Origin of the sequence: Methylocapsa palsarum (assembly GCF_900114285.1) — a bacterium.
GTDB lineage: Bacteria > Pseudomonadota > Alphaproteobacteria > Rhizobiales > Beijerinckiaceae > Methylocapsa > Methylocapsa palsarum.
In genome coordinates this window covers 286,152-343,046 of the sequence record NZ_FOSN01000002.1, presented here as the reverse complement: position 1 = coordinate 343,046, position 56,895 = coordinate 286,152, and the positions used below count along the sequence as shown (strand labels likewise).

The 56,895-nt window shown below is 62.0% G+C and carries 53 protein-coding genes, 3 tRNA genes and 2 pseudogenes (2 of these 58 running past the window's edge); 25 read left to right on the top strand and 33 right to left on the bottom strand.

The window, feature by feature from the left end:
* From BM177_RS04495 to BM177_RS04415, 17 genes are all read right to left on the bottom strand, one after another.
* Nucleotides 1-285 carry the 5' end (the start) of an NADH-quinone oxidoreductase subunit J gene (locus BM177_RS04495; protein ID WP_091678590.1) on the bottom strand. 324 nt of this gene lie to the left of the window's left edge, so only the first 285 of its 609 coding nucleotides appear in the window; the start codon lies at nt 283-285; the stop codon falls past the left edge of the window.
* Nucleotides 286-373: 88 nt separating this feature from the next.
* On the bottom strand, nt 374-862 hold the full coding sequence (gene nuoI / locus BM177_RS04490; RefSeq protein WP_091678588.1) for an NADH-quinone oxidoreductase subunit NuoI: 489 nt from the start codon (nt 860-862) through the stop codon (nt 374-376).
* A gap of 25 nt (nt 863-887) precedes the next feature.
* Complete coding sequence (nuoH, locus tag BM177_RS04485; protein ID WP_091678585.1) at nt 888-1,916, bottom strand: NADH-quinone oxidoreductase subunit NuoH; 1,029 nt, start codon at nt 1,914-1,916, stop codon at nt 888-890.
* Between the two features lie 4 nt (nt 1,917-1,920).
* On the bottom strand, nt 1,921-3,984 hold the full coding sequence (nuoG, locus tag BM177_RS04480; protein ID WP_091678582.1) for an NADH-quinone oxidoreductase subunit NuoG: 2,064 nt from the start codon (nt 3,982-3,984) through the stop codon (nt 1,921-1,923).
* A gap of 90 nt (nt 3,985-4,074) precedes the next feature.
* Nucleotides 4,075-5,385, bottom strand: a complete 1,311-nt coding sequence (gene nuoF, locus BM177_RS04475; protein ID WP_091678580.1) for an NADH-quinone oxidoreductase subunit NuoF — start codon at nt 5,383-5,385, stop codon at nt 4,075-4,077.
* 9 nt (nt 5,386-5,394) lie between these two features.
* On the bottom strand, nt 5,395-6,090 hold the full coding sequence (gene nuoE / locus BM177_RS04470) for an NADH-quinone oxidoreductase subunit NuoE (protein WP_091678576.1): 696 nt from the start codon (nt 6,088-6,090) through the stop codon (nt 5,395-5,397).
* A gap of 81 nt (nt 6,091-6,171) precedes the next feature.
* Nucleotides 6,172-7,362 (bottom strand): NADH-quinone oxidoreductase subunit D, encoded by a 1,191-nt coding sequence (locus BM177_RS04465; RefSeq protein WP_091678573.1) that lies wholly within the window; start codon nt 7,360-7,362, stop codon nt 6,172-6,174.
* A 55-nt stretch (nt 7,363-7,417) separates the two neighbouring features.
* Nucleotides 7,418-8,032 (bottom strand): NADH-quinone oxidoreductase subunit C, encoded by a 615-nt coding sequence (locus BM177_RS04460; RefSeq protein WP_091678570.1) that lies wholly within the window; start codon nt 8,030-8,032, stop codon nt 7,418-7,420.
* A 116-nt stretch (nt 8,033-8,148) separates the two neighbouring features.
* Nucleotides 8,149-8,712 carry a NuoB/complex I 20 kDa subunit family protein gene (locus BM177_RS04455; RefSeq protein WP_425284365.1) on the bottom strand — a complete coding sequence of 188 codons (564 nt, stop codon included), beginning with the start codon at nt 8,710-8,712 and terminating at the stop codon, nt 8,149-8,151.
* Entirely contained in the window at nt 8,703-9,068 is a 366-nt protein-coding gene (locus BM177_RS04450; RefSeq protein WP_091678566.1) for an NADH-quinone oxidoreductase subunit A, read from the bottom strand. Before BM177_RS04450 ends, BM177_RS04455 begins: the two co-directional genes overlap by 10 nt.
* Nucleotides 9,069-9,322: 254 nt before the next feature.
* Nucleotides 9,323-9,399, bottom strand: a tRNA-Asp gene (locus BM177_RS04445).
* 111 nt (nt 9,400-9,510) lie between these two features.
* A tRNA-Val gene (locus tag BM177_RS04440) sits at nt 9,511-9,586 on the bottom strand.
* A gap of 336 nt (nt 9,587-9,922) precedes the next feature.
* Nucleotides 9,923-12,340, bottom strand: coding sequence for an endopeptidase La (gene lon, locus BM177_RS04435; RefSeq protein ID WP_091678565.1), 2,418 nt, complete (start codon nt 12,338-12,340; stop codon nt 9,923-9,925).
* Nucleotides 12,341-12,566: 226 nt separating this feature from the next.
* A complete protein-coding gene (clpX, locus tag BM177_RS04430; RefSeq protein WP_091678564.1) occupies nt 12,567-13,832 on the bottom strand; it encodes an ATP-dependent Clp protease ATP-binding subunit ClpX in 1,266 nt (421 codons plus the stop codon).
* Nucleotides 13,833-14,396: 564 nt separating this feature from the next.
* Nucleotides 14,397-15,041 carry an ATP-dependent Clp protease proteolytic subunit gene (locus BM177_RS04425; protein WP_091678562.1) on the bottom strand — a complete coding sequence of 215 codons (645 nt, stop codon included), beginning with the start codon at nt 15,039-15,041 and terminating at the stop codon, nt 14,397-14,399.
* A 177-nt stretch (nt 15,042-15,218) separates the two neighbouring features.
* Nucleotides 15,219-16,604 carry a trigger factor gene (tig, locus tag BM177_RS04420; RefSeq protein ID WP_091678560.1) on the bottom strand — a complete coding sequence of 462 codons (1,386 nt, stop codon included), beginning with the start codon at nt 16,602-16,604 and terminating at the stop codon, nt 15,219-15,221.
* 146 nt (nt 16,605-16,750) lie between these two features.
* Nucleotides 16,751-16,835, bottom strand: a tRNA-Leu gene (locus tag BM177_RS04415).
* Nucleotides 16,836-17,199: 364 nt separating this feature from the next.
* On the opposite strand from BM177_RS04415, the gene BM177_RS04410 reads away from it, so the two are divergent.
* The 5 genes from BM177_RS04410 to trmFO all read left to right on the top strand — a co-directional run bounded on the left by BM177_RS04410 (nt 17,200) and on the right by trmFO (nt 23,340).
* Nucleotides 17,200-18,231: a hypothetical protein gene (locus BM177_RS04410; RefSeq protein WP_091678558.1), complete on the top strand. Its 1,032-nt coding sequence runs from the start codon at nt 17,200-17,202 to the stop codon at nt 18,229-18,231.
* A gap of 1 nt (nt 18,232) precedes the next feature.
* On the top strand, nt 18,233-19,717 hold the full coding sequence (locus BM177_RS04405) for an MBOAT family O-acyltransferase (RefSeq protein WP_091678555.1): 1,485 nt from the start codon (nt 18,233-18,235) through the stop codon (nt 19,715-19,717).
* A gap of 51 nt (nt 19,718-19,768) precedes the next feature.
* Nucleotides 19,769-20,239, top strand: a complete 471-nt coding sequence (locus tag BM177_RS04400; RefSeq protein WP_091678551.1) for a methyltransferase family protein — start codon at nt 19,769-19,771, stop codon at nt 20,237-20,239.
* Between the two features lie 264 nt (nt 20,240-20,503).
* Nucleotides 20,504-21,826 carry a multicopper oxidase family protein gene (locus BM177_RS04395; RefSeq protein WP_244532107.1) on the top strand — a complete coding sequence of 441 codons (1,323 nt, stop codon included), beginning with the start codon at nt 20,504-20,506 and terminating at the stop codon, nt 21,824-21,826.
* An 80-nt stretch (nt 21,827-21,906) separates the two neighbouring features.
* Entirely contained in the window at nt 21,907-23,340 is a 1,434-nt protein-coding gene (gene trmFO / locus BM177_RS04390; RefSeq protein WP_091678543.1) for a methylenetetrahydrofolate--tRNA-(uracil(54)-C(5))-methyltransferase (FADH(2)-oxidizing) TrmFO, read from the top strand.
* A 33-nt stretch (nt 23,341-23,373) separates the two neighbouring features.
* Here the strand turns inward: trmFO and ubiA are convergent, their stop codons facing one another.
* Together ubiA and BM177_RS04380 are read right to left on the bottom strand one after the other, a co-directional pair.
* Nucleotides 23,374-24,279, bottom strand: coding sequence for a 4-hydroxybenzoate octaprenyltransferase (gene ubiA / locus BM177_RS04385; RefSeq protein WP_244532105.1), 906 nt, complete (start codon nt 24,277-24,279; stop codon nt 23,374-23,376).
* A 173-nt stretch (nt 24,280-24,452) separates the two neighbouring features.
* Nucleotides 24,453-24,932: a hypothetical protein gene (locus BM177_RS04380; RefSeq protein ID WP_244532104.1), complete on the bottom strand. Its 480-nt coding sequence runs from the start codon at nt 24,930-24,932 to the stop codon at nt 24,453-24,455.
* A 126-nt stretch (nt 24,933-25,058) separates the two neighbouring features.
* Here BM177_RS04380 and BM177_RS04375 point away from each other — a divergent pair, with 126 nt between their 5' ends.
* From BM177_RS04375 to BM177_RS04355, 5 genes are all read left to right on the top strand, one after another.
* Nucleotides 25,059-25,826: a 16S rRNA (uracil(1498)-N(3))-methyltransferase gene (locus BM177_RS04375; protein ID WP_091678540.1), complete on the top strand. Its 768-nt coding sequence runs from the start codon at nt 25,059-25,061 to the stop codon at nt 25,824-25,826.
* Between the two features lie 72 nt (nt 25,827-25,898).
* Complete coding sequence (locus BM177_RS04370) at nt 25,899-26,306, top strand: porin (RefSeq protein WP_091678538.1); 408 nt, start codon at nt 25,899-25,901, stop codon at nt 26,304-26,306.
* Between the two features lie 387 nt (nt 26,307-26,693).
* Nucleotides 26,694-27,674: an aldo/keto reductase gene (locus tag BM177_RS04365; RefSeq protein WP_091678877.1), complete on the top strand. Its 981-nt coding sequence runs from the start codon at nt 26,694-26,696 to the stop codon at nt 27,672-27,674.
* 108 nt (nt 27,675-27,782) lie between these two features.
* Nucleotides 27,783-28,586, top strand: a complete 804-nt coding sequence (locus tag BM177_RS04360; protein WP_244532103.1) for a DUF72 domain-containing protein — start codon at nt 27,783-27,785, stop codon at nt 28,584-28,586.
* A 278-nt stretch (nt 28,587-28,864) separates the two neighbouring features.
* Nucleotides 28,865-29,482 carry a hypothetical protein gene (locus tag BM177_RS04355; protein WP_091678529.1) on the top strand — a complete coding sequence of 206 codons (618 nt, stop codon included), beginning with the start codon at nt 28,865-28,867 and terminating at the stop codon, nt 29,480-29,482.
* Nucleotides 29,483-29,906: 424 nt separating this feature from the next.
* On the opposite strand, the gene BM177_RS04350 is transcribed toward BM177_RS04355, so the two are convergent.
* Both BM177_RS04350 and BM177_RS04345 read right to left on the bottom strand, forming a co-directional pair.
* Nucleotides 29,907-31,205, bottom strand: coding sequence for an RNA polymerase sigma factor (locus tag BM177_RS04350; RefSeq protein WP_091678524.1), 1,299 nt, complete (start codon nt 31,203-31,205; stop codon nt 29,907-29,909).
* A gap of 17 nt (nt 31,206-31,222) precedes the next feature.
* The gene (locus BM177_RS04345) at nt 31,223-31,594 is read right to left on the bottom strand and encodes a hypothetical protein (RefSeq protein ID WP_175492474.1); all 372 of its coding nucleotides are present in this window, start codon (nt 31,592-31,594) and stop codon (nt 31,223-31,225) included.
* Between BM177_RS04345 and BM177_RS04340 the strand changes: the two are divergent.
* Both BM177_RS04340 and BM177_RS04335 read left to right on the top strand, forming a co-directional pair.
* Nucleotides 31,547-32,596, top strand: a pseudogene (locus BM177_RS04340) (type IV secretory system conjugative DNA transfer family protein); the annotation flags it as partial. The gene BM177_RS04345 and the pseudogene BM177_RS04340 overlap by 48 nt on opposite strands.
* A 5-nt stretch (nt 32,597-32,601) precedes the next feature.
* Nucleotides 32,602-33,057 (top strand): CopG family transcriptional regulator, encoded by a 456-nt coding sequence (locus BM177_RS04335; protein WP_091678873.1) that lies wholly within the window; start codon nt 32,602-32,604, stop codon nt 33,055-33,057.
* Between the two features lie 193 nt (nt 33,058-33,250).
* Here the strand turns inward: BM177_RS04335 and BM177_RS04330 are convergent, their stop codons facing one another.
* Nucleotides 33,251-34,240, bottom strand: a complete 990-nt coding sequence (locus tag BM177_RS04330; protein WP_091678515.1) for a protein NO VEIN domain-containing protein — start codon at nt 34,238-34,240, stop codon at nt 33,251-33,253.
* A 279-nt stretch (nt 34,241-34,519) separates the two neighbouring features.
* Between BM177_RS04330 and trbB the strand changes: the two genes are divergently transcribed.
* The 11 genes from trbB to BM177_RS04275 are packed head-to-tail and all read left to right on the top strand — an operon-like array spanning nt 34,520 to nt 44,284.
* Entirely contained in the window at nt 34,520-35,539 is a 1,020-nt protein-coding gene (trbB, locus tag BM177_RS04325; protein ID WP_091678512.1) for a P-type conjugative transfer ATPase TrbB, read from the top strand.
* On the top strand, nt 35,524-35,835 hold the full coding sequence (locus tag BM177_RS04320) for a TrbC/VirB2 family type IV secretion system protein (RefSeq protein WP_425284366.1): 312 nt from the start codon (nt 35,524-35,526) through the stop codon (nt 35,833-35,835). The genes trbB and BM177_RS04320 overlap by 16 nt, the downstream gene beginning before the upstream one ends.
* Complete coding sequence (locus BM177_RS04315) at nt 35,835-36,116, top strand: VirB3 family type IV secretion system protein (RefSeq protein ID WP_091678506.1); 282 nt, start codon at nt 35,835-35,837, stop codon at nt 36,114-36,116. The genes BM177_RS04320 and BM177_RS04315 overlap by 1 nt, the downstream gene beginning before the upstream one ends.
* 14 nt (nt 36,117-36,130) lie before the next feature.
* On the top strand, nt 36,131-38,569 hold the full coding sequence (trbE, locus tag BM177_RS04310; protein WP_091678503.1) for a conjugal transfer protein TrbE: 2,439 nt from the start codon (nt 36,131-36,133) through the stop codon (nt 38,567-38,569).
* Complete coding sequence (trbJ, locus tag BM177_RS04305; protein WP_091678500.1) at nt 38,566-39,327, top strand: P-type conjugative transfer protein TrbJ; 762 nt, start codon at nt 38,566-38,568, stop codon at nt 39,325-39,327. Before trbE ends, trbJ begins: the two co-directional genes overlap by 4 nt.
* A gap of 10 nt (nt 39,328-39,337) precedes the next feature.
* A complete protein-coding gene (gene trbK-alt / locus BM177_RS04300) occupies nt 39,338-39,658 on the top strand; it encodes a putative entry exclusion protein TrbK-alt (protein ID WP_091678497.1) in 321 nt (106 codons plus the stop codon).
* 4 nt (nt 39,659-39,662) lie between these two features.
* Nucleotides 39,663-41,027 (top strand): P-type conjugative transfer protein TrbL, encoded by a 1,365-nt coding sequence (gene trbL / locus BM177_RS04295; RefSeq protein WP_091678494.1) that lies wholly within the window; start codon nt 39,663-39,665, stop codon nt 41,025-41,027.
* A gap of 2 nt (nt 41,028-41,029) precedes the next feature.
* Complete coding sequence (gene trbF, locus BM177_RS04290) at nt 41,030-41,719, top strand: conjugal transfer protein TrbF (RefSeq protein WP_091678491.1); 690 nt, start codon at nt 41,030-41,032, stop codon at nt 41,717-41,719.
* On the top strand, nt 41,716-42,783 hold the full coding sequence (gene trbG, locus BM177_RS04285) for a P-type conjugative transfer protein TrbG (RefSeq protein ID WP_091678486.1): 1,068 nt from the start codon (nt 41,716-41,718) through the stop codon (nt 42,781-42,783). The genes trbF and trbG overlap by 4 nt, the downstream gene beginning before the upstream one ends.
* Complete coding sequence (locus tag BM177_RS04280; protein WP_425284364.1) at nt 42,780-44,051, top strand: TraB/TrbI/VirB10 family type IV secretion system protein; 1,272 nt, start codon at nt 42,780-42,782, stop codon at nt 44,049-44,051. Before trbG ends, BM177_RS04280 begins: the two co-directional genes overlap by 4 nt.
* Entirely contained in the window at nt 44,048-44,284 is a 237-nt protein-coding gene (locus BM177_RS04275) for a DUF2274 domain-containing protein (RefSeq protein WP_091678483.1), read from the top strand. Before BM177_RS04280 ends, BM177_RS04275 begins: the two co-directional genes overlap by 4 nt.
* Here the strand turns inward: BM177_RS04275 and BM177_RS04270 are convergent.
* Nucleotides 44,268-45,182, bottom strand: coding sequence for a LysR family transcriptional regulator (locus BM177_RS04270; RefSeq protein WP_280140522.1), 915 nt, complete (start codon nt 45,180-45,182; stop codon nt 44,268-44,270). The two genes, BM177_RS04275 and BM177_RS04270, sit on opposite strands and share 17 nt — an antisense overlap.
* A gap of 198 nt (nt 45,183-45,380) precedes the next feature.
* Here BM177_RS04270 and BM177_RS04265 point away from each other — a divergent pair, with 198 nt between their 5' ends.
* Complete coding sequence (locus BM177_RS04265; RefSeq protein ID WP_091678864.1) at nt 45,381-45,665, top strand: helix-turn-helix transcriptional regulator; 285 nt, start codon at nt 45,381-45,383, stop codon at nt 45,663-45,665.
* Nucleotides 45,666-45,833: 168 nt separating this feature from the next.
* Here the strand turns inward: BM177_RS04265 and BM177_RS04260 are convergent, their stop codons facing one another.
* The 4 genes and pseudogenes from BM177_RS04260 to guaA form a co-directional block, all read right to left on the bottom strand.
* The gene (locus BM177_RS04260; protein ID WP_091678479.1) at nt 45,834-46,754 is read right to left on the bottom strand and encodes a nucleotidyl transferase AbiEii/AbiGii toxin family protein; all 921 of its coding nucleotides are present in this window, start codon (nt 46,752-46,754) and stop codon (nt 45,834-45,836) included.
* Nucleotides 46,744-47,364: a type IV toxin-antitoxin system AbiEi family antitoxin domain-containing protein gene (locus BM177_RS04255; RefSeq protein WP_091678474.1), complete on the bottom strand. Its 621-nt coding sequence runs from the start codon at nt 47,362-47,364 to the stop codon at nt 46,744-46,746. The genes BM177_RS04260 and BM177_RS04255 overlap by 11 nt, the downstream gene beginning before the upstream one ends.
* Before the next feature lie 122 nt (nt 47,365-47,486).
* Nucleotides 47,487-48,739, bottom strand: a pseudogene (locus BM177_RS04250) (tyrosine-type recombinase/integrase).
* A gap of 317 nt (nt 48,740-49,056) precedes the next feature.
* A complete protein-coding gene (gene guaA / locus BM177_RS04245; protein ID WP_091678469.1) occupies nt 49,057-50,655 on the bottom strand; it encodes a glutamine-hydrolyzing GMP synthase in 1,599 nt (532 codons plus the stop codon).
* A 231-nt stretch (nt 50,656-50,886) separates the two neighbouring features.
* Between guaA and BM177_RS04240 the strand changes: the two genes are divergently transcribed.
* Nucleotides 50,887-52,362 (top strand): cryptochrome/photolyase family protein, encoded by a 1,476-nt coding sequence (locus tag BM177_RS04240; protein WP_091678465.1) that lies wholly within the window; start codon nt 50,887-50,889, stop codon nt 52,360-52,362.
* Here BM177_RS04240 and BM177_RS04235 read toward each other — a convergent pair whose 3' ends face one another.
* The 6 genes from BM177_RS04235 to BM177_RS04210 form a co-directional block, all read right to left on the bottom strand.
* A complete protein-coding gene (locus tag BM177_RS04235; RefSeq protein ID WP_091678861.1) occupies nt 52,363-53,049 on the bottom strand; it encodes a DJ-1/PfpI family protein in 687 nt (228 codons plus the stop codon).
* Nucleotides 53,050-53,113: 64 nt separating this feature from the next.
* Entirely contained in the window at nt 53,114-54,403 is a 1,290-nt protein-coding gene (locus BM177_RS04230) for a hemolysin family protein (protein ID WP_091678462.1), read from the bottom strand.
* Nucleotides 54,396-54,665 carry a hypothetical protein gene (locus BM177_RS04225; RefSeq protein ID WP_139223510.1) on the bottom strand — a complete coding sequence of 90 codons (270 nt, stop codon included), beginning with the start codon at nt 54,663-54,665 and terminating at the stop codon, nt 54,396-54,398. The genes BM177_RS04230 and BM177_RS04225 overlap by 8 nt, the downstream gene beginning before the upstream one ends.
* A gap of 53 nt (nt 54,666-54,718) precedes the next feature.
* Entirely contained in the window at nt 54,719-55,942 is a 1,224-nt protein-coding gene (locus BM177_RS04220) for an MFS transporter (RefSeq protein WP_091678455.1), read from the bottom strand.
* Between the two features lie 135 nt (nt 55,943-56,077).
* Nucleotides 56,078-56,854 carry an SDR family NAD(P)-dependent oxidoreductase gene (locus BM177_RS04215; protein WP_091678451.1) on the bottom strand — a complete coding sequence of 259 codons (777 nt, stop codon included), beginning with the start codon at nt 56,852-56,854 and terminating at the stop codon, nt 56,078-56,080.
* Nucleotides 56,851-56,895, bottom strand: the 3' portion of a protein-coding gene (locus tag BM177_RS04210; protein ID WP_091678446.1) for a ChbG/HpnK family deacetylase. Its footprint extends 876 nt past the window's final position; only the last 45 of its 921 coding nucleotides appear in the window; the start codon falls outside the window, past its right edge — the gene reads right to left on this strand; its stop codon occupies nt 56,851-56,853. The genes BM177_RS04215 and BM177_RS04210 overlap by 4 nt, the downstream gene beginning before the upstream one ends.

Genomic DNA, 56,895 nt, shown 5'->3' with positions numbered 1-56,895 from the left:
GGCGAGCGGCAGATATTTCAGAACGCCCTGCTTCATCTCAGTGAAATCGACGTCGAGCATCATGACGACGAACAGGAACAGCACCGCGACGGCGCCGACGTAAACGATCAGAAGCAGCATCGCCAGGAACTCGGCGCCGAGCAGCAGAAACAGCCCCGCCGCATTGAAGAAGGCGAGGATGAGGAACAGCACCGAATGCACCGGGTTGCGGCTCGAAATCACCATGAACGCCGAGCCGATCATGATGGCCGAGAACAGGTAGAAAAAGAGTCCTTCAACATTCATGATCCGACCTCATCCGCAGTGCGCCGCGCGCTCGCATAGAGCGGCTGGCGGCGCGGCGTCAAAACGCTCAAACATCCGCACGACTTCATCACCGGTAAGGCGCGTCGAGCGCAATGTTGCGCGCGATTTCGCGTTCCCATCTGGCGCCGTTCTCGAGCAGCCGGTTCTTGTCGTAATAAAGCTCCTCGCGCGTTTCGACGGCGAATTCCGCATTCGGCCCTTCGACGATCGCGTCGACCGGGCAAGCTTCCTGGCAAAATCCGCAATAGATGCATTTGACCATGTCGATGTCGTAGCGGGTCGTGCGGCGCGTGCCGTCGTTGCGTCGCGGGCCCGCTTCGATCGTGATCGCCTGCGCCGGGCAGATCGCCTCGCACAGCTTGCAGGCGATGCAGCGCTCTTCGCCGTTTGGATAGCGGCGAAGGGCATGCTCGCCGCGATAGCGCGGCGATTGCGGATTCTTCTCGTGCGGATAGTTCAGGGTCGGCTTGGGTTTGAACATGTAACGCATCGACAGCATGAAGGCCCCGACGAATTCTGTCAGGAAAACCGACTTTGCGGCTTGATCGAGTTTCATGAGCGGTGCTCGCCTCTCCAGTTCGTCATTGCGCCATCCCCGCGCCCCAGCCGGTGAACTCAAGCACGCCCGCGACCAGCACGACCATGACCAGTGAAATCGGCAGGAAAACCTTCCATCCGAGCCGCATCAGCTGATCGTAGCGATAGCGCGGCACGAACGCTTTGACCATCGAGATCAGAAAGAAGATCGCGCAGACCTTCAGAAGGAACCAGATGACCCCAGGAACCTCGGTGAACGGGAAGAACGGGATCGGCGAGAGCCAGCCTCCGAGGAACAGGATCGTCATCATCGCGCACATCGTGATGATCGCGACATATTCCGACAGCATGAACAGCATGTAGGGAGTCGAGGAATATTCGACCATGAAGCCGGCGACGAGTTCGGACTCGGCCTCGACAAGATCGAAAGGCGGCCGGTTGGTTTCGGCCAGCGCCGAGATGAAGAAAATCACGAACATCGGAAACAGCGGCAGCCAGTACCATCCGAGCAGTCCGAACTTCGAATCCTGCGCGTTCACGATATCGCCGAGATTGAGCGAGCCGGCGCATAAAAGGACGGTGATGATGACGAAGCCGATCGAGACTTCATAAGAAATCATCTGCGCCGCCGAACGAAGCGCCGAGAGGAACGGATATTTGGAGTTGGACGCCCAGCCGCCCATGATGATTCCGTAGACGCTCAGCGACGACACCGCGAGAATATACAGAACGCCCACATTGATGTCCGCGATCGCCCAACCGTCTGCGACGGGGATCACCGCCCAAGCGGCGAGCGACAAAAGCCCCATCACGAAGGGAGCAAGCAGGAAAAGACCCTTGTTCGCGCCGTCCGGAATGACCGGCTCCTTGAACACGAACTTCAACATGTCGGCGAAGCTCTGGAAAAGCCCCCACGGTCCGACAACGTTCGGTCCGCGACGCAACTGCACCGCCGCCCAGATCTTGCGATCGGCGTAAAGGACATAAGCGATGAAAATCAGCAGGACGACGAGAAGGACGACGCTTTTCAGCAAGGTGATCAGCAACGCCAGGAACCAGCCAGTTTCCGCCATGGACTTACTCCGCCGCCTGCCGTTCGAAGTTCTGGGAAAGCGCCGAACATTCCGCCATCACCGCCGAGGCGCGCGCGATCGGATTTGTCAGATAGAAGTCGCGGATCGGCGAAACGAAGGGCGCAGTGCCGGGCGCGCCGCCCGCTGCAGCGAGCGCCCCGACGTCGAGCGCCTCGCCCGGAGCAATGAGATCGAGTTCGGCGAGATGAGGACTGGCGGCGAACAGCTGGGCGCGCAGGGCGCGCAGCGAGTCGAACGGCAGTTTGCGGCCGAGCGCCTCAGACAGGGCGCGCAGGATCGCCCAGTCCTCGCGCGCATCGCCGGGCGGAAAGTTGGCGCGGTCGGCCAATTGCGGACGCCCTTCCGTGTTGACGTAGATGCCGGGCTTTTCCGTGTAGGCCGCGCCCGGAAGAATGACGTCGGCGCGGGCGGCGCCGCGATCCCCGTGAGAGCCCTGATAGATGACGAACGCGCCAGGTTCAATATCGATCTCGTCAGCGCCGAGATTGAAGAGAACGTCGAGCGCGCCCGCTTTCGACATCGCCTTGGCGTCGAGACCGCCTTCTCCTGGTACAAAACCAAGATCCAGTCCGCCAACCCGCGCCGCCGCCGTGTGCAGGATGGCGAGGCCGTTCCAGCCGTCCTTGACGGCGCCCAGCGAAACCGCCGCCTTGGCGGCGAGCGCGAGGACCGCGAGACCGTCAGGCCGGGCGAGCGCCCCCTGCCCGATCAGCAGCATCGGCCGCTCCATTTTGGCCGGAGCATGGTCGGCGAAGGTCGCCAGAGTTTCAGGCCCGGCGCCGGGGTAGACATAATCATAGGTCAAATCCGCTTTTTCGCCGATGACGGCGACCTTGAAGCCGCCGCGCAGCCAGCGCTTGCGGATGCGCGCGTTCAGAACCGGAGCTTCCTTGCGGGGATTCGAGCCGATGATCATGAGGCCGTCGGCCTCGTCAATGCCGGCGATCGTCGGATTGAAGATGTAGCTCGCCCGGCCGAATTTCGGGTCGAGCTTGACGCCGTCCTGACGGCAATCGATTGAACGCGCGCCAAGAAGATCCATAAGGGATTTCAACGCGAACAGTTCCTCGACCGCGCAAAGATCGCCCGCGATCGCGCCGAGGCGCGAGGGGCTCGAAGCGCCGACCTTGGCGGCGATGATTCCGAAGGCCTCCTGCCAACTCGCCGCCCGCAATTTGCCGTTCTCGCGGACGTAGGGCCGATCGAGCCGGCGGGTCTTCAGCCCGTCGACAATCTGGCGGGTCTTGTCCGAGATCCATTCCTCGTTGACGGCTTCGTTGGTGCGCGGAAGGATTCGCATCACCTCACGTCCGCGCGTGTCGATCCGGATCGCGCTGCCTTGCGCGTCCATGACGTCAATCGATTCGGTCTTGACGAGCTCCCACGACCGCGCCTTGAACGAATAAGGTTTTGGCAGCAGCGCGCCGACCGGGCAGAGATCGGCGACATTGCCTTGCAGCTCCGATCGCATCGCGGTCTCGAGGTAGGTCGTGATCTCCATGTCCTCGCCGCGCCCGATCGCGCCCATGTCGCCGGTTCCGGCGACCTCGGCGGTGAAGCGCACGCAGCGGGTGCAATGAATGCAGCGGTTCATCGAGGTCCGCACCAGCGGGCCGATGTATTTGTCCTCGACCGCGCGCTTGTTTTCGATAAAGCGCGATCCGGCGAAGCCGAAGGCCATCGCCTGATCTTGCAGATCGCATTCGCCGCCCTGATCGCAGATCGGGCAATCGAGCGGATGGTTGATCAGCAGGAATTCCATCACGCCTTCGCGGGCCTTCTTGACCATCGGCGACTTCGTCAGCACGACGGGAAGCTCGCCGTTCGGACCGGGGCGGAGGTCGCGGACCGCGACGGCGCAGGAGGCCGATGGTTTGGGTGGGCCGCCCTTCACCTCGACAAGGCACATCCGGCAATTGCCGGCGATCGAAAGCCTGTCATGATAGCAAAACCGCGGAATCTCGGCGCCCGCCACTTCGCACGCCTGCAACAGCGTGTATTCCGGCGGGACATCGACTTCGACGCCATCAACGATCAGTTTGCTCATGCCCAGTCCTTAATGCGGCGGTTCGACAGGATCGAGTCCGGCTCAATCTTTTCCAATCAAGCGTCGAACCACAAACAATACCTTCGCCGCCTATTCCGCGGCCACGCCGAAATCCTTGACCGGTTCCGAATGCGGATTGGCCGAATATTGATCGATCCGCCGTTCGATTTCCGGACGGAAATGGCGGATGAGGCCCTGAACGGGCCAGGCGGCGGCGTCGCCGAGCGCGCAGATCGTATGCCCCTCGATTTGCGTCGTGACTTCGAGCAGCATGTCGATCTCGCGCTTTTGCGCGCGCCCTTCCGCCATCCGCGAGACGACGCGCCACAGCCAGCCGGTGCCCTCGCGGCAGGGCGTGCACTGGCCGCAGCTTTCGTGCTTGTAGAAATAGCTCAGTCTTGCGATCGCCCGGATGATGTCGGTCGATTTGTCCATCACGATGACGGCCGCCGTGCCAAGGCCAGATTTCAGATCGCGCAATGTGTCGAAATCCATCGCGGCGTCGATGATTTGAGCGGCCGGCACGCACGGCACGGAGGAGCCTCCGGGGATGACCGCGAGGAGATTGTCAGAGCCGCCGCGAACCCCGCCGCAATGCTTGTCGATCAGTTCGCGGAACGGAATCGACATCGCTTCTTCGACGTTGCAGGGCTTGTTGACATGGCCGGAGATGCAGAAAAGCTTGGTGCCGGCATTGTTCTTCGCGCCGAAGCCGGCGAACCACGCCGCTCCCCGTCGTAGAAGGGTCGGCGCGACCGCGATCGATTCGACGTTGTTGACGGTCGTCGGATTGCCGTAGAGGCCCATGTTGGCGGGAAAAGGCGGCTTCAACCGCGGCATTCCTTTTTTGCCTTCGAGCGACTCGAGGAGAGCCGTCTCCTCGCCGCAGATATAGGCTCCGGCGCCATGGTGAACGTAGATATCGAACGGCCAGCCGTGGACATTGTTCGCGCCGACCAGCCTCGCGGCGTAGGCCTGCTCGATCGCCGCCTCAAGCCGCTCCGCTTCGAGAATGTATTCACCGCGGATGTAGATGTAGCAGGCGTGCGCCTCCATCGCGAAACAGGCGATGAAACAGCCCTCGATCAGGAGCTGGGGATCATTGCGCATGATTTCCCGGTCCTTGCAGGTTCCGGGCTCGGATTCGTCGGCGTTGACGACAAGGTATGACGGCCGGGCCGGATCGGCTTTCGGCATGAAGGACCATTTGAGGCCGGTCGGAAAGCCAGCGCCGCCGCGGCCGCGCAGGCCCGAAGCCTTCATCTCGCTGATGATCCAGTCCTTGCCCTTGTCGATCAGGGTTTTTGTATTGTCCCAGGCGCCGCGCGACAGCGCGCCCTTGAGCCGCCAATCGCCATAGCCGTAGAGATTGGTGAAGATGCGATCCTTGTCCTCCAGCATCTTAAACCCTCACGATGGCTTCGGATCGGACGCGGAGTCCGAACCTGATGAGTGCACCCCGGGCGGCACATGGGGGAAGGACATCGGCCCGCTCCGGCCGTCCGCCCCGTAAAACGACGTCAGCGACGTCAACCCGCCGGCGGGCTCCGACGTGACCCGGCCTGTCTGCGAACCAATCTGAACCGGCCGCCCCGCTGCGAGGTCATCCAGCAATTTCTCGAAATTCTCGGGCGTCAGATCCTCGTAATAATCGTCGTTGATCTGGACCATCGGCGCGTTGCAGCAGGCGCCGAGGCATTCGACCTCCCGCCAGGAGAAATTCCCGTCCGCGGTCACCAAGGCCTCGTCTCCGACCCGTCTGCGCAGGACCGCCTTGATCGCGTCCGATCCCTCAAGCTGGCACGGCGTCGTGCCGCACATCTGGACATAGAAGCGTCCGACCGGCGCGAGATTGAACATCGTATAGAAGGTCGCGACCTCGAGAACGCGGATGTACGGCATCCCGAGCATGTTGGCGACCGCCTCGATCGCTGGCCGCGGCAGCCAGTAATCGTTCTGCTTTTGCGCCCGCCAGAGCAGCGAGATCACGGCCGAGGCCTGGCGTCCCTCCGGGTATTTCCGGATGATCTTTTCGCACCATTCCTCATTTTCGGGCGTGAACGCGAAAGACGCGGGTTGAAGTTCTGCAAGCCGGCGCACGGACATAGGCTTAACTCTTAAGGTTTGTTGGCGCAGCCGTCCCCGACAGGGGCGTGCGGCGCGCGGACCGCCGATTGGAAGCGAGCCTCACCGGTCGACCTCGCCGAAGACGATGTCAAGCGATCCAAGGATGGCGCTTACGTCCGCAAGCATGGATTTCCGGCAAAGGAAGTCCATCGCCGCGAGATGAGCGAATCCGGGCGCCCGGATTTTGCAGCGGTACGGCTTGTCGGTCCCGTCCGAGACGAGATAGACGCCGAACTCGCCCTTGGGCGCTTCAACGGCGCAGTACACTTCGCCGGCGGGGACATGGAAGCCTTCGGTATAAAGCTTGAAGTGATGGATCAGAGCCTCCATCGAGCGCTTCATCTCGGCCCGCGACGGCGGCACGACCTTGCCCTCCTTGGCGGCGACCGGTCCCTGCCCGTCCCTGGAACTCAGCTTTTCAAGGCATTGCTTCATGATCCGGACCGACTGGCGCATCTCCTCCATCCGGATCACCTGCCGGTCGTAATTGTCGCCGTGACGACCGACAGGGATGTCGAAATCCATCTCTTCGTAGCATTCATAAGGCTGGGATTTGCGCAGATCCCAGGGAGCGCCGGAACCACGCACCATCACGCCGGAGAAGCCCCAGCGCCAGCAATCCTCGAGGCTGATGACGCCGATATCGACGTTCCGCTGCTTGAAAATGCGGTTGTCGATGAACAGCGCCTGCAAATCGTCGCAGACTTTCAGGAAAGGATCGCACCAGGCGCCGATGTCATCGATCAGCTGTTGCGGAATGTCCATGTGGACGCCGCCCGGCCGGAAATAATTGGCGTGCAAGCGGGCGCCCGACGCCCGTTCATAGAACACCATGAGCTTTTCGCGTTCCTCGAAGCCCCAGACGGGGGGCGTCAGGGCGCCGACGTCAAGGGCCTGGGTCGTCAGGTTCAGGATATGAGACAGGATGCGGCCGATCTCGCAAAACAGAACCCGAAGCAATTGCCCGCGCCGCGGAACCTCGAGCTTCAGCAGTTTTTCAATAGCGAGGCAGAAGGCGTGCTCCTGATTCATCGGCGCGACGTAATCGAGCCGGTCGAAATAGGGCACATTCTGAAGATAGGTGCGCGCCTCCATCAGCTTTTCGGTGCCGCGATGGAGCAGGCCGATATGCGGATCGACCCGTTCGACGACTTCGCCGTCAAGCTCCAGGACGAGCCGCAACACGCCGTGCGCCGCAGGATGCTGCGGGCCGAAATTGATTGCGAAATTGCGGACGGGTTCTTCGCTCATGGGCGGGTCTTCAAACCAGGTTGCGCGTTGGCGGGGCGTTCGATCGCGGAGGGCCTCATTTCGGGTTCTGCGCCGCTTTCTCGTCGCCGGGCAGGACATAATCGACCGCGCCCTCCCAGGGCGACAGAAAATCAAAGGAGCGGAATTCCTGATTGAGCTGAACGGGTTCATAGACCACCCGCTTCTGCTCGTCGTCGTAACGAACCTCGACATAACCGGTCATCGGGAAATCCTTGCGCAGCGGATGCCCGTCGAAACCATAGTCGGTCAGCAGACGACGCAAATCCGGATGGCCGGTGAAAAGAACGCCGAAAAGATCGTAGGCTTCGCGCTCGAACCAGTTCGCGGCAGGGTAGAGTTCCGTGAGTGAGGCGATAGGAGTCGATTCGTCGGTTTTCACCTTCACCCGGATGCGCTCATTATGCCTCGGTGAAAGGAGGTGCGTCACCACATCGAAGCGTTGCGCGCGCTCGGGATAGTCGACTGCGGTGAGGTCGATGAACGATACGAAGAGACAGTCCGGATGATCGCGCAGATAAGTTACGGTCTCGATCAGGCGAAGAGGAGCGACCGTCAGCGTGAGTTCGCCATAGGCCGTCGAAATCTCCTCTACCGCGCCAGGCAAAGCCGACGAGATGAGGTCTGCGAGGTGCTTCAGATCCAAACCCATCCCAAGCCTTTCCGCTTCGATGGCCCGGCGGGTCTCCCCGGCCAGGACGGCGCATATGCAAGAGTCGTGCGAAGCAGCGCGCGATTGCCGCCCGCCCGGTTCGCGTCGCGCGCAGGCTAGCGTTCAATCGTACCCGTGCGGCGAATTTTCTTTTGTAGGAGCAGAACGCCGTAAAGCAGAGCCTCGGCGGACGGCGGGCAGCCGGGCACATAGATATCGACGGGCACGACCCGGTCGCAGCCGCGAACGACCGAATAGGAATAGTGATAATAGCCGCCGCCGTTGGCGCAGGACCCCATCGAGATCACATAACGCGGCTCGGGCATCTGATCGTAAACCTTGCGGAGCGCCGGGGCCATTTTATTGGTCAGCGTCCCGGCCACGATCATGACGTCGGACTGGCGCGGCGACCCGCGCGGCGCAAAGCCGAAGCGCTCAAGATCATAGCGCGGCATCGCGGCCTGCATCATCTCGACGGCGCAACAGGCGAGGCCAAACGTCATCCACATCAGCGAGCCGGTGCGCGCCCAGTTGATCAGTTCGTCGGTCGCCGTGACGATGAAGCCCTTGTCGGCGAGTTGATCATTGATGGACAGAAAGAATGGATCGTTGGCGGCGGCAAGCCGGCCGCCGGATCCGCCCGCGCCACCTTCATTCTGAATCAAAGGGGTCAATCCCATTCGAGCGCGCCCTTTTTCCATTCGTAGACGAAGCCGATGGTCAGAATGCCAAGGAAAATGATCATCGACCAAAATCCGAATGCGCCGATCTGCTTGAAGGCGACTGCCCAGGGGAACAGAAACGCGACTTCGAGATCGAAAATGATGAAGAGCAGGGACACGAGGTAGAACCTGATGTCGAACTGCATGCGGGCGTCGTCGAACGCGTTGAAGCCGCACTCATAAGCCGACAGCTTTTCCGGATCGGGCGCCTTGAAGGCGACCAGGAACGGCGCGACGAGCAATGCGCCCGAGATCAGGCCCGACACCGCCATGAAAACCACGAGCGGCAAATATTGTTCAAGAACGCTCGGCATGAAACGCCTCTTGCTGAAAGCTAAGGCCGGGGAACTGCGGAAAGCGACGATGCGCGATCCCTGCTCCAGTCACGTCGATCCGTATCGCACTGCAAAGGCCTGCGCAAGATGATGTTTTCAATAAAGCTCAAGCGGGGCCTTCGATGGGGTCGTTCGCTTGCGGGGAGCCTCACTCCGCCGATGGAGACGGCCGACGCGTCCGGTCGGCCGAGACCGTCAGGATGCAAGACGCGCTTTCTGATGCAGGGAGAAAGTGGCGAGAGAGACGGGACTCGAACCCGCGACCTCCGGCGTGACAGGCCGGCGCTCTAACCAACTGAGCTACTCCCCCGAAGGCTGCGTCCGAGGACCGCGCCGGGTTATGCCGGATAGGATAGGCTGACCGGCAAGTCAAGCGTTCCTGCAAGTTCAAGCGCGGTTCTATTCAGTTCGGCCTTGGATCTGGTGGGCGGTGACGGGCTCGAACCGCCGACCCTCTCGGTGTAAACGAGATGCTCTACCAACTGAGCTAACCGCCCGGCCAAAGCCTGTTCCGGCAAACGTGCGCCGTTTCGACGAGGTCACAGCCGTGGCATGATTTGGGGGCTTCACGCGCGCCAGAACCCGTTAAGGGCTGGCCATCGCATTTTCCATGCGAAACGGCAAGGGCGGCGGCGGGTGTCATCTTCCGCTTCGCTTATACCCAAGAAAGATTCGCCCGGTTCTAAAAGATTCGCCTGGTCCAAAAAGTTTCGCCCGGCCCTGAAACGAAAAGAGGCCGCGAAAAATCCGCGGCCTCTGCTGATTCTCTCTACTGGCGCCAGGCCCATGATGGTCACCCCAAGGACCGTTGCCCCAGGACCGCCGCCGTGAGGCTAGTGCGCGATCGCCCCGGACGTTTCGTCCTCGGCCGCAAGAGGTGCAAGCGGCTTCGCTTCTTCCTCCCAGACGATCGGCGTCGGCTGGCGGATGAGAGCGTGACGCAGAACCTCTTCCATGCGCGACACCGGCACGATCTCGAGCCCGTTCTTCACCGAATCCGGGATGTCGGCAAGATCCTTGGCGTTTTCCTCCGGAATCAGAACCTTTTTCAGTCCGCCGCGAAGCGCGGCGAGAAGTTTTTCCTTGAGGCCGCCGATCGGAAGCACCCTGCCCCGCAGCGTGATCTCTCCCGTCATGGCGAGATCGCGGCGAATCGGAATGCCGGTCATGATCGAGACGATCGCCGTCGCCATGGCGACGCCGGCGGAGGGGCCGTCCTTGGGCGTCGCGCCTTCCGGCACATGCACATGGATGTCGCGGCGGTCGAACACAGGCGGCTCGATGCCGAAATCGACCGCCCGCGAACGAACATAGGACGCCGCTGCGGAAATCGATTCCTTCATGACGTCGCGAAGGTTGCCCGTCACCGTCATGCGGCCCTTGCCCGGCATCATGACGCCTTCGATCGTCAGCAATTCGCCGCCGACCTCGGTCCAGGCGAGCCCCGTCACGACGCCAACCTGGTCCTCGGTCTCCGCCTCGCCGTAACGGAACTTCGGCACGCCGAGGTAATCCGGAACATTGTCCGCGGTGATCGCGACCACCTTGGCCTTGCTCGTCAGGATCTGCTTGACTGCCTTGCGCGCCAGCTTCGAAAGCTCGCGCTCGAGGTTGCGCACCCCCGCCTCGCGCGTGTAGCGGCGAATGAGCATGATGAGACCCGAATCGTCGATCGCCCATTCCTTTTCGGCGAGCCCATGCTTTTTCAGGGCCGCCGGAATGAGATGGCGGCGCGCGATTTCGACCTTTTCGTCTTCCGTATAGCCGGCGATGCGAATGATCTCCATCCGGTCCATCAAGGGAGCCGGGATGTTCAATGTGTTCGCCGTCGTGACGAACATCACGTTCGAGAGATCGTAATCTACCTCGAGATAATGATCGTTGAACGAATGATTCTGTTCCGGATCAAGAACTTCGAGCAGGGCCGATGAGGGATCGCCACGGAAATCCATGCCCATCTTGTCGATTTCATCGAGCAGGAACAATGGATTGGAGCTTTTCGCCTTCCGCATCGACTGGATGATTTTACCCGGCATCGAACCGATGTAGGTGCGGCGGTGCCCGCGAATTTCAGCCTCGTCGCGAACGCCGCCCAGCGACATCCGCACGAACTCGCGCCCCGTCGCCTTGGCGATCGATTTGCCAAGCGACGTCTTGCCGACGCCGGGCGGGCCGACGAGGCACAGAATAGGGCCGGTCAGTTTGTTCGCGCGGCTCTGCACCGCGAGATATTCGACGATCCGCTCCTTGACCTTCTCAAGACCGAAATGCTCGCTGTCGAGCACCCCCTCGGCGACGGTGAGATCCTTCTTGACCTTGGAGCGCTTGTTCCACGGAATCGAAAGCAGCCAGTCGAGGTAGTTGCGAACGACCGTCGCTTCCGCGGACATTGGCGACATCTGGCGCAGCTTTTTCAATTCGGCGACCGCCTTGTCGCGGGCCTCCTTGGACAATTTGGTCGTCTTGATCCGCTCGTCGAGCTCGGCGAGATCATCCTTGCCGTCCTCGTCGCCAAGCTCCTTCTGGATCGCCTTCATCTGTTCGTTGAGATAATACTCGCGCTGCGTCTTCTCCATCTGGCGTTTGACGCGCGTTCTGATTCGCTTCTCGACCTGAAGAACCGAGATTTCGCTTTCCATCAAGGCGAGGCACTTTTCCAGGCGCTTGGTCACCGAGGTCGTCTCAAGCACAGCCTGTTTGTCCGAGATCTTCACCGCGAGATGCGAAGCGACCGTATCGGCGAGCTTGGAATAATCTTCGATCTGAGTGACCGCGGCGACGACCTCCGGCGAGATCTTTTTGTTGAGCTTGACGTAACCTTCGAACTCCGCGACGACCGAACGGGCGAGCGCCTCGCTCTCGACCTTGTCCATCGGTTCGTCAGGGATGATCTCCGCGTCCGCCTCGTAATAATCGTCGGTGCGGATATAACGCTGCACTTTGGCGCGCTGCTGTCCCTCGACAAGCACTTTCACAGTGCCGTCGGGAAGTTTCAGCAGCTGCAGGACAGACGCCAGGGTGCCGTTCGGAAAAATCGACTCCGTCGCGGGATCGTCATCCGACGCATTCATCTGCGTCGCGAGAAGGATCAGCTTGTCCGCCTTCATCACCTCTTCGAGCGCGCGAATGGATTTTTCGCGGCCGACGAACAGCGGCACGATCATATGGGGGAATACGACGATGTCGCGTAGCGGAAGTACGGGATAGCTTTCGATCGCCCCGGGAAGAACAGGTTCACGCTTCTGGGTCATGCCGTCGTCCTATCTCGTATCTGGTCCATTCGTCTCCGAAAAGAAGGTGAAGCGCTAGAGCCGCGCCGACCCAACGGCCAACGCCGCCCGCTTCAGCGATTCCATTTTCGGGAAACAATTTACATTCATCATCTGTGATTGAGGCTGACCAATTTCAAGTGCTCGCGTCAAAGCTGGAAGCGCCGGATGAGACGTTGCGTCGCCGACCGGCGTTCTCGACTGCAGATCAAGCGCTCGTTCCGCTCTTCTCGTTTCGCTCGGCGTAAATATAAAGCGGACGCGATTTTCCCTCGACCACGTCGGGACCGATCACAACCTGCTCGACGCTGTCGAGACCCGGAAGATCGAACATCGTATCGAGCAGAATGCCCTCCATGATCGAGCGCAAGCCGCGCGCGCCGGTCCGCCGCTCGATCGCCTTTTTCGCAACGACATTCAGAGCTTCGTCCTGGAAGGTGAGTTCGGTGTTCTCCATTTCGAACAAGCGCTGGTACTGTTTGACGAGCGCGTTCTTGGGTTCCGTCAGAATCTTCTTCAACGCTTCTTCGTCGAGGTCTTCCAGCGTCGCGATCACAGGCAGGCGGCCGACGAATTCCGGGATTAGTCCAAATTTCAGAAGATCCTCCGGCTCGACTTTGCGGAAGATTTCGCCAGTCCGGCGATCATCCGGCGATTGAACCGTGGCCCCAAAGCCGATCGAGGTCGATTTACCCCTCGTCGAGATGATCTTCTCGAGCCCCGCGAAGGCGCCGCCGCAGATGAAGAGGATGTTTGTCGTATCGACCTGCAGGAATTCCTGCTGGGGATGCTTGCGGCCACCCTGCGGCGGCACGGACGCCACCGTGCCTTCCATGATTTTCAGAAGCGCCTGCTGCACGCCCTCGCCGGACACGTCGCGGGTGATGGACGGATTGTCCGACTTGCGGGAAATCTTGTCGATCTCATCAATATAGACAATGCCGCGCTGCGCCCGTTCGACATTGTAATCGGAGGCCTGCAGCAGCTTCAGGATGATATTCTCGACATCCTCGCCGACATAACCCGCTTCCGTCAGGGTCGTGGCGTCGGCCATGGTGAACGGCACGTCGAGAATGCGCGCAAGGGTCTGCGCCAGCAAGGTCTTGCCGGAGCCGGTCGGGCCGATCAGAAGAATATTCGATTTCGCAAGCTCGACGTCGTTGTGCTTGGTCGAATGATTGAGCCGCTTATAATGATTGTGGACGGCGACCGAAAGCACCCGCTTGGCTTGCGGTTGACCGATGACGTAATCGTCGAGAACCTTGCAGATCTCCTTCGGCGTCGGGATCCCGTCGCGGCTTTTCACCAGCGAGGATTTGTTCTCCTCGCGGATGATGTCCATGCACAATTCGACGCATTCGTCGCAGATGAAAACCGTCGGGCCGGCAATCAATTTGCGGACTTCATGCTGGCTCTTGCCGCAGAATGAGCAATAGAGCGTGTTCTTCGCGTCGCCGCCGCCGACCTTGGTCATGGAGAGTCTCCGTACTCGCCGGGGTCATGTGCAAACCACGGTCATTGCTGAGTATTCTGGCGGCCAAGGCTGACTCCTCGGCCCGTTCAAACGGGAGATTCGCACACGAATCATCCCATCTAGAAGTACTTGGTTGCAGTTCTCCTCAAAACCACGCCGGTCGAAATGCAATCATGTTCGCGCATGCAACGCAAGACTTTAACATTTCCAGCTCCGACGCAAGGCGGCCTCCGACTCAAGAAGGTGTGACAAATCCTTCATTGACGGACGAACCGAGCCGCGACCTTGCGCCGTCGCGCCGCGATTGTCCGGGACCGTCCAAACCTGCACGCAGATCACCCTTTCAGATCCATGACGCGATGAGGAAGCAAGAAACGCGCCGTTAAAAGTCTTTCCAACCGTCCGGGCGACATTTTGCGGCGGCGAGCCAAACCCCGCCACCTCCGCACCTTGCCGCCCCTGTTTTGAGGTCGCCTTTATTTTGAGCTTGCCTGCCTTGCCTTAAAAAACAGGCAAAGCAGGCGCAAGTCCTATTTGGGAGCTCTCGGCGAAGTCTTCGCGAGCCTATTTTCCCGGCGCCGCGGCCGAATCGTCCGGACGCTTGGTGATGACCTGATCGACAAGCCCGAACGCTTTCGCCTCGTCGGACGACATGAAATGATCGCGATCCAAAGTCGACTCGATCGTGTCGTAGTCCCGACCGGTATGCCGGACATAGATCTCGTTCAATCTCTTCTTCACCTTCATAATATCTTCAGCATGGCGAAGGATATCGGAAGCTTGGCCCTGGAAGCCGCCTGACGGCTGATGAACCATGATCCGCGCGTTCGGCAGGGCGTAGCGCGCTCCCTCGGCGCCGGCCGCCAGCAGAAGTGATCCCATCGAGGCGGCCTGCCCGACGCAGAGCGTCGAGACTTTCGGCCGGATGAATTGCATCGTGTCATAAATCGCGAGGCCGGCCGTCACCACGCCGCCAGGCGAATTGATGTACATCGAGATTTCCTTCTTCGGGTTTTCCGCCTCGAGGAAGAGAAGTTCGGCGATGATCACGGAGGCCATATGGTCCTCGACCGGACCGGTCAGGAAGATGATCCGTTCGCGCAACAGCCGGGAATAAATGTCGAATCCGCGCTCGCCGCGACTGGTGTTCTCGATGACCTGAGGAATGAGATAATTGCCGTATATTTCGATTGGATCGCGGTCGCGCATGACGGATACATTCCTCTATTGTGCGGTAGTTTCCTCGATTAGGCGCCCAATTCGCAGATTATCGCGAATTACAACCTCGAGAGGCGAGATAATCATCGACGAGGGATTATCAACGGGTTCCTTTGATTCATAGTTTGTTCACCGGCGCCGGGCAAGCAAATCGTGACGCCGCCGCTTTCAAGCAGACCGCTCGGCTTCGGCGGCCTCCGCGGATTCCTCCTCGTCGACGGCCAGCAATTCCTCTTTCGGAACCTTTCTTTCATTGACCTTGACCTGAGCGACGATGTGATCCACGACGCGCTCCTCGAACAGCGGCGCCCGGATTTCGGCCAGCGCCTGCGGATTCTTCTGGTAATAATCCCAGACCATTTTTTCCTGGCCGGGGAAGGATCTGACGCGCTCCATCAGCGCCTGATTGACCTCTTCGTCCGTCACCTTGACTCCGGCTTTTTCGCCAATGTCCGCAAGAAGGAGGCCAAGACGCACGCGGCGCTCGCAGATCTTGAAATAATCTTTCCGCGCGGCCTCCTCCGTGGTCCCGTCGTCCTCGAAGCTGCGGCCGGCGCGTTTTTGTTCGGCCTCGACCTTGCGCCAGACGGTTTCGAATTCCTGCGCGACCAGCCCTTCCGGCAGATCGAAGGCGTAGGCGCCGTCCAGCGCATCGAGAAGGCCGCGCTTCCATTTGCGCCGGGAGGCGGCGGCGTAATCCTTCTCGATATTAGCGCGAATCGATTCCTTGAGCTTGGCGAGATCCTCGAGCCCAAAGCTTTTCGCCAGATCGTCGTCGATCTTGACCTCGGCGGGCGCCGCGACAGACTTCAGGGTCACGTCGAATTCCGCCGCTTTTCCCGCCAGTTGAGGCGCAGAATAATCATCGGGAAACGCGACCGAGATCGTCCGGCTTTCCCCGACGCGCAAACCCTCCACCTGACTCTCGAAGCCGGGAATGAAGCTGTTTGAGCCCAAAATGAGGTCCACGTCCTCTCCGGCGCCGCCCTCGAAAGGTTCGCCGTCGATCTTGCCGACGAAATCCAGCGTGGTTTTGTCGCCCGCCTCCGCGACGGCGCTCTCGCCTTCCTTGGGAAGATAGGCGCGATTTTGCTCGGCCAGCCGCGTCACGACCTCGTCGATCTCGGAATCGGCCACATCGGCGACGAGACGCTCGATCTCGATTCCGTCGAACGAGCCGATTTCGATCTTGGGGAGCACTTCAAGCGCGACCGTAAAAGCGAAATCGCCTTTCGCCTCGAAAGCCTTCTCCATTTCGTCCTTTTCGCCGGCGAAATCGATTTTCGGCTCGGTCGCCAGCCGGAACGCGTTGTCCTCGACGATCTTCTTGTGGGCCTCGTTGACGGCTTCCTGCACGACCTCGGCCATGATGGAGCGGCCGTAGAGACGTTTCAGATGCGCCACCGGCACCTTGCCCGGGCGAAACCCCTTGATCTGCGCCTTGGCTTGAACGTCGGCGAGCTGGCCTTCGAGACGGGTGGCGAGATCCGCGGCGGGAAGGACCACCTTGAATTCGCGCTTAAGGCCCTGCGAAAGGGTTTCGGTGACTTGCATTGAGATGAACCTTTTTTCTACCTAACCGCGGCGATGCGAGCGCCTCACGGTCTACATTTGCGAACGATTGAACTGCGGCGATTGAACAATGACTGAAAGCTTGAGAACCGGGACTTCCGGCTCGAAATACTGAACGAAACGTGAATTGGTGCGGGCGGAGGGACTCGAACCCCCACGATTTTCATCACCGGAACCTAAATCCGGCGCGTCTACCAGTTCCGCCACGCCCGCGACCCGGCGAATGGCGCCGCCGCACCGCGTCGAAGGCTCTATATCAACCACATTAAGACGATGCAGCAAAAAAAGAAGTTCGAAAGCCAGGATCGAAACCGTCGCGCTGCGCCAAACCAGGCCCCCGCGTCATCATTCAAAAAAGGAATGTTCATTAATGTCAGCGTGGGCGGCGCTTGATTTCATCGGACCGGAAAGGTACAAAATTGCAGCGCAGCAGAGGAAGTTCCGCGCGAACCTTTCGCCCCCGATCGGTGGAGCCTGCGGATCGCGGCGATCGAGATTCAGCGGAGTTTCGGCTTTCATATTGGCGTAGAAACAGCGGCGCTTAAGTCAAGTCGGCGGTCCGCCTCCCAGGAGCAGAATGCTGGACACCAGAGTCAAGGACTGGACGACCGAACCCCACGGCGCGGCCGTGGAACTCACCTATTCAACCCTCTGGCGAACCTTCGGCGTTTTCCTCATCCTCGCCGCCGCAATCTGGCTCTCGCTCTACGCCATCTCGAAAAGCTTTCCTTTCGTGCAAAACGGCGCAACCGCGATCGCCGAGGAAAAGCAGATTCTTGCGCTCAATCCCCACATGTTCGCGCCTGGGGACAAAATCAGGGTGATCGCTTTCGGCAACAGCAAGACCCTTGCTGGATTTCGGCCATCGGTCTTCAGTTCGCAGGTCGGCTCCGAATCCAGTGCGGAAAATCTGGCTATTCCGGGCGATTCCCGGTTTCTCGACCTTCTCGAGACGGCGTTGACCCATGGCGCCGCGCCGACCCATGTGTTCCTGCAAACCCTGCCCCTACCCGAGGATGAGGCGGATCGGAGCCAATCGCCCTGGAATTATTTCCTCGACAACAAGAAAATGGTGAAACTTCTGTTTCCCTTCCGGCCTTTCATCCGGGACGCGATCATCTTCGCATTTGAATCGCGCAGCGCCGGTTCGCTGACGGCTCAGTACCGGTCCAACGCGTCGCAAATCGAGAAAATGCGTGAAGAACGCGGATATTATTTCATCAAATCGCAGAGCCATTATGCCGGCGATCGCCTCCCCGACGGCTATTCGCTGCCGACCGACACTCCGAACAAGGTCGCCACGCGCAATGTCGATACGAACGATCCCTATTTCCAGCGGCTGATGCGGCTGGCCGACCAGTATGACTTCCAGATCGTACTGATTCCGACCGCGTACCGGCCCGGCGAGTTCGCTGAGGCGCCGCCCATCGACGCCGAGTCGGTTAAAGCCCTGAAATCATTTCCTCGCGTCCATGTCGTCGGGCCGGCGTACTGGATCTACGATCTGGCCGAATTCTCCGATCCGGTCCATCTCAATATGCATGGAGCCGAACGATATTCGAAGCAATTGGCCGCCCTGTTCCAGGGGCAGATAGCGGCGAGGCGCTGATATGCTTTTCAACTCGTTTCAGTTCTTCGTTTTTTTCTCGACGTTTCTTGTTCTTTATTTCTCGACGCCGCGCGGCGCGCGTCCCGTGCTTCTCCTCATCGCCAGCTATATATTTTACGCGGGCTGGCGCCCCTCGTTTCTGATCCTTCTGCTTTTTACGACCTTCGTCGATTATTTCTCCGCCCTGGCCATCGACACCGCGAAAAGCGCCGTCGTGCGCCGGGCCGCGCTCTTCACCTCCTTGACCATCAACTTCGGGCTTCTCGGGACATTCAAATATCTTGATTTCCTGCTCAGCAACATCGTCGGAGCGGCGGGATTTTTCGGCGTCGAGCTGCCGCCGCTCGCGCTGAACCTGATCCTGCCGGTCGGGATTTCGTTCTATACGTTTCAATCGGTCGGCTACACGCTGGATGTCTACAACCGCCGCTTCCCGGCCGAGCGCAACCTGCTTTACTATGCGGTTTACGTCGCCTTTTTCCCTCAGCTCGTCGCCGGCCCGATCGAACGCGCGTCCCATATGATCGCGCAATACAAGGCGCAGCGTCCGACCTCGCCGGAGCGGATCGCGACGGGACTGTGGCTCGTCGGCTGGGGTCTGTTCAAAAAGATGTGCATCGCGGACATCGCGGCGCCGTTCGTGAACGGCGTCTTCACGAATCCGACTTCGTTCAACGGCAGCTACACCTTTATCGCCGTCTTTCTGTTCGCGCTCCAGATTTATTGCGATTTTTCGGGCTATTCCGACATCGCTATCGGAATTGCGCGGATCATGGGAATCGATCTCATGATCAATTTCCGCCAGCCGTATTTCGCCACGAGCCTCACCGACTTCTGGCGGCGATGGCACATCTCCCTGTCGACATGGTTCCGTGACTATCTCTACGTGCCGCTCGGAGGTAATCGCACGACGCGCCCAGCCTGGGTGCGCAACATGCTCGTGGTGTTCGGCGTGAGCGGGCTATGGCACGGCGCCAACTGGACCTTTCTGATCTGGGGCTTGTGGCATGGGACGGCTCTCGTCCTCGAAGACGTCGTGAGGCGGTCGCGGCGGCTGTCCCCGGTCGCCGCGGCGGTCGGCGCCGCGCCGGCGCCGCTGACGGCGACCAATGTTTCGTCAGCCGGCCTCGCCGGAGCCGCGGCCGGTCTCGTTTACACGCTGGCGGCCGTCCTCATCGGATGGGTCTTCTTCAGGGCGCGTTCCTTCCACGATGCGATCTATATTCTGAAATCCTGGACTCACTTTGGACCCGTTTCCTACGGGACGTTCAAAATTCTGGGATTGAGCAGCGTGGAATTGCTTCTGCTCGTTTCCCATATTATCGTTTTGGTCATCGTCGACGGACTGATCGCGAACCGGCCCGGCCTCCTCAGATCGGCGCGCGCCGGCTGGATCCTGCCGATGTTCGGCGCTTTGGTTCTGTTTTATGACATCATGCTCTTCGGCGCCTTCGGCAGCAACGACTTCATCTATTTCCAGTTCTGAGTTGCTTTGACCCAACCCGTGACGGAGCCGTCACCGACTTAGAGGCGACTGATGCAAGGAGACGATTCCGACAGGCCCCAGATCGCGGCCTTCCCGCCATTGATCTTTGCGGGAGCGCTCGGCCTTGGCGGCCTGCTCGATGTTCTGATCCCGATCCGATTTACGCCTCGGGCCTATTCGGCGCCCTTCGGGCTCTTTTTCATCGGCTGCGGCCTCGGGTTCGCGGGTCTCGCCTTATGGGAAATGTTTCGTTCGAAGACGCCGGTCGATCCGCGGCGTCCGACGTCGTCGCTGGTGACGACCGGCGTTTTCAAGGTCAGCCGCAACCCGATATATCTCGGCATGGTGCTGTTCTGCCTGGGGGTCTCGTTTCTCATCCATTCGCTCTGGTTCATGGCGCTGGCGGCGGCGCTTGCCGCAGTCTTGCAAAAGGGCGTCATCCTGCCGGAGGAATCCTATCTCGAACGAAAGTTCGGCAACCCGTATCGCGAATACAAGGCCAATGTCCGGCGCTGGCTTTAGAGCGCTTTCCGATCGCATGCAGTCATGCGATCGATCAGAAATCGCTCCAGATTAAAAACTTGAGCATATTCTTGTCGATTGGATTGATTCAATCCAATCGGAATATGCTCTAGCGCAAAGCCGTCACGACAGGTCTGTTGCAAACTTTGTCATTCGAGATATGCCTGACCTTCCCCGCGTCACGGCGCGATCGAGCGGTCAGGACGTCCCTTGCCACCGGCAGAATTGATTACCCGACGCCGACTTCTCGGCTCTGGCGTCGCCGTGACCCTCATCAACCTGCCAGCGCGGGCCCCGGCCGCGCCCGACGGCTTCCGCACGATGGAAGCTCGCGAAGGAACGCTCAGACTGCTCCCCGAACCCGCCGGATTGACGCCGATCTGGGGATTTGACGGCGCCTCGCCCGGGCCGCTCCTGCGCTACAAGAAAGGCGACGAAGTCAAGATCAGGCTCGTCAACCGGCTGAGCCAGCCGCTGACGCTCAGCTGGCAGGGCGTGCGGATCGTCAACGCCATGGATGGAGTTGGCGGCCTCACCCAGGAGCCCGCGCCGCCCGGCGGGTCCTTCGATTATCGTTTCACGCCGCCCGACAGCGGCCTCTTCTGGTATCATCCGCATGTCCTGCCCTTACTGGGAGAGCAGCTTGAGCGCGGTCTTTATGGCGTCCTGATCGTCGATGAGGCCGACCCTCCCGCGGCCGACAAGGACATGCTCGTCGTGCTCGACGACTGGACCCTCGACGGCGAGGCCAGGATCGCCGGCTTCGGTGCCGAGGCGGCAGGGCCTGGCCGCATCGGTTCATGCGTCACGCTGAACTCGGCTCAAACGCCCGCGACCTTGACCATGCCCCCCGCCTCACGCCTGCGGCTCCGGATCCTCAACGCCGCCAACGCGCGAATCATGCAGATATCGTTCGACGGGGTCAAACCGTGGATCCTCGCGGTCGACGGCCAGCCCTGCGAGGCGTTCGAGCCAAATCGGCAGACCATTCCGGTCGGCCCCGGCGCGCGTTTCGACGTGATGATGGATTTGCCCGACCAGCCCGGCGCCCGCGCGGTCCTGACGCTTCGCGGCGACGGCGAGGCCGATCGGGCGCTTCTCGAGATCAAGACCGAAGGCGCCAAGCGGCCTGAACTTTCGCCGATCGGCTCGCTTCCCGAAAATCCGCTTTTGCCGCGCGCGATCAGACTCGAGGCGTCCCGCAAGATCGACGTGACGATCGAGGCGGTTTCGCCGCCGGCGGCGGCGGCTTCCGGCCGGCTGCTCTACTGGAAGCTCAACGGAACGGCCTGGGACGGATGGGCCCGCAAACCGCTTTTCAGCGTAAAGCGTGGAGCACCCGTCACGCTCGGGCTGGTCAACCGGACGCCATTCGTGCAGCAGATCCATGTGCATGGGCATCACATGCGGCTTCTGCACGATCTCGACGACGGCTGGGAGCCCTATTGGCGCGACAGCGTTCTCGTTCCGGCCGGGAAGACAAAGCATGTCGCCTTCGTCGCGGACAATCCGGGAAAATGGGTCATCGAAGGGCTGACGGCGGAGCGGCAATGCTCTGGAATGGCGACCTGGTTCGAGGTTTCATGAGCCCTTCATTCGACGCGCCGGCGCGGCCGGAGGCGCCAAGCTTTTTTACATTCCGATGAAACTTCCACTATCGTAGCCGCATGTTGAACCCATTATCCGTCTCCGCGCCCGTCATCCATGTCGTCGGCGGCGGCCTCGCCGGAGCCGAAGCGGCCTGGCAGATCGCCCGTCAAGGCTTGCGCGTCGCCCTTCACGAGATGCGGCCCGTGCGCAAAACGCCCGCGCACCAGACTGAGGGTCTCGCCGAACTCGTCTGCTCGAACTCGTTTCGCGCCGACGATCCGACAAGCGCGATCGGCATGCTGCACCGCGAGATGCGCGCGCTCGGCTCGCTGATCATACTCGCGGCTGACGCCCACAAGGTCCCCGCCGGCGGCGCGCTCGCGGTCGACAGAACCCATTTTTCCGAATGCGTGACGCGGATGATTGCGGAGCAGCCGCTCATCGAACTGCGCCGTGAAGAAATCGCTGGGCTCCCGCCGCGGGACTGGGACAACGTGATCATTGCGACCGGGCCGTTGACGTCGCCAGCACTCGCCGAGGCGGTGAGGGACTTGACCGGCGAGAAGGATCTTGCGTTTTTCGACGCCATCGCGCCCGTCGTGCATCGCGAATCGATCGACATGGACAAGGCGTGGCTCCAGTCCCGCTACGACAAGGCGGGACCGGCCGGAACCGGAGCGGATTACATCAATTGCCCTCTGACGAAAGACCAGTACGAGTCCTTTATAGACGCGCTGGCCGGCGCTGAAAAAACCGGCGCGAAGGAATTCGAACAATTTGCGGACACCCCCTACTTCAACGGCTGCCTGCCGATCGAGGTGATGGCGGAACGCGGCCGCGAGACCTTGCGGCATGGGCCGATGAAACCCTTCGGCCTCACCAATCCTCACACGCCCGGCGTCAAGCCCTATGCCGTCATCCAGCTGCGTCAGGACAACGCGCTGGCGACGCTTTACAACATGGTTGGATTTCAAACGAAGCTGAAACACCATGCGCAGGTTGAAGTCTTCCGATCGATCCCGGGCCTCGAGCAGGCGGTCTTTGCGCGCCTTGGCGGTCTGCACCGCAATACATTTCTGAATTCCCCCAAGGTGCTCGACCACGCGCTGAGGCTCAAGGCCGATCCCCGGCTGCGTTTCGCCGGTCAGATCACCGGATGCGAGGGCTATGTCGAAAGCGCCGCGATCGGTCTTGCTGCGGGCCTGATGGCCGCCGCGGACCATAAAGGGGAGGCCTTTCGCCCGTTTCCAGCGACGACGGCGCTTGGCGCCCTCATCAATCACATTACCGCCGGGCATATCGAAACCATCGACGCCGGTCCGCCGTCGTTCCAGCCCATGAACATCAATTTCGGTTTGTTTCCCCCCCTCGCCGAAAAGCCGCCCTCGTCCGAAGGCAGGAGGCTGCGCGGCGCCGAGAAGGCGGCGGCCAAAAAAGCCGCCCTCAGCGCAAGGGCGCAGCGCGATCTCGCGGCCTGGATCGGCGCGCAAGAAAGCCTCGCTGCCGAATAGGGCTCAGCCGAATAAAGCTCAGGCGAATAAAGCTCAGGCTTGCATCAGGACGTTGCTCAGCGCCTGGACGGCAAGGCCTGCGAACAAAAACAGCCCGGCGTCGCGGTTGGAGCGGAACAATCGCAAAGCGCTCGCCGCGCCGTCATCGATGCGGCCGACCTGCAAGGCCAGATGGGCGGCGAAGGCGGCGAGCCCCGCCAGCGCCCAACCGCCTGCTCCCGCGGCGATGAACGCCGCGCCCACGAAAACCACCGACAGCGCGTAAAGGCCGCCCACTCCGGCGCGGATATGAGCGCCAAAGAAGCGCGCCGTCGAACCTATGCCCGCTTTTTCGTCGTCCGGGACATCCTGCACGGCGTAAACGGTGTCGTAGCCGATCGTCCAGAAAACCGCGCCGAAATAGAGCAGCACAGGTGCCAGCGCAAGCGAGCCGAACGCAACCGCCCATCCCATCAGCCCGCCCCAGGCGAAGGCCGCGCCGAGGACGGCCTGAGGCCAGTTCGTGATCCGCTTCATGAAGGGATAGACGCAGACAAACCCCATCGACGAAAAGCCGAGCGCGATCGCGAACGGGTTGAAACTGAGCAGAACCGCAAGCCCGACCAGGCATTGCGCCGCAATAAAGACCCATGCGGCGCGGACGCTCACCCGGCCGGAGGCAAGCGGGCGTCCGCGGGTCCGCTCCACCTTCGCGTCGATCTTGCGGTCGGCGATGTCGTTGAACGTCGAGCCGGCCCCGCGCATGGCGATGGCGCCGATCAAGAAAGCAAGCAGGTCGCGAACATGAAGCAGCCGCCCTCCCGCGATGCTGGCGAGCGCGCTCGACCACCAGCATGGCAGGACGAGAAGCCACCATCCGATGGGGCGATCAATACGCGACAGCTGAAGGAAGGGCGTCCACGAGCTTGGCGCGATTTTGAAGATCAGCTGATCCGCCACAGAGTCCTGCGGCCGACAATCGTTCGAACATGGAGCGCTTTCCGATCGCAGGGAGTCCTGCGATCGATCAGAAATCGCTCCAGAATCAGAAGCTTGAGCATATTCTTCTCGATCGGATTGATTCACTCCGATCGGAATATGCTCCAGAGGCGGCGACCCGCGCGAGCGGCCCGTCAAAGCGGGCCGGTTGGTAGTTTCTGGCTCGGAGGCGCGTTCAGCGCGCCCGCGGATTGCTGCTGCTGCGCCTTTTTCATTTGGGCGGCGACCTTGCAGGCCTGATTCGCGACCGAGTTCGATTTGGCCGAACTCGCGTTGATGTTCGCCAAAGCCTCGTCAGGGACCGAACACCATTCCTTGTTTTTAGTGAGGTATGCGACGAGTTCGCTTTCCGCGGAGACCAGCGCGCGCAGTTTGGGGCAAGCCGCAATCGGATCGAGCTGGTTCTTCGCCCCCTTCGACTGATGATTGAGCTGGTCGATGACGCCTTGTCTTTTTTTGGTGAGTTTCGCGATATCCTCATTGCAATCGAGGGCGATCGCCGCGCCGCAAACGGCGAGCGGCGCGCCGAACGCGGCGAGAATCGCCGCCTTGCGTGCGACGCAGAGGAGCTTGCGCGTGATCATCATTCGGTCTTTCGCTTGCAATGATTTCACTTTCCAAATCCCTTAGCAAAGAGGCGCCGAGACAGGCAAGCCGCCCGCGCAGTTCCGCGGACGCGTCAAGATTGTGGTATCCCTGCCCTGCAAGAATGGCTTTTTCGTATCTTTAGGTTAATAAATTTGTCGGCGCCCCGTTATGACTTCACCTCCCATCGGCTCTTCGTCGATTCGTCGCTTCATCAGGACGCTCGCGTCGATCTCGACGCAAGCCAGTCGAATTATCTGCGGAACGTGCTGCGCCTGCCGGACGGCGCCGGACTCCTGACCTTCAACGGGCGCGACGGGGAATGGCGGGCGCGTCTTTCCTTGTCCGGACGGAAGATTGTCTCCCTTATAATTCAAGACCTTGTCCGGGTTCAGGAACCGGGATGCGATCTACATTATCTGTTCGCGCCGCTGAAACACGCCCGGCTCGATTATATGGTGCAGAAGGCCGTTGAAATGGGCGCGGGCGTGTTGCGCCCGGTCTTCACCCGCCGCGCTCAGGCGGAGCGCGTCAATCTCGACAGAATGCGTGCCAACGCGATCGAAGCCGCCGAACAATGCGGCATTTTGACGATTCCCGAGATCGCGACTTCCGCGCGCCTCGAGGCGCTGCTGAGCGCTTGGGACGCGAGCCGCCTCCTCATCTTCTGCGACGAAAACGCGCCCGTGCGAGATCCCCTCGAAGCGATGCGCGATGTCGCATCCGCCGAGGCCGGGCGTCCTCTCGCCGTGCTGATCGGGCCCGAGGGCGGCTTCGATCCGCAGGAGCGCGCAGCGCTCCTCGCGACGCCGCACGTTCTGAGGCTGTCCCTTGGGCCGCGCATCCTGCGCGCCGACACCGCCGCCGTCGCGGCCCTCGCGCTGGCACAGGCCGCGCTGGGCGATTGGCGGCGCCGAACTTAAGGCATCATTAAATCGCCCCATTGTAGGCTCAGTTCAGTCAGGCCGAAACTAGAGCGAATCAATTGAGGCCCCATGAGTTTGCGCACGCAAAGTCTCTTTATCTGTTGTGGCTTCGCAGCTTTTTTCGCGGCTGCTCAAACCGGGCGGGCCAACGACCTGCCCTATGGCAAATCATCGGCGCAATCCCGCGCAAATGCGCAATGCGCCGTCTATGGCCCCGGCTTTGTGGCGGCGCCAGGCTCCGACGCCTGCATCTGGGTCGGCGGACACGTCCGGATGGAGTTCGGATCGAAGTCTTCGCGTTCCCCGAACAATGGCTGGGCCTCCGGCGGGACCGTGCCCGCGGCAATGCGGGTTCAAGACGGCGCAGAACCTAACTCGATCGCGCAAAATGTGTCTTCGGGCGGACCGTCATCGGGATCAAGAGGACATTTGCGGCCTCAGGACGGCGACGTCACAGGTTCGATCGAAGCCCGCTGATTTTGTAAATTTGGGCGGGCGTTGCTTTCCTTCGCCAGTCCAACCTTGGCCGGTTCAACCTTGGGCAGTCCTAGAACTTCAAAGCGCATGGGTCTTGGAGCAAGCATAACTCCGGCGAAAAATCGCCCGCTTGCCTGACGATTGGTCCGCGCCGCTCGTCGGTTCGCAATACACGCTACCGGCGCATCCTCGGAATTCCCCTTAGAGCATATTCCGATCGGATTGAATCAATCCAATCGACAAGACTATGCTCAACTTGATTCTTTAGCGATTTCTGATCGATCGCATGACTTCATGCGATCGGAAAGCGCTCTAAGAGTCCGTGACCTCGCCCCGCCGGGAGCCGAGGTCGCCTTGAATATCGCCGCAAACGCTCACGGGACGCAGATGGATTATGCAAGGCTTGGACGCACCGGCCTAGAGGTTTCCCGGGTGACGCTTGGGTGCATGACTTATGGCGTCCCGGAGCGCGGCGCCCATCCGTGGACGCTCGACGCGGACAAGAGCCGGCCGCTCATCAAAAAGGCGGTCGAGCTTGGCGTCAATTTTTTCGACACGGCGAACAGCTATTCCGACGGAACCTCTGAGGAAATCGTCGGCCGGGCACTGAAGGACTTTACGAAACGCGACGAGATTGTGATCGCCACAAAGGTCTATATGCGGATGCGCAAAGGACCGAATGGCGAAGGCCTGTCGCGCAAGGCGATCATGGCCGAGATCGACGGCAGCCTGCGCCGGCTTGGCTGCGATTACGTCGACCTCTACCAGATCCACCGCTGGGATCACGCAACGCCGATCGAAGAAACCCTCGAGGCCCTGCACGATGTGGTAAAGGCGGGCAAGGCCCGCTACATCGGCGCCTCCTCGATGTTCGCGTGGCAGTTCGCCAAGGCTCTGTTCACCTCCCGGCTGCATGGCTGGACCGAATTCGTCAGCATGCAAAATCACCTCAACCTGCTCTACCGGGAGGAGGAGCGCGAGATGCTCCCGCTCTGCGCTGATCAGGGCGTCGCCGTTTTGCCATGGAGCCCCCTCGCCCGCGGCCGGCTTACGCGTGACTGGAACGCCACCAGCGACCGGCAGGAGACAGACGCCTATGGAAAGACGCTGTATAATTTAGCCGTGGAAGCCGACCAGAAGATCATCGCGGCTGTCGCCGGGATCGCCGCAGTCCGGAGGGTTCCGCGCGCGCAGGTGGCCCTCGCCTGGCTGTTGCAGAAAAATGGCGTGACCTCGCCCATCATCGGCGCCTCGAAGCCTCAGCATCTCGACGACGCGGTCGCGGCGCTGTCGCTGAAGCTGTCGGCCGAGGAGATCACCGCGCTCGAAGAGCCCTATGCGCCGCGCCGCGACGCCGGCCTGGTTTGATGAAAGGCAACCCGCACAGCCTGAATTCGTTTAAAGACCCTGAAATACGTTTACAGACCAAATTCGACTAGAGACATGGCCAAACGCGCGTCAAACGAACATGCGACAGTGTCCGGGCCCATCCGCATCGGCATCGGAGGTTGGGATTTCGCGCCATGGCGCGGCGTTTTTTATCCGCCCGGATTAAAGAAAAAAGACGAACTCGCCTATGCCTGCGCACGGCTGAGCGCGATCGAGATCAACGCCACTTTCTACCGCACCCAGAGCCCCGCTACATTCGCCGCGTGGACGAGCGGCGCGCCGGATGGCTTCGTCTTCGCGGTCAAGGCTCCGAGAGGCGCAACCTACACCAGCGATAATGATCGCGCAGGGGCCGCCATCCAGCACTTTCTCGGCTCGGGGCTCGATGAACTCGGGGACCGCCTCGGGCCGATCCTCTGGCAGCTTGCGCCGACGCGGAAATTCGACGCCGATGCGCTCGAGGGCTTCCTGCGCGAACTTCCCCAAAAGCTCGGGGATCGCAAGCTCCAACACGCCATCGAGGCGCGTCACCAGAGCTTTGCGCATGCCGAGGCGGCGGCGATCTTGCGCGCGCACGGCGCGGCGCGCGTGATCGTCGATAGCGACGCTCACGAAATGACAGGCGACGTCACCGCGGACTTTGTCTACCTCCGCCTGCAACGAACGAAGGAGGCTGTCGAAACCGGATACGACGCGGGGGCGCTCGACCTCTGGGCCAACCGGCTGAAAACCTATGCGGCGGGCGCCGTCCCCGACGACATGCCCCGCGCCGCGCCGGACGTTCACATGCCGAAGGTCTCGCGCCCGGTCTACGCCTTTGTCATTTCAGGCGCGAAAGTCCGCGCCCCCGCCGCCGCGATGGCGCTCATCGCGCGGCTACAGGAGAAGTAAGCGAAGGCCGCGGGTATTCGGAAGGGGCGCGAGGCGGAGGACCCGCCCCTGTTATCGCTCTTGGCGCTGATATCGCTCTTGGCTCTTGCTGTTATGTGGCGCAAGATTGTGGCGTCATCCGTTCTATAGCCGCCCGAAGCTTGGACCGCCATTCGGCGGCTCGCAACTGCACACGAGACGCAGATTGCGCTGGCGAATGATTTGCTGCGAACCCTTGCGGCCGTCACGGAAGTTAAGGGTTCTTCAGCGGCTGCGGCGTTTTGATCGGGAAAGCGGCAATGAAACATTTTGCTTTGTCGGCGGTCTGCTTCGTGATCGGCTGCCTTTTTGCGTCGCTCGCCTCGGGCCGCGAGGGCGTGACGGCGGTGCGCGACCGCTGCTCGGTTCGGATCGGTCCCTACTTGCTGAATTACAGCGGCTATCAGCCGGAGAGCGACGCGAAAGGACCGTTTTGCGGCGACCTTCCATCCGCCGGCCGCACGCTGATCGTCCTCGATGTCGAACAGGATTCGGGAGGAATGGCCTTCGCCTCGGATCATTACAATGAACTGCGCGACATGCTGATCGACTTTCGAATCCTGCGCGACGCCGCGCAGGGCGACGACGAAGACGATTGGGAGCAATACACCGAGGTCTACGTTCCCCCGAAGAAATATCCCGCCGGCTCGCTGAGCTTTCAGCATGACTTCAAAAAGGGCGATTACATCGGCGTGGTCAGGGCGCGGGACGAGCATGGCCGGATGTTTGTCGCGCGTTTTCCTTTCAGGGTCGCCCCCGCGTCCAGCGTATTGTTCTTCGCCGCCGCTGGTCTTGCCCTGGCCGCCGGGGCGGGGTTTTTCCTGGCTTTTCGTAAACCGCGGGCGTCGCCGCGACTGTCATTTCCTTTTTTCGGATAGCGGGAGCATAGAGGCGCACAGAAAAAACGACTCTTACTCGTTTGCTCGAGTGATAATAGTCGATCAAACAGCGCAAATCGCCAAGGTAACTACAAACCTATGTTGGCCGATAGCTACAGATTGCTGTAGCAGCTTAATGAATTCAGTATCGTAGCATAGTTTTGGATACGCCCGGCAGGGCAAAAACTATTCCCACTCGATTGTTTGAGATCGTTGCAACCACTTGAATTTGTTGCAAAAAGTATTTTTCCGTTCAAATACTACCGGCTCAGGTCCCGTCAGAAAACTACAATACTGATTTTATTGAAGAATTTCTGTTGGCCTTTGCAAGCCGTCTATCGGCCACTATCGGATCTTTGCACGCCATTCCAAGCCTGACGCCCCAAACAGGTCAAAGCCAAAAGTGCCGTCAGCGCTTGTAAGATCATCCGCCCAGGCGTTCGTTAAAGGCATCAGCGCGGCTGCCCTTGGCCCGGCGCTCCAGCAGAGCCCGCTCGCGCTCATTCGTGGCAAGGGCGGCGGCAAGGGCGAATGCTTGGCGGGCGTCCTCCACGCGACCGAGCCGTTCCAGAAGGTCGCCGCGCACACTTGGCAACAAGTGATAGGTTTTCAACTCAGGAGCCCCGGCGAGGTGTTCCACTATTTCGAGTGCGGCGGCCGGCCCGGCAACCATCGCCACAGCCACCGCCCGGTTGAGTTCGACGACCGGCGAATGGGTCAGTGCTGACAAATGCGCATAAAGACCGGCAATGCCTGCCCAATCCGTATCCTCCGGGGCGGATGCACGTGCATGGCAGGCGGCGATGGCGGCCTGCAGGCCGTAAAAACCCGACCCTCCGCCAAGCGCCTGTGCGCGAGCGAGAGCGTTCAGGCCGCGCCGTATCTGCAACAGGTCCCACCGACGGCGATCCTGATCCATGAGAAGGATGGGGTCGCCTTCGGGACCGGTGCGCGCTGCATTGCGCGATGCGTTCAGTTCCATCAGCGCGACCAGGCCGTGGACTTCGGGTTCTTCGGGCGTCAGGGAGACAAGGACGCGACCAAGACGGCGCGCTTCGTCGCAGAGTTCCGGCCGCAGCCAGTCGTCACCGCGCGCGGCGGTATAGCCCTCGTTGAAGATCAGGTAGATGACCTCCAGCACGGCGGGCAGCCGTTGAGCCCGTTCCTCCCCGCGCGGTGTTTCATAGGCGATGCCCGAGTCCGATAGCAGACGCTTGGCGCGCACGATGCGCTGCGCGACCGTCGCCTCCGGCAGCAGGAATGCGCGGGCGATCTCCCCGGTGGTGAGTCCACAGATCATGCGCAGCGTTAATGCGGCGCGCGATGGGGGCGGCAGCAGCGGATGACAGGCGGTGAAGATCAGCCGCAACATCTCATCACCAATGTCGTCATCGAGGGCAGAGTCGAAATCGGGCATCGCGTTTTGCTCGGCCTCCAGCGACACCGCGATCATCGCAAGTTTGCGGGTCAGCATCGGTGTGCGGCGCAAATGCTCCTGCGCGCGGCGTCTGGCGGTGGCCATCAGCCAAGCGCCCGGACGATCGGGAATGCCGGCCTTTGGCCACCGTTCCAACGCCGCGACGAGCGCATCCTGGGTCAGTTCCTCGGCCAACGGCACGTCGCGCAGCATCCGACTCAGGCTGGCGGTCAGCCGGGGCTGCTCGATCCGCCATGTGGCAAGGATCGCGCGGTGGATATCGCTCTCCGTCCCGCTGGCCGCCAAATGTCAGGCGCCCCTGGTCATCGAGCCGGCAATTCCGCGGATTTCACAGGCGCCTTCCCAGCCGGGCATATGGTCCTTGTGCACTTGCATGAATTCCCGCGCGGCGGCGAGAGCCTCGTCAGGCCCCGGTAGATCAAAAATCGCGATTCGATCGGCCGCTTCGGATCGGAGAGAAAGGCGGCGACGCCGGCGAGCGTCTTGTCCGCCCCGGCATAAAGGACATGGAGGATGGCGCCGACCAGCAGGGCGTGGCTGACGGGATCACGATACAGACCCAGAAACGACATGGCGGTGGAGAGCACGCCCGACCGCTCGTTGTCGGATTTATTTAGCAATTCGCGCGCCGCGCTGGCGATGACACGCTCGCCGCGATGATGACGACGGCGCATCTAGGTGAAGCCGGCCCGCATCCGGTCGCCGAAGTCACGCGTCGCTGCGACTGGCGGATCACCGATATCGTCGGCGCCAAGCACCCGACGACGCTCTACCTCGTCGTGCCGCCCTCCGACATCAACCGGACCAAGCCGCTCATCCGCCTGATCCTCAACCAGATCGGTCGTCGCCTGACGGAGGACTTGCAGGCAAAGGCCGGTCGCCACCGGCTGCTGTTGATGCTCGACGAGTTCCCCGCTTTGGGGCGTCTGGACTTTTTTGAGAGCGCGCTCGCCTTCATGGCGGGCTACGGGCTGAAGAGTTTCCTGATCGCCCAGTCTCTGAACCAGATCGAGAAGGCATATGGGCCGAACAATTCGATCCTCGACAACTGCCATGTGCGGGTGAGCTTCGCCACCAACGACGAGCGCACCGCCAAGCGCGTCTCGGATGCTCTAGGCACCGCGACCGAAATGAAGGCGATGAAGAACTATGCCGGGCACCGGCTGTCGCCGTGGCTTGGCCATCTGATGGTGTCGCGTTCGGAGACGGCCCGGCAGCTGTTGACCCCCGGCGAAGTGATGCAGCTTCCGCCCACCGACGAGATTGTCATGGTTGCCGGCACGCCGCCGATCCGGGCGAAGAAGGCGCGCTACTATGAGGACGCGCGGTTCAAGGAACGCATCCTGCCGCCGCCATTACTTGCGAAGCCGAAACAGGGGCGCCCCGATGACTGGACCACCTTGCCGTTGCCGCCCCGGCCGCAGACCGGCGAGTCGACACCGGCGCCCGCAACTGAGGACGATGATCCGACCGACTCCGAGCGTCGCCACCAACCCGAACTCAGCCGGACGCAGACTGCGGAAAAAATGGCGCCGATCGAGAACGAGTTCGAGATCGACGCCGAGCGCGATGACGAGATGGAGGATGCAGCCACGCGCAACAGCCGGATGACCGGGATCATCCAGGGCGTCGCCCGGCAGGTCTCGCTTGATCCCGGCGACGGAATGGAGCTGTGACGACCGTGACGGCACGCAAAAAGAAAGCGCAAATCTCCGTCTATCTCGATCCCGACGTCATGACGATGCTGGCGGACTATGCCGCCCGCCGGGACCAGCCTCAGTCGCTTATCGCCGAGGCCGCCATCGCCAGCTTCCTGTCGCCGGACGCGGCCGAGCGCCGTGAAGCCGTCCTCACGAAACGCCTCGACCAGATTGACCGCCGCATGACGCGGATGGAGCGCGACGTCGGCATTGCCGTGGAAACGCTCGCCGTATTCATCAAATTCTGGCTCGCCACCACTCCGTCGCTGCCCGAACCGGCGGCTCAAGCCGCCCGCGCCAAGGCTAGCGAACGCTACGATGCCTTCGTCGTCGCACTGGGGCGCCGGCTGGCGAAGGGGCCAAAGCTCCAACAGGAGATTTCCGAGGACGTCACGATGTCTCCACCACACAACGATCTTTCAGACAGACACGAATGAGGCAGATCGAGTCCCGCCCAGTCCCTCAGCCTACGCCAGAGCGCACAGGCTATCCGGCGGCTGCCAACGGCTCATACGAACCGCCAAGCTTCGCCCTTGGGATAACAGTATCTCTGTCACTCGATTCCGCTGTTTTCCGTATGGTTGAGCGTGCCAGCCTTTTCGAGGACTTTGGGCTTGGGAGCTCAGGCCATCAGTTTTCTACCTCTGGAACGAACTTTCCAAGATAAACATAAGGTTCGAGGTCAAATGCTTGTTTCAGCGCCTTGGCGTCATATTCGACGATTCTGCGATCCGCATCCGACAGTGCGGAGATCACCATAGCCAGCCGCCACGATGGATTAGACCTAAGCCCTATCTCGTACTCGTTCCGGGTCAAGAAGAATTGCTGGTTGGGGCTGGGGGTGCCCTTCACCTCGACATGGCGGACCGTCTTGCCCTTGGTGAACACAAAGTCATATCCGCATGGGATATGAGTTACGCGTTGGGACGTGAACCCCTTGGCATCATAGTGCGCAATCACAGCTTGCTCTGCCGCTTTCTCTACCTTTTTGCGATGCTCTGCGGTGCCGAAGCCTTTCAGGGGGTCAACAGGATCGAGTTCGGGATCGGGCGCGCTGTCTACGCTCGGATTGTGGACGACGATGCCGCGGAGCGCTTTCAGCTTGCGCTTCAGAAGGCTGAGCACGCGCAGTTTGTTGTTGCTGGCTTTTACGTCGGGCCCAGCGAGGAATGAGTATTTCGATTGTCCGACAGAGGTGTCCGAGAATGGATCGTTCCGTTGCTCTGGTGGGACGAAAAAGGCAGACTTGCTCGTGATGCAGTAAGACCCGTCCCCATCTCCGGCTGATGGATTGGGGCTTTTCCTATCACCGATCAGGCTGGCATTCTCATACCAGCCGACAATATGGACTCCCCTGTGCTTGGGATTTTTAGCCAAGCATATGACAGTCCAGCCTTCAGTGTCATCATTTGAAGGTGCATAACCCCTCCCCTGAGGCGGAACATAACAATGATACCTGCCGTCGGGATCGGGCGCGAAGTTGAACGCTTCGTGGCCGCGCCCTTCATTCTTTTTGCCCTTTTGCGCGTTCAGCCAGCCGAAGTTGCCATCGACCAGCCCGCCGCGATACCAGTCCGACCAGCCGAACTTAACCCACAAGACCTTCGAAAGGTCGGTCATTCGTGCTTCTCCACAAGCCTTATTACATGACTTTCGAATCCGCTTTCGATCTCGAACATCTCAGAGAATCCTCAAATCGGACGATATGGGCTCGGCCCAAAGAAGGTCGATTGACGTTGTCCGATAGGCGATCAGCTTTCGGACGCGCCGCCGTTCTCCTGTATTTGCACGCTACGCTACTACGACGCTATATACTTGTTGAACCTGCCTAATTTCCGGCTCTTTTAATCATCCCCGTGCCGGCGAGCGTCTGTTCTCCCCGATGGAACTGGGGATCAGATGGCGGCTTCGCATCACAATTCGGAAGGACTGGCACGGGGTGCGCGGATGCTGCGCACCGCGCTCGGCCCGGCTATCGCCAGGTTTCTGGAAGATCCGTCCGTCGTTGAAGCGATGCTGAATCCGGACGGACGGCTGTGGATCGACCGTCTATCCGAAGGGCTGTCCGACACGGGCGAACGGCTGTCGCCAGCCGATGGCGAGCGCATCGTGCGCCTGGTGGCCCACCATGTCGGCGTCGAAGTCCACGCCGGCGCGCCGCGCGTCTCGGCGGAATTGCCCGAGACGGGCGAGCGGTTCGAGGGGCTCCTGCCGCCCGTTGTCGCGGCGCCGGCCTTTGCGATCCGCAAGCCCGCCGTCGCCGTGTTCACGCTCGACGACTACGTCACCGCCGGGATCATGTCGGGGCGCCAAGCCGTGACGCTGCGACAGGCAGTCGCTTCCCGCGCCAACATTCTTGTCGCTGGCGGCACGTCGACCGGCAAGACGACACTGACCAATGCACTGCTGGCCGAGGTCGCGAAGACCGCCGATCGTGTCGTCATCATCGAAGATACGCGGGAGCTGCAATGCGCCGCGCCGAACCTCGTGGCCATGCGCACGAAAGATGGCGTCGCCTCGCTCTCCGATCTGGTTCGCTCCAGCTTGCGCCTGCGCCCGGACCGCATCCCGGTTGGCGAAGTGCGCGGCAGCGAGGCCCTCGACCTCCTGAAGGCGTGGGGCACCGGCCATCCTGGCGGGATCGGCACCATTCATGCCGGCAGCGCCATCGGCGCGTTGCGACGAATGGAACAGCTCATCCAGGAAGCCGTCGTCACCGTCCCGCGCGCCCTGATCGCCGAGACCATTGACCTCATCGCAGTCCTCGCTGGTCGCGGATCGTCCCGCCGGCTCGTTGAACTCGCCCGCGTCGAAGGCCTTGGCCCTGACGGCGACTACCGCGTCACCCCTGTCACAACCCAGCCCGAAGAAGGAGCTTCCCAATGGTTTCGCTTCCCCGTCGTATGCATCGTCGTCTGACGATGACCGCCTCCGTCGCCGTCATCAGCGTGATGATCGCGCCCGCCGCCCATGCTTCCGGCTCGTCGATGCCGTGGGAACAACCGCTGACGCAGATCCTCAATTCGATCGAAGGGCCGGTCGCCAAGATCATCGCGGTGATCATCATCATCGTCACCGGCCTGTCGCTGGCTTTCGGCGATACGTCGGGTGGCTTCCGCCGGCTGATCCAGATTGTCTTCGGCCTGTCAATCGCGTTTGCCGCGTCGAGCTTCTTCCTGTCGTTCTTCTCCTTCGGCGGCGGAGCGCTGGTCTGATGGCGGGCGGCGTCGAACAGAGCGGTGATGTGTCGGGCTACACGGTCCCGGTCCACCGGGCGCTGACCGAGCCTATCCTGCTCGGCGGCGCCCCGCGCGCCATCGCCATCCTGAACGGCACATTGGCGGGCGCGATTGGCCTTGGCCTGCGCCTGTGGCTGATCGGCCTCGTCATCTGGGCGATTGGCCATGTCGCCGCCGTCTGGGCCGCCAAGCGCGATCCGCTCTTTGTCGATGTGGTGCGCCGCCATCTGCGTATCCCCGGCCATCTGTCTGTCTGAGCAAGGGCGCGCACATGATGAACCTCGCCGAATATCGCAACCGCAACAGTCGGCTCGCCGACTTCCTGCCCTGGGTCGCATTGGTCGGCCAAGGCGTTGTCCTCAACAAGGACGGGAGCTTCCAACGGACGGCGCGGTTCCGTGGTCCAGATCTGGATTCGGCTGTCCCCGCCGAGTTGGTCGCCGTCGCCGGCCGCCTCAACAACGCCTTCCGCCGTCTCGGCTCAGGCTGGGCGATCTTCGTGGAGGCGCAGCGCCATGCCGCCGCCAATTATCCAGCGAGCCGTTTTCCCGACGCGGCGTCGGCGCTGGTCGATGCCGAACGTAAGGCCGATTTTGAAGAGGCGGGCGCACACTTCGAGTCCAGCTACTTCCTCACCGTTTGTTATCTGCCGCCGGCCGAGGACGCCGCCCGCGCCGAGACTTGGCTGTATGAGGGCCGCGCGCGTGCCGGCGTCGATGCGCGCGAAGCCTTAAGCGGCTTCACCGATCGCACCGACCGCATCCTGCGGCTGATCGAAGCCTTCATGCCAGAATGCCGCTGGCTCAATGACGCGGAAACGCTGTCCTATCTGCATTCCTGCGTTTCGACCAAGCGGCATCGGGTCCGGGTCCCTGAGACGCCGATGTATCTCGACGCGCTCCTGGCCGATCAGCCGTTGACCGGCGGGCTGGAGCCGCGCCTCGGCGCGTCACATCTGCGCGTGCTCACTATCACCGGCTTCCCGACCGCGACGACGCCCGGCCTGCTCGACGAGCTGAACCGCCTGGCCTTTCCTTATCGCTGGGCGACGCGGGCGATCCTACTCGACAAGACCGACGCGACGAAGCTGCTGACGAAGATCCGGCGGCAATGGTTCGCCAAGCGCAAGAGTGTCGCCGCGATCCTGAAGGAGGTGATGACCAACGAGGCGTCCGTCCTCGTGGACACCGACGCGGCGAACAAGGCGGCGGATGCGGATCTCGCGCTTCAGGAACTCGGCGCCGATTATGCCGGGATGGCCTATGTCACGGCGACCGTAACCGTGTGGGATGCAGATCCCCGCACCGCTGACGAGAAACTGCGGCTGGTCGAGAAGGTCATCCAGGGCCGCGACTTCACCGCGATGACCGAGACGATCAACGCGGTGGACGCCTGGCTCGGCTCACTGCCAGGGCACGTCTATGCCAATGTCCGGCAGCCGCCCATCAGCACTTTGAACCTCGCCCATATGATCCCGCTTTCAGCGGTTTGGGCGGGGCCGGAACGGGACGAGCATTTTGCGGCTCCCCCACTGCTCTTCGGCAAGACCGAAGGCTCGACCCCGTTCCGGTTTTCCCTTCATGTCGGCGACGTGGGCCACACGCTCGTCGTCGGCCCGACCGGCGCGGGCAAGTCCGTACTGCTCGCGCTCATGGCTCTCCAGTTCCGGCGCTATGCCGGCGCCCAAGTGTTCGCGTTCGATTTCGGCGGATCGATCCGTGCGGCCGCCCTCGCCATGGGCGGTGACTGGCACGATCTCGGCGGCGGGCTGACTGACGGTTCGGAAACCTCGGTCAGTTTGCAACCGCTCGCGCGCGTCGAGGATCTGGCCGAACGTGCCTGGGCCGCCGACTGGATCGTCGCCATCCTCACCCGCGAGGGTGTGCCGATCACGCCGGAGGTCAAAGAATATATCTGGACGGCGCTGACTTCACTGGCCTCGGCCCCGGTCGATGAACGGACCATCACCGGCCTTGCCGTGCTGCTCCAATCCAATGACCTGAAGCAGGCGCTCCGGCCCTTTTGTGTTGGCGGTCCCTATGGCCGGCTGCTCGACGCGGAGGCCGAATATCTCGGCTCCGCGACCGTCCAGGCATTCGAAACGGAAGGGCTGATCGGCACCGGCGCGGCGCCCGCCGTACTCGCATATCTCTTCCACCGGATCGAGGACCGTCTCGACGGTTCGCCGACGCTCATCATCATCGACGAGGGGTGGCTGGCGCTCGACGACGAAGGCTTTGCGGGCCAACTCCGCGAATGGTTGAAGACGCTCAGGAAAAAGAACGCCAGCGTCATTTTCGCCACGCAGTCGCTGTCGGACATCGACGGATCGGCCATCGCCCCCGCCATCATCGAGAGCTGCCAGACCCGGTTGCTGCTCCCAAACGAACGGGCGATCGAACCGCAGATCACCGCCATCTATCGCCGGTTCGGCCTCAACGACCGCCAGATCGAAATCCTCGCGCGGGCCATGCCGAAGCGCGACTATTACTGCCAGTCCCGGCGTGGCAACCGGCTGTTCGAGCTGGGTTTGTCCGACGTGGCGCTTGCGCTCTGCGCCGCCTCGTCGAAGACCGATCAGACCGCCATCGCGAAGATCGTCGGCGATCACGGCCGCGATGGCTTCCTTGCCCAGTGGCTTCGGCACCGCGGCCTCGCCTGGGCCGCAGACCTAATTCCCAACCTTACCAACACGGAGATGTCCTCATGAAACTGCGCCACTCCCGCGCGGTGCTTTTCGCCGCGTCCATCCTCGCCGTTCCCACGGCCCTATCACCAATGTTCGCGACGCCTGCCGCCGCGCAATGGATCGTGTTCGATCCGTCCAACTATGCCCAGAACGTGCTGACAGCGGCGCGCGAACTTCAGCAGATCACCAACCAGATCACCAGCCTGCAAAATCAGGCGACATCACTGATCAATCAGGCGCGCAACCTCGCGAGCCTGCCTTACTCCTCGCTACAGCAAATCCAGCAATCGATCACGCGGACGCAGCAGCTTCTCGGCCAGGCGCAGGGTATCGCCTACAACGTCCAGCAGATCGATCAGGCCTACCAGACGACCTACGGCAAGGTGGCGCTGTCCGCATCGAGCCAACAGCTCGTCACCGACGCGCAGACCCGTTGGCAGAACACAGTCTACGGCCTTCAGGACGCCATGCGTGTTCAGGCGACCGTGGTGGGTAATCTCGACACCAACCGCACGCAGACATCCGCGCTCATCGGCCAGAGCCAGGGCGCGACGGGTGCGCTTCAGGCGACCCAGGCCGGTAACCAGCTTCTCGCCTTGCAGGCCCAACAGCTTGCCGATCTCACCGCCGTCCTCGCAGCGAACGGTCGCGCGCAAGCGCTTCAGGCGGCCGAGCAGGCGACGGCTGTCGATCAGGGCCGCATCCAGCGACAGACCTTCCTGACGCCCGGCCCCGGCTACCAGCCGGGCAACGTCCAGATGTTCCACAACAGCAATTGAGGCTCGGGCGATGGAGGAAAAGACACTTGCCCGGCTCGGCGCCATTGTCTTCGTCGCGCTCGCCATTACCGCGACCGTGATTGAGGTCACGCGCAGACAAGAGGCGCCGATCGCCCGGGGCGTCGAACCTACCATGGTTCCTGCCACCGACCCGCTTCGTGATGATCTGACCCGCTGCCAGCTCCTTGGAGAAGCGGGCGCGCGCGACGCCGTGTGCCTGCGCGTTTGGGCCGAAAACCGCAGGCGGTTCCTGACGCCCGGCGCGTCGCCTGAAGCGGGATTCCCCAATCCAGTCCGGCCTGCCGCGCCCGGCGCATCGGAGGCTCGGTAACATCATGGGCGGCACCGGCATCATCGACCAATTCCTTGGCGTCTTCACCACCTATATCGATAGCGGTTTTGGCCTCCTCAGCGGCGAAGTCGCCTTCATCGCCACCACGTTGATCGTCATCGACGTGACCTTGGCGGCGCTTTTCTGGTCATGGGGCGCTGACGACGACATCATCGCGCGACTGGTCAAGAAGACGCTGTTCGTCGGCGTCTTCGCCTATCTGATCGGCAACTGGAACAACCTCGCCCAGATCATTTTCAACAGCTTTGCCGGCCTTGGGCTGAAGGCGTCAGGCACAAGCTTCACCACCGCTCAGTTGCTCCAACCTGGCCGCGTCGCTCAGGTCGGGCTCGACGCAGGCCGCCCGCTGCTCACCTCGATCTCCGGCCTAATGGGCTACGTCTCGTTTTTCGAGAACTTCATCCAGATCGCGGTGCTGCTCTTCGCCTGGGTGATGGTGCTGCTCGCCTTCTTCATTCTCGCCGTGCAGCTTTTCGTGACGCTCATCGAATTCAAGTTGAGCACGCTCGCCGGCTTCATTCTCATTCCCTTCGGCCTGTTTGGCAAATCCGCCTTCATGGCCGAGCGTGTCCTGGGCAACGTCATCAGCTCCGGTATCAAGGTCATGGTGCTGGCCGTGATCGTCGGCATCGGCTCGACCCTATTCTCCCAATTCACGGCCACCACGACCGGAGCACAGCCGAGCATCGACGATGCTATGGCGATCGTGTTGGCGGCCTTGTCGCTCCTTGGCCTTGGCATCTTCGGGCCGGGTATCGCCAACGGTCTCGTCTCTGGTGGCCCGCAACTCGGAGCCGGCGCAGCCGTGGGTGTCGGCTTGGCGGCTGGTGGCGTGGTCGCCGCAGGCGCCGCAGCGGTTGGAGCTGTGGCCTCCGGCGGTGCGGCCCTCGCCGGAGGCGCCGCCGCGGCCGCCCGTGGCGGAGCCGCGCTCACCGGTGGAGCTTCCACTGCTTACAGCCTTGGGGCCGCCGGACAGTCCGGCGCGGCCGGAGTCGCATCTGGACTTGGCAATGTCGCCAGTGCCGGGGCGCAGGCTGCCGTCTCGCCGTTGAAGCGCGCCGCGTCGAAAGCCGCCGACAGCATCAAATCCAGCTACCAGTCCGGCGCACGCGCTGCCTTTGAGATGACAGGCGGATCGTCCACCGCCGGCACGGTCGGCGGTGACGGCGAAGGTGCCGACCCGGCTGGCGCATCGTCTTCCGCCGCAGCTGGTGGCCAGCCTGCCTGGGCGACGCGCATGAAGCGCGGCCAGCAGGTGTCCCACGGCGTCCAGGCCGCCGCCCACGCTGTCAAATCCGGCGACAGCCATGGCGGCGGGTCTTCCGTCAACCTCTCCGAAAGCGACTGAACATGAGCTTCTTCCGACGACCCTCCACCCATTACGGCAAATCGCCCGAGCCTGAGACGCCCTACCAGCGAGCGGCGCAAATCTGGGACGACCGCATCGGCTCCGCCCGCGTGCAGGCACGGAACTGGCGGTTGATGGCCTTCGGCTCACTCGCGCTGTCGGCCGGGCTCTCCGCCGCGCTGGTCTGGCAGTCCGCCAGCGGCTCCATCGTGCCTTGGGTGGTGCAGGTCGATCACCTTGGTCAGGCCCAGGCCGTGGCGCCGGCTACCGCCGACTACCAGCCAACCGATCCGCAAATCGCCTTCTATCTCGCGCGCTTCATTGAACAGGTCCGCTCGATCCCCGCCGATCCGATCATCGTCCGGCAGAATTGGCTGCGCGCCTATGACTTCACGACACAGGCCGGCGCACTCGCACTCAACGACTACGCCCGCGCCAACGACCCTTTCTCCAAGGTCGGCAAGACGCAAGTGTCGATCGACGTCTCCAGCGTGATCCGGGCTTCGCCGACTTCGTTCCGCGTCGCCTGGGTCCAACGCACCTATCAGGACGGCGCCCTGGCCGCGACTGAACGCTGGACGGCCATCCTTACCATCGCAGTGCAATCGCCCCGCGATCCCGAAAAACTCCGGGCCAATCCACTCGGTATCTACATCAACGCCATCAACTGGTCGAAGGAGCTTGGACAATGACTGTCGCTTCCCGCAAAGCCGCCCCCCGGAAAGTGGGAAGCCCGGCTTTCCTCATTCCCGCCGTTCCGGTTTTCCGTAAATCCGGTTTGCCCCTTCTGCTGATTTGCACAACGGCGCTCGCCGGCTGCGCCACCCTGCAGAAGCCGCCCGAGATCGATTATGACGATGCCCCGGCCGCCGTGCAGACGGTCGATCCGCCCGCGCCGGTGAAGGTTGTGGAGCTGCCCAAGGTTCTGCCGTTGCCCGGCCAACTGAAACCGGTCGGCAACGACGGCAAGCCGACACCGGAATTGCCCGATCCCGCCGCGCGTGTAAACGAGGCGAACGCCGCCGCGCGGATGCAACCGGTACGCAACGGTTTCATCAACGCCATCCAAGTCTATCCTTTCGTCGATGGTGCGCTCTATCAGGTCTATACCGCGCCGGGGCAGATCACCGACATCGGCCTCCAGCCGGGCGAACAGCTTGTCGGCTCCGGTCCCGTCGCCGCCGGCGATACGGTGCGCTGGATCATTGGCGACACAGAAAGCGGCGCGGGGGCGACGAAGCAGGTCCACATCCTCGTCAAGCCGACGCGTAACGAACTGATGACCAACCTTGTCATCAATACGAACCTGCGCACCTATCATATGGAACTGCGCTCGACCGAGAAGACCTACATGGCCTCCGTGTCCTGGCAGTATCCGCAGGATCAGCTCATCGCGCTGCGCCGGCAAAATGAGCAGGCCCAGGCCGCCCAACCGGTCGCTTCCGGCGTCGATCTGTCCCACGTCAATTTTCGCTACGAGGTGACAGGCGACCGCGCGCCGTGGCGACCGTTACGCGCGTTCGACGACGGGCGCCAAGTCTTCATCGAGTTCCCGCGCGGCATCAGCCAGGGCGAGATGCCGCCGCTCTTCGTCGTAGGCCCGGAGGGCGACACATCCGAATTGGTGAACTATCGGGTCCGCGACAACTACATGATCGTCGACCGGCTCTTCGCCGCCGCCGAGCTGCGCTTCGGTTCCGACAAGAGCCAGAAGCGCGTCCGCATCACCCGCACTGACGGGAGGCCAGCGTCGTGAGCACGTTTGATCCTGAAAAGGGAGAAGAGGCAAAGCGGGACGCGGAACCTCGGCCGGAAGCTTCTGGCGCTGACGACGCCCGGCCGCTGACCGGCGAGCCGGTGGCGCCCATGCGACTGCGCCCCGAACCGCCGAGCGTCACACGCCTGTCGCGCAAGGTGCTGGCCGGGCTTGGCCTCGTCGCAAGCGTCGGCATTGGCGGAGCGCTGATCTACGCGCTCCAGACCCAACACGGTGGGAAGCCGAATGAGGAGCTTTACGCGACCGACAACCGCACGACACCGGACGGGCTTGCCGGGCTCCCGAAGGACTATTGCGGTGTGCCGCGTCTCGGCCCGCCGTTACCTGGCGATCTCGGACGGCCAATCCTCAATGCCCAGAACAACGGCCAACCGGTGCCGGGTCCTGGCATCACGACGCAGAGCGCGGTTGCTTCCGGCCCGAGTCCCGAAGTGCAGCGTCGCCTTCAGGAACGGGAGGCGGCGCGCACAGCGCGCCTATTCGCCTCGACCGAGACGCGGCCCGCGAACACCAGTTCAACTCAGCCGGCGGCGACAACCATGCCACCGACCGATCTCGCCAGTCTTGGCCTTGCGCCGCAGCCGGCGACGCCCTCGGCGCAAGATCGCCAGCTCGCCTTCCTCAATCAAGCGCCCGATAAGCGCACCGTCTCTCCCGATCGCGTCGCGGCACCGGCTTCCGCGAATATCCTTCAGGCTGGCAGCGTCATTCCAGCGGCGCTGATCACCGGCATCCGCTCAGACTTGCCCGGCCAGATCACCGCCCAGGTGACGGAAAACGTCTATGACAGCCCAACCGGGCACATCCTGCTCGTGCCTCAGGGCACGCGCATTATCGGCCAATACGACAGCGGCGTTGGGTTCGGCCAGCAGCGCGTGCTTCTTGTCTGGAACCGGCTGATCTTCCCCAATGGCCGTTCCATCGTCCTGGAGCGACAGCCCGGCGCGGACTCTGAGGGCTATGCCGGCCTTGAGGATGGCGTCGATTATCACTGGGATGAGCTGTTCAAGGCCGCTTCCCTGTCAACGCTCCTGAGCGTTGGCGCGCAGGCGGGCGCCTCCGGTCAGGACAACAACATCGTGCAAGCCTTGCGGCAGGGCGCGTCCAACAGCGTCAGTCAAGCCGGCCAGCAGATCGTGGGCCGCGAGCTGAACATCGCGCCGACGCTGACCATTCGGCCGGGCTTCCCGGTGCGGGTAATCGTCACAAGAGATTTAGTACTTGAGCCCTACGGAGGCGAACAATGAAACTGAAACTCGGGCCACTTACCGAAGACAAACCGGTGAAAGTGACACTGGAGCTGCCTGCCGGCCTCCATCGCGATCTGATTGCCTATGCGGAAATTCTCGGTCACGAGACCAACCACACTCCATCCGATCCCGTTCGCCTGATCGTGCCCATGCTCGAACGGTTCATCGCAACGGACAGGGGATTCGCCAAGGCCAGGAAAGGCGGCAGTTCATCTACGCCGACGTCTTGACGGTTTTCAAAGCGGCGGCTTCGGCCATCGATCTTGCAAGTTCGATCAGACGCAGGAAGGCTGGGTTATCGTTCTGCGATGACCATACCATGCTGTAGGGCAGTGTTTCATTTGCCATTGGCCGGTATAAAACGCCCGGAACTTGCGTCGTCGTAATCCCTTCGCTTGCCAATGTCAGGCCTTGTCCGAGTGCGACCAAGGACAAGAGGTTATGCCGCCCAACGCTTTGCGGCAGGATTTCCGGGCTTTGCCCAAGGCCCGCCAAACGCTGAACGAGATAATTGTATATCTCCTGGCCCGGAACCACTTCGCTCACGATGAATCGTTCGCCGGCCAAATCCTCCCATTCAAGCTCTTCCGACGAGGTCAAGGAATGCTGCTCCGGCAGCGCGGCAAAGACGCGCTCCGACCATAAATATTCGGTTTCGCAGCCGGGCCATTCGAGCGTCCCCGTCACAAATGCAATGTCGAGCTGATGCTGCCTTATTGCGGCAACATGTTCGGACTGGCCGCCGTCGACGAAAGACATCTGCACTGCGGGATAGGATTCGGCAAAGCCCCGAATGAGGCCGGACAGGAAACCTGATCCCAGTGACGAAAAAATGCCGATCTTCAATTCGCCGGCGCCGACACGCCCAATCGCCGCCACTTCCGTTTTGGCCAGATTAATTTCAGAAAGCGCCTTGCGACCTCGATCGACGAACTGCTTTCCGGCGAAAGTGAGTTGAACGCCGCCGTGGGAGCGGACGAACAGCGCGGCGCCAAGCCGCTCCTCCAGATCGCGAATACGCCGGCTGATAGCCGACTCGTGCACCCCCAAGGCTGCCGCCGCTCGCCGAAAGCTGCCGTGGTCTTCCGCAGCGATCACATAGTTGAGGTGGCGGACTTGTATCGACAATCGTTCTCGCTTCCCTCTCGATTCGCCCCAATACAGACGAAAGCCTATCGGTTAAAATTGTGTGTCCTGCGCTGCCTTTAGCCATCCTATGTGCTCGCGGCACTATCCCACTCTACTACGACACATTTTCTTGCTTCAATATCTTCAGTTTATCGCTTTCTATCGGATGCATTCATCGATGCTTGCAGAGGATTGGCGATGACAAGACAAACGCAGCCGTTGCAAAGGAAGACGATTCGACGGGACCAACTTCGCGAAATTGTGCCCCTCGCGGACACGACCATCTACGAGATGGAACGTCGCGGCGAATTTCCATTGCGATTTAACCTGACCTCGCGGTGTGTCGTCTGGGATTTGGCGGAGGTCGAGGCATGGCTCGATGCCAGAAGGCAAGCCTCCAAAGCCAAAACCGTCAAACGCGCACCATCGCCCGACGTCCAATTGCGCAAATCCCGCCCCGTCAAACACCCAGTGACGGTATGAGTGGATCCATAGAAGGCAGGTGGAGCGTCGTGACATAGATGCCGTTACCAAGGCGGATCAAGGAAGCCAAGTGCGGTGCGCTTCCATGAACGAGAGCTTTAAATAGTTTGCAAAAATATCAAATAAACCAAAAGGCTGACTCAGAATCTTAAATTCGGGTCTGAGTTTTCACTTTTCGACCATATCCCCCAACGACCACGGGCCGCCAGGCGGCCAAACAGATACCCCACGCGGATCGCTAACGACCAGAGGCATCAGAAAACCTCGGAGATCCACGATGATCATGGCGAAAACATCCGGCGCGGCGGCCATCCGCTCACGTCCGAGGAAGGCACGCCATTGAGCAGCCCACGCCGCCGCAAATTCGTCGGTCAGTCCAACCGGTGTATCGAGCGGTAGCGGCGTGCCGCGCCGATCAAACGTGCGCTGCACGGCTGCGACCAAGCCGCCCTGGCGAAATTCAAACGTCTGGGCAATCAGCCAAAGATCGTAGAAGTCCTTGAGCCGACTGTTCGCGATTCCGAGCGACGTCAGGGCTTCGAACTTTTCAGCGACCACCGTCTCCACGGGATAGGCACGGAGGTGCGGCGCGGGGTTGTCCAGCAACGTCGGATAATCAATCTCGACCGGCGCAGGCGTTACCGCATCGCCGAAGCCGACATCGACCTGAATCGGCACGCGCGCTCCGGCAATCGTCGCCGTCGTGCGCACCCGCACACCGCCATATTCGACCTCCTCACGAATCGGCGCGGCGTGCAAACCAGCGCCATCAAAGTCCACGCCATCGTCGGCGACTGGCTCGGCACAGATGGAGCGGAAGGTATCGGCGATGGCCCCCACGTCATTGTCACCGTGGCCAAGCAGATCAAGATCGCGAGTCGGCCGGAACGGATCGGCGACCCATGTCACGAAGAGCATCGCGCCTTTCAGGATGAAGCGCTCGCGATGCACGGAAACGCTCAACCGGTAGAGCAGACGTTCCAGTGCATAGCGTGTAAGCAGGACCTGAAAGTCCGACCTCTCGGCGCGCGCCAGATCCAGCAGGCGCGCCCGCACAGAAGCGCCGATGTTGCGGGGCTCACGCGGCATCGGACACCATCGCTTCGACATAGGGACGCATCACCGACCAGACCCTCGCCTTGCGTGCGTAGCGCCAGAGTTCATCAGGCGTGCATCGCCGACGGCGAAGGCCCTCCCGCAGCCCTTCCATAGCCACGTCGAGGCCAACTTTAGCGCGATAGCGGAAACAGTCGACGATCGTCCTCGCCGGGTCTGTAATGGGGACCTCTACCCCCTCGATACGATGACGTACGACGCCGTCCGCCAGAGAATCCCCGGTGAAGCGCACGAACCTGATGCGCGGATAGTCAATCTTTGGCCGCCACGCGGTTCGCTCGATCGCCATCCACACGGCGGCCGGCATCTGGAGCGTCATCTCGTGATATTGAAGCGCCGACGTCAGGCAGACGATGCCCTTGGGAACCAGGGCCGCAGCTTCAGCAAGCGTATGGGCGGCCTCGACTTGCGCATCGGGAAGCTGATAGAGCCCCCGCGCCGGGCGCACGACCGCGCCTTCCCGGACAAGACGCGCCAGCGTCTCCGGTCCGATGCCTTCGGCCACGAAATCCTTAAGCCGGAGCATTCCCCGGGCAGTCAGGAGATCGAGAGCGCGGGTCCGTTGGGCGCTTGTTGACGGCATCAATGGGTGACAACTCCTCTGCACTCCAAATTTATAGCAGAGGTTTTATCACAAATCACATGGGAGGGGAAAGCCTTCCCGCGCGAAAGAACCGGCCGGCGGCTCGTCCGCCGCCCGTTCGGTCAAACATTAGGCTCCGGCGTGAGTAGGTCCATCGATGGCGGATAGAGCGTCGGGCTGTATTTCCGGCCACCGGCCCAGGCATCGATAAGGTTCGCCCACTCCTGCATCATATGGCGCCGCTGATGTTCGTATTCGGCCTTGTTATAGATGCCCCGTGATGAGCGGCCATCCTCATGAGCCAGGCATTTCTCGATCCAGTCGCTATTGAAACCCAGCTCATTCAGGAGGGTCGAACCGGTCCGGCGAAGATCGTGAACCGTGAACGATTCCAACGGCAACCCCTCCTTCTTGGCACGGACCACGACAGCCGTCGTGATCCGGTTGAAGGTCGCCCGCGACATGGGTGCGTCCGCGTCGTAGCGGGAGGGCAGAAGATACCTTGAATTTCCGGCGCAGGTTTTCAGCGCGATCATTATGTCGATGGCTTGCTGGGGCAGATAGACGTTGTGCGCTTTGGACCGCTTCATACGCTCCTTCGGGATCGACCAGACGGCGTTTTCAAAATCAACCTCATCCCAAACAGCGTCTTGCAGCTCGCTTTTGCGGACCATGGTGATCAGGATCAGCTTCATCCCAAGCCGGATTGTCGGCAGCGTAGGGACGTGCTCCAGCTGCCCGAGCATGTCGCGGATCTCGGACGGCGACAAAGAGCGATCTTTCGGGACAAACGTCGCGATCGACGCCGGTCCAACCTCCTCGGCCGGGTTGGCGACCTTCTCCCCATGCAGGATCGCAAAGCCAAAAATGAGCTTCACAATGTCCCGGACGTGGACTGCTGTCGCTGGCGCGCCACGCTCCTTTACCTTCGCACACATCGCTCGGAGATCGTCTGGCGTGATCTCAGTGAGCAACCTACTGCGGAACTTTGGCAGAATATCGCGCTCGAATATGGCCCGACGCATGGCCTTTGTGCTGTCCGCCATCCGCGCTTCCTGAAACCAGCGCTCGCCGAACTCACCGAAGCTCTTCGCCTCCTTTAAGCGCCGCTTGTCCCGTTGCTTCTCCTGGTGAGCGCCCCTCCTGGATTGCGCGTTGTGCATCGATCAGCTTTTCCCGGGCTCGCGCAAGCGAAACGCCAGCCCGGCCATATCGACCAATGATGAGCGTCTCACGGCGACCGTTGAGGCGGTAGTCATAGCGGAAGGTGATAGCCCCTGTCGGCATGAACGAGGACGTACATACCGTCACGGTCCGTCACCTTGTATTTTTTCTCTTGAGGTTTCAGCGCCTTAAGCGCGGTATCGGTCAGCATTTTCCTCTCCCGGAATAGGCAAAGACGGAGGAAAGCCGCTGAAATGTCCGTCAGGTCATTTTGACGCCATCTGGACCACATTTTTCCCTTTTATTTCAGGGATATACCATCCAAAAAAGTCCGTCAGCGGCCTTCATACTGCTGACGGTATCTTTATTTTGCATTGACAGCAAGTTTGTCGGGTCCGTCAGAAGGTCCGTCATTTGCGACGCTAACCCCGCGATAGACCCCGATAGACGTCGGAAGGTTTATTCTTATTTTTCCTTGACTTATGCCGTACTTTAGCGTAGATTTGGATACGGTCGGATGGGCCTGAATCATTCCCACTCGATTGTTCCCGGCGGCTTGCTGGTTACGTCGTACACGACCCTGTTGACACCCTTGACCTCGTTGATGATCCTTGTCGCCGCGCGGCCGAGAAACGCCATGTCGAAGGGGAAGAAATCGGCCGTCATCCCGTCGACCGAGGTGACCGCGCGCAAGGCGCAGACGAATTCGTAGGTCCGCCCGTCGCCCATGACCCCGACCGTCTGCACCGGCAGCAGCACCGCGAACGCCTGCCAGATGTCATCGTAGAGGCCGGCCTTCTTGATCTCGTCGAGATAGATCGCGTCGGCCTGACGTAAAATCTCGAGTTTTTCCGGCGTGATTCCGCCGGGGCAGCGGATCGCGAGGCCCGGACCCGGAAAAGGATGCCGGCGCACGAACGCCTCCGGCAGACCCAGTTCACGGCCGAGTTCACGCACCTCGTCCTTGAACAATTCGCGCAAGGGCTCGACGAGCTTCATGTTCATGCGTTCGGGCAGCCCACCGACATTGTGATGCGACTTGATGGTGACGGAGGGACCGCCGCTGAACGAGACGCTTTCGATCACATCGGGATACAACGTGCCCTGAGCGAGGAATTCTGGCGCGCCCCTTCCGTCGGCGGCGATCTTTTTCGCCTCCGCCTCGAAGGTCGAAACGAACAGGCGCCCGATGATCTTGCGTTTTTCCTCCGGGTCCGAAACGCCGGCGAGCGCATCGAGAAAAAGCGCCTGAGCCTGCGCGTGCACGAGCGGGATGTTGTAATGGTCTCGAAAGAGGCCGACCACCTCCTCCGCCTCGCCGAGGCGCAACAGGCCATGATCGACGAAGACACAGGTCAGACGGTCGCCGATCGCCTCGTGGATCAGCACGGCGGCGACTGCGGAATCGACCCCGCCCGACAATCCGCACAGCACCCGACCATCGCCCACCTTGCGTCGGATCGCGGCGATGGCCTCACCGCGGAACGCGCCCATGGTCCAGTCGGCGCGCAAGCCTGCGATCTTGTGCACGAAATTCGACAACAGCTTCGCGCCGTCCGGCGTGTGCATCACTTCAAGATGAAACTGCACGCCATAGAAGCGACGCGCCTCGTTTGCGATCGCCGCCATCGGCGCGCTGGCCGAGGCCGCGATGACGGAAAAGCCCGGCGGGAGTTCGGTCACGGCGTCGCCATGGCTCATCCAGACGGGATAGCGCGCCGCAAGGGTCCAGACGCCCTCAAAGAGGGCGCTTGCGGCGCGAACCTCGACCTCGGCGCGGCCGAATTCGCGGTGGCGTCCCGGCGCGACCTTGCCGCCCAGCTGGAGCGCCATCACCTGTTCGCCGTAGCAGATGCCAAGCACCGGCACGCCGGCGTCGAAGAGCGCGTCCGGCGCGCGCGGCGCGCCCTCGTCATGGACGGAGTTCGGCCCGCCCGACAGAATCACCGCCTTGGGCGTCAGCGCCGCGAAGGCGGCTTCCGCCGACTGGAACGGCGCAATCTCGCAATAGACGCCCGCCTCGCGGACCCGCCTTGCGATCAATTGAGTCACTTGCGAGCCGAAATCGACGATGAGAACCTTGTCGTGCCGCCCGGCGATTTCATCGTGCAGACCATCGTCGGTCAATTCAGCGCATCCTCGTTGGTGATGTCTTCGAGTAGGGGATTGGGCGAGGGCGCGCAAGGTTTGCGACGCGGAAAAGGCCTGAGGCCATATACGGCGGCCAGCGCCGCTCGCGACCGGCGATTTTGTGCGGCTTATCGCGCGGCCGTCATGGCCGCAGCTGAAATCCGGGTCAGGAATGGTTACGTAATCGAGGACTATTCAACCCTATCGCGTCGAATTTCCGAGTCCGGAATGACCAAAACGCCCGCACGCGCCATTGCAGAACCCGCCATCCTCTGGTTTCGCGACGATCTGCGGCTTGCCGACAATCCGGCGCTGCGCGAGGCGCACGCTTCGGGGGCGCCTCTTCTTTGCGTCTATGTGTTCGACGAAGAGACCGCGGGAATGCGCAAGCCTGGCGGCGCTTCGCGCTGGTGGCTGCATCATTCTCTTGCGGCGCTGGGACAGGACATCGCGGCGCGCGGCGGACGGCTCGATCTGTTTCGCGGAGCGGCGGAAACGATCCTGCCCGCTCTGGCTCAGAAATCCCGCGCCGGCGCCGTCTTCTGGACGCGCCGCTACGGCGGCGCCGAAATCGCGGCGGATGCGAACATCAAGGCGGCCCTGACCGCGGCGGGCGCGCGCGCCGCGAGCTTCAAGGGCCAGCTCTTGCACGAGCCGTGGGAGCTTGAAAAGAAATCCGGCGGCGGTTTCGAGGTCTATTCGCCTTATTGGCGCGCCGCGCGGGCGATGCCCGAGCCCGCCGCGCCCCTCCCCTCGCCAAAGGACATCTCCTGCGCCCCCTGCCCGTCCGGCGGGCCGGACCGGATCGACCTCGCCGATCTGGCGCTTTTGCCGACGCGGCCAGATTGGGCCTCGGGCTTGAGGGAAACCTGGACGCCCGGCGAGCGCGGCGCGCAGGCGCGATTGACCGCCTTTCTGGCGAATGGCCTTGAAAACTACGCCGCCGCCCGCGACGACCTTGGCGCCGCCGCGACCTCGCATCTGTCGCCCCATCTGCGCTTTGGCGAAATCTCGCCGCGTCAGATCCTCGCCGGTGTCCGCTGGGCGGAGCAGGAAACGCCCGGCTCAGCGAGAGGCGCCGAAAAATTTCTGGCCGAGATCGGCTGGCGGGAGTTTGACTACCACCTGCTGTTCCGCCATCCCGGCGCGGCGGAGACGAACATCAACCCGCGGTTCGACGCCATGCCCTGGCGCAGCCCCTCGAAAACCGCGCTTCGCGCCTGGCGCCTGGGCCGCACCGGCTACCCCGTCGTCGACGCCGGGATGCGCGAACTCTGGACCACCGGCTACATGCACAACCGCGTCCGGATGGTCGCGGCGTCGTTCCTCGTCAAGCATCTGCTCGTCGACTGGCGGATCGGCGAGAAATGGTTCTGGGACACGCTCTGCGACGCCGACCCGGCGAACAATCCGATGAACTGGCAATGGGTGGCGGGAAGCGGCGCCGACGCCGCGCCCTATTTCCGGGTCTTCAACCCGGTGCTTCAGGGCGAGAAGTTCGACTCTTCGGGCGTCTATGTCCGCCGCCATGTTCCCGAACTCGCGGCGATGCCGGATCGATGGATTCACAAACCCTGGCTCGCGCCGACCGACGTGTTGCGCAAGGCGGGGGTGACGCTTGGGAAGACATACCCGGCGCCGATTGTGGATCACGCAAAGGCGCGCGCCGACGCGCTGGCGGCGTTCGAGGCGATCAAGGGCTGATCATCCGCTCGCCAGCCGCTTCACGGCGATCTCGACCAGCTTTCGACGCTCCGCCCGTAACGGCGCCATCCGCTCGAGCACGGCGGCCAGGACCGGCTCGGGCGCCGTGCGCGGCGATCCCGCCTGGAAGGGCGGCGCGGGCGCGTATTCGAGAGCAAGCTGGATTTCCTCGGCGCCCGCCCTGCCCGCCAGTTCGGCGACGAGCGCCAGGGCGAAATCGATCCCCGCGGTCACGCCGCCGCCGGTCATGAGGGCGCCATCGCGCACGATTCTCCCTTCTTCCGGAACGGCGCCGAACGCCGCGAGCAGATCATGAAACGCCCAATGCGTCGTGGCCCGCTTGCCCTTGAGAAGGCCCGCTGCTCCAAGAACAAGCGCGCCGGTGCAGACCGACGTCACATAGCGCGCGCCGACGGCCTGCCGGCGCAAGAAATCAAGGACCTGCTCATCGACAAGCAGCGGGTTCATCCCGCGCCCGCCCGGGACGCAGAGGACGTCGATCTGTCCGCAGGTTTCAAACGTCGAAGTCGGCTGAAGCCGCAACCCGGTCGTAGACGCGACGGGATCGAGCGTTTTCCAGATCAGCAGAACCTTCGCCTCCGGCCAGCTCGCAAAGACCTCGAACGGTCCGGTCACGTCGAGCTGCTGCACGTCCGGAAAGATGAGGATGCCGATGGAGACCGCCATTGACGTTCCTTCTGATTCCTGTTCGTCGAGAGGCCGCGATGGTCCGCTGCGACTTGCGTTTGTCTCAACCGTTCCCATTCGTCAGACGGCGCGCCAGAATTTTATCGACGCGCAGACCGTCGAGGTCAACGACTTCGAAACGCCACCCATAGGCGTCAAAATATTCGCCGGTCGCCGGCATGTGATGCAAATAGCCGATGACGAAGCCTGCCGCGGTCTGGTAGTCGCGCTTGTGCGGCAGGTCGAGAAAAAGCGTCTCCGCCATTTCATCGACGGGCATCGAGCCGGAGATGAGCCACGAGCCATCCTCCCGTCGCACCGCCTCGGGTCCATCGAGATCTTCGTCCGAGCGGAACGCTCCGGCGATGGCGTCAAGGATGTCGGCAGGCGTCACGAGGCCCTCGAAATGTCCGTATTCGTCATGAACGAGCGCCATCGGCACCGCCGTCTCGCGCAGGACGTTCAGGACGCCGAGCGCGTCCAATGTGTCGGGCACCACCGGCGCCTGCCGAACATGCGCCCTGACGTCCAGCGGATCACCGGCCAGCGCCGCGTTCAGCAGTTCGCGCACCTCGACGACGCCGATCATTTCGTCGCGCTCGCCCTCGCTCACCGGCAGGCGGGAATGTTCCGTCGCGCGCAAGGCTTCGCGCAGAGCCGCCACAGGCTTGGTGACGTCGAGCCATTCGACCTCTCTTCGGGGCGTCATCACCGCCCGCACGGCGCGGTCGCCGAGACGCAGGACGCCGGATATCATGCGGTGTTCCTCGCCTTCGATGACGCCGGCGGTTGCGGCTTCGGCGACGAGAGACTTGATTTCCTGTTCGGTCACCGCGTTGTCCGGCTCCTCGGGCTGGCCAAACAACCACAAAACGATCCTCGTCGATGCGTCGAGCAGCCACACGAGGGGCGAGGCGAACCGCGAGACCGCCTCCATCGGCGGCGCGATGACGCATGCGATGGCCTCCGGGTCGCGCAGCGCAAGATGTTTGGGGGCAAGTTCGCCGACAACCACGGAGAAATAAGTGATCAATCCGAGCACCAGTCCATAGCCGAGCGGATCGGCCATCCATTCCGAAAGGCCTTGCTGACGCAGCCAGGCCGTCACATTGGCGCCGAGCGCCGCGCCGGAAAACGCGCCGGCGAGAACGCCGACGAGGGTGATGCCGATCTGCACCGTCGAGAGAAACCGGCCGGGAGTCTCGGACAGGCGGAGGGCCGTCGTCGCGCCGGCCCTGCCGGAGTCGATCATCGTCTTAAGACGAGACTTGCGGGCCGAGACGATAGCGAGCTCGGAAAGGGAGAGCACGCCGTTAAGCGCGATCAGACAGGCGGCGACGAGGAGTTCAAGCACCTTGTCCGGCGCGCTCTCGCGTCCGGTCTCCTTTCCGTTGGCCGGGCCGGCTCGCCTGTCCGCGCTCGCTTGCGCCGATCGCGGCGTTCATGCCCAGGAGGTCAATCGCGATGCGCCAGAGCGCAAACGCCTCCAAAATGGCGACGTTCAGCGCCGCGCCCGCCGCGGCGCGCGGTCCATCAGCCGGAAAAACCAGCGGATACGGCGACAGCCGGTCGAGCCGCCGCACGTCCGGAGCAATGAGCATGCCGAAGCGGGTCATTCGCGGGTCCTTGTCTTTTTCTACCGGCGGCGGCGCAATGGGACGCAGAGATTTCACGATCTGTGAGAAACGCCAAGGCTTGGCGCTCTCTCGCGAACGATCGTCAACCCTATAAGCGCTAACGCCGTAAGGCCGGCGCCTGCCAGAAAAGGAGCATAGGGGCCGAAATCATCCCAGAGCGCGCCGGCGACAACGCTCGCAACCAGCAACGACAGGCCGCCCAGCAAATTGAACACGCCATAGGCGGTTCCCCGCAGTTCAGGCGGCGCCGTGTCGGCCACGAGTGTCGCCAATAGTCCTTGTGTACAACCCATATGCAGGCCCCAAAGGACAATCCCTATCGTCACCCCGGCGAGGCCGCGGAAGAACGCCAGTGCCAGGTCGGCGGCGATCAGCAGCGCCAGACCGATCGCGAGCATCGTCATCCGGTTGAGCCGATCGGACCACACTCCCGCCGGATACGCTGCGAGCGCATAGACGATGTTCATGACCACCAGCACCAAAGGCGCGAGGGCGAGCGGCAGACCAACCGACTGCGCCCGCAAAATCAGAAACGCCTCGCTAAAGCGCGCGAGCGTGAACAACGCGCCGATCGTCAGGACCAGCCAATAGCTTGAATTGAGCCGCCGCAGTTCTGCGACGCCGAGCGGAAAGCGCACCTTGCGCAATCCCGCAAACCGTTTCGGCTCTCGCACCGCGACGAGCAAAAGGCTGACCGCGAGAAAGGCTGGTATGACCGCCACCCAGAACACCGCCCGAAAATTGTCGGCGGTCAACCACATCAGACCAATAGCCAGAGCGGGGCCAAGGAATGCTCCGATCGTGTCGAGCGACTGGCGAAGTCCAAAACTCGCCCCGCGCAGATGCGCGGGAGCAATGTCCGCCACGAGAGCGTCGCGGGGGGCGCCCCGGACACCTTTGCCGATCCGGTCGATGAAACGCGCGGCGGCGAGCCAGCTCACGGAAGGCGCCAGCGGGAAGATCGGCTTGGTGAACGCGGAGAGACCATATCCAAGGACCGCCAGAAGCTTCCTTTTGCCGAGCCAATCCGAAATCGCACCGGAGAACACCTTGACGATCGAGGCGGTCGCTTCCGCGACGCCCTCGATGACGCCCACAGTCGCCATCGACGCGCCGAGAACAGTGACGAGATAGACCGGCAGGAGCGCGTGAACCATCTCCGACGAAACATCCATCAGCAGCGAGACAAAACCGAGCGCCCAGACACCGGAGGGAATTTCGCGAAGACCTGCGAGGGCGACAGGAAATTTTATCATGAGGCGAGGGCCACACATCGACGGATGCGTCTCAAGATGATGGTCTTGTGAAGGATTGGGATAATGAAGTCCAAGCTTGGCGCCACGAAGAAACCTCGCGCGACGAAACTGATTCTTGATGCGGGAGGATAAGCCTCACGTTCTCGCCCGCCGCGTCGCGCGGTCCATCAGCCGGAAAAACAGCGGATACGGCAACAGCCGCGCGGCTTTGAACATATAGGCGAGACGGCGCGGAAACGCGATCTCGAAGCCGCCCCGCTCGAAACCGTCGCAGATGATCCTTGCCGCGGCCTCCGCATCGATGATGAATGGCATACTGAACGAGGTGTTGTGGTCTGTCATCGGCGTGCGCACGAAGCCGGGATTGACGATCTGGACGCGCAGGCCAGCATCCTCATAAGTCAGCTTGAGCGCCTCGGCCATATAGATGAGCGCCGCCTTGGTTGAGCCGTAGGCGAGCGAACCGGGAATGCCGCCATAGCCCGCCAGCGATGAAGTGATCGCGATCTGTCCCTTCCCGCGACTCGTCATCGCGGCCAGAACCGGACCAAGACTATTGATCACGCCGCCGACATTGATCTCGAAGGTGCGCCAGGCGAGCGCGGCGTTGAAGGTTTTGCGTTCGGCCGGAAAATAGACGGCGGCGTTGAGGAACGCGAGCGCGATCGGCCCATGCGCCGCCTCGATGGCCCCGACGAGGGACGCGGTCTCGTCCGGTTCGGTCAGATCGCCCGGAAAGGCGTGGATGAGCGGCTCGCTCGCGGCCAGTTCGTCGAGGAGGGCGGCCCTTCGCGCCGTCGCCGCGACCGTATAGCCCCGCCGCGCCAGTTCGATTGCGACGGCGCGGCCAATTCCCGAACTCGCTCCCGTGACCCAGGCTAGTCCTTCGACCGGGCTGGCGCGGAACATCATTTGGGCTCGCGCGAGAGGCGCGAGTCGCTATGGGCCGCGTT

Bases quoted from the DNA above. Each gene is read 5' to 3' on its own strand.
- BM177_RS04345 (WP_175492474.1), bottom strand. From the start codon at position 31,594: ATGCGCCGTCGTCATCATCGCGGCGAGCGTGTCATCGCCAGCGCGGCG.
- trbL (WP_091678494.1), top strand. From the start codon at position 39,663: ATGGGCGGCACCGGCATCATCGACCAATTCCTTGGCGTCTTCACCACC.
- BM177_RS04355 (WP_091678529.1), top strand. From the start codon at position 28,865: ATGAAACATTTTGCTTTGTCGGCGGTCTGCTTCGTGATCGGCTGCCTT.
- BM177_RS04465 (WP_091678573.1), bottom strand. From the start codon at position 7,362: ATGAGCGAAGAACCCGTCCGCAATTTCGCAATCAATTTCGGCCCGCAG.
- BM177_RS04260 (WP_091678479.1), bottom strand. From the start codon at position 46,754: ATGCCGCGTGAGCCCCGCAACATCGGCGCTTCTGTGCGGGCGCGCCTG.
- nuoG (WP_091678582.1), bottom strand. From the start codon at position 3,984: ATGAGCAAACTGATCGTTGATGGCGTCGAAGTCGATGTCCCGCCGGAA.
- BM177_RS04425 (WP_091678562.1), bottom strand. From the start codon at position 15,041: ATGCGCGACCGCGATCCAATCGAAATATACGGCAATTATCTCATTCCT.
- BM177_RS04220 (WP_091678455.1), bottom strand. From the start codon at position 55,942: ATGATAAAATTTCCTGTCGCCCTCGCAGGTCTTCGCGAAATTCCCTCC.
- BM177_RS04225 (WP_139223510.1), bottom strand. From the start codon at position 54,665: ATGACCCGCTTCGGCATGCTCATTGCTCCGGACGTGCGGCGGCTCGAC.
- BM177_RS04235 (WP_091678861.1), bottom strand. From the start codon at position 53,049: ATGGCGGTCTCCATCGGCATCCTCATCTTTCCGGACGTGCAGCAGCTC.
- nuoE (WP_091678576.1), bottom strand. From the start codon at position 6,090: ATGTCCGTGCGCCGGCTTGCAGAACTTCAACCCGCGTCTTTCGCGTTC.
- BM177_RS04400 (WP_091678551.1), top strand. From the start codon at position 19,769: ATGCAAGGAGACGATTCCGACAGGCCCCAGATCGCGGCCTTCCCGCCA.
- tig (WP_091678560.1), bottom strand. From the start codon at position 16,604: ATGCAAGTCACCGAAACCCTTTCGCAGGGCCTTAAGCGCGAATTCAAG.
- trbK-alt (WP_091678497.1), top strand. From the start codon at position 39,338: ATGGAGGAAAAGACACTTGCCCGGCTCGGCGCCATTGTCTTCGTCGCG.
- BM177_RS04370 (WP_091678538.1), top strand. From the start codon at position 25,899: ATGAGTTTGCGCACGCAAAGTCTCTTTATCTGTTGTGGCTTCGCAGCT.
- BM177_RS04215 (WP_091678451.1), bottom strand. From the start codon at position 56,854: ATGATGTTCCGCGCCAGCCCGGTCGAAGGACTAGCCTGGGTCACGGGA.
- nuoH (WP_091678585.1), bottom strand. From the start codon at position 1,916: ATGGCGGAAACTGGCTGGTTCCTGGCGTTGCTGATCACCTTGCTGAAA.
- BM177_RS04410 (WP_091678558.1), top strand. From the start codon at position 17,200: ATGCTGGACACCAGAGTCAAGGACTGGACGACCGAACCCCACGGCGCG.
- trbB (WP_091678512.1), top strand. From the start codon at position 34,520: ATGGCGGCTTCGCATCACAATTCGGAAGGACTGGCACGGGGTGCGCGG.
- clpX (WP_091678564.1), bottom strand. From the start codon at position 13,832: ATGACCAAGGTCGGCGGCGGCGACGCGAAGAACACGCTCTATTGCTCA.
- BM177_RS04330 (WP_091678515.1), bottom strand. From the start codon at position 34,240: ATGACCGACCTTTCGAAGGTCTTGTGGGTTAAGTTCGGCTGGTCGGAC.
- BM177_RS04255 (WP_091678474.1), bottom strand. From the start codon at position 47,364: ATGCCGTCAACAAGCGCCCAACGGACCCGCGCTCTCGATCTCCTGACT.
- BM177_RS04365 (WP_091678877.1), top strand. From the start codon at position 26,694: ATGGATTATGCAAGGCTTGGACGCACCGGCCTAGAGGTTTCCCGGGTG.
- BM177_RS04450 (WP_091678566.1), bottom strand. From the start codon at position 9,068: ATGCCGAGCGTTCTTGAACAATATTTGCCGCTCGTGGTTTTCATGGCG.
- BM177_RS04405 (WP_091678555.1), top strand. From the start codon at position 18,233: ATGCTTTTCAACTCGTTTCAGTTCTTCGTTTTTTTCTCGACGTTTCTT.
- nuoF (WP_091678580.1), bottom strand. From the start codon at position 5,385: ATGCTGGAGGACAAGGATCGCATCTTCACCAATCTCTACGGCTATGGC.
- BM177_RS04275 (WP_091678483.1), top strand. From the start codon at position 44,048: ATGAAACTGAAACTCGGGCCACTTACCGAAGACAAACCGGTGAAAGTG.
- trbF (WP_091678491.1), top strand. From the start codon at position 41,030: ATGAGCTTCTTCCGACGACCCTCCACCCATTACGGCAAATCGCCCGAG.
- BM177_RS04460 (WP_091678570.1), bottom strand. From the start codon at position 8,032: ATGGGTTTGGATCTGAAGCACCTCGCAGACCTCATCTCGTCGGCTTTG.
- BM177_RS04240 (WP_091678465.1), top strand. From the start codon at position 50,887: ATGACCAAAACGCCCGCACGCGCCATTGCAGAACCCGCCATCCTCTGG.
- trmFO (WP_091678543.1), top strand. From the start codon at position 21,907: ATGTTGAACCCATTATCCGTCTCCGCGCCCGTCATCCATGTCGTCGGC.
- trbJ (WP_091678500.1), top strand. From the start codon at position 38,566: ATGAAACTGCGCCACTCCCGCGCGGTGCTTTTCGCCGCGTCCATCCTC.
- BM177_RS04320 (WP_425284366.1), top strand. From the start codon at position 35,524: ATGCATCGTCGTCTGACGATGACCGCCTCCGTCGCCGTCATCAGCGTG.
- BM177_RS04265 (WP_091678864.1), top strand. From the start codon at position 45,381: ATGACAAGACAAACGCAGCCGTTGCAAAGGAAGACGATTCGACGGGAC.
- lon (WP_091678565.1), bottom strand. From the start codon at position 12,340: ATGACCCAGAAGCGTGAACCTGTTCTTCCCGGGGCGATCGAAAGCTAT.
- BM177_RS04315 (WP_091678506.1), top strand. From the start codon at position 35,835: ATGGCGGGCGGCGTCGAACAGAGCGGTGATGTGTCGGGCTACACGGTC.
- trbE (WP_091678503.1), top strand. From the start codon at position 36,131: ATGATGAACCTCGCCGAATATCGCAACCGCAACAGTCGGCTCGCCGAC.
- BM177_RS04455 (WP_425284365.1), bottom strand. From the start codon at position 8,712: ATGGGATTGACCCCTTTGATTCAGAATGAAGGTGGCGCGGGCGGATCC.
- trbG (WP_091678486.1), top strand. From the start codon at position 41,716: ATGACTGTCGCTTCCCGCAAAGCCGCCCCCCGGAAAGTGGGAAGCCCG.
- nuoI (WP_091678588.1), bottom strand. From the start codon at position 862: ATGAAACTCGATCAAGCCGCAAAGTCGGTTTTCCTGACAGAATTCGTC.